A 57671-nucleotide genomic window follows, 5' to 3' on the forward strand; every position below is an offset into this window, starting at 1 on the left:
AGATTCCATATTGTCCAGCATATTGGTAGAACATTTCGCAATCAACGAATCAAAGAAACAAATCGGTTGCTTAAACATCCTTCTTCTTCTCAAAAAAGCCTAGGTAGGAAGCTAAAACGTTACTGGAAACTTTTACAAAAAGAAGAAGGAAAACTAGATTATGACAAACGCACTTGGCGAGCCGGTTTTAAAGAGTATTTAACTGAAACCGAAATAGTCGATCGCCTTCTTAGAGACTGTCCTAGTCTACGCTCTGGTTATCAACTCTATCAAAATCTACTTTATGCAGTTAAAAAGCGGGAAATTGACACGTTTAAAGAATATTTAAATGTGGGAAAAACAGACCTTCCTGAAATCTATGATAGAACTTTGAAAACCTTTAAAAAGTTTCTTCCACAAATCGAGAACGCCCTACGTTATGGCTACTCAAATGGCCCTTTGGAGTGTTTGAACAATCATATCAAGGTATTAAAACGAAATGCCTATGGGTTCCGAAGCTTTTACAACTTTAAATTACGAATCATGATTCGGCATGGGAAAGCATTACTCATAAAATAAAAAAAGGAACAGAAAGAAAAATAGTTCTTTCTGTTCACCAATCATTCTAGGATTTCTCTTCACCAACATCGTTTGACAAAGAGCCAACAAAAGTAAATAACACTTTTGCCCCACGCTCTCTAGTCTTAATCTATTAAAAAAACTATCTCCCTGAGTTGAAAAGGGAAATAGGATTATCTTCTATCCTTTAGCTTCCTTATCGCAACCTTCACACACGTTTTTCAAAATTAACTGCACGATCCAGATAATACATCAATGGTGCAGAGATAGCCATAACGATAAATTCGCTTAATGCCAGTGTTCCATAAGTCGTCCAAAAAGGCTGCCCACCTGTTGGTACTAACATATACGCAATCAAAAACATGCTTACTGTAAAGAAAGCCGTATTCAATGCCAAACGGATTTTTACATTTTTCACTTTATTTTGAATAAGAGCTGTTAGGCCTAATGCAAGTAGCGTTTGTCCTCCACCAAAAATCACATCCATGATACCAAAACCATAAAACGCATTATAGACGACTACGCCTCCAAGTACACCCCAAAGCAACTTCCGATTAAACACCACTAAATGATTCAAACTTTCAGAAATACGAAATTGGACAGGCCCTGAAGATACCGGTGCCACCAAGATCGTTAATGCTAAATATAAGGCCATGATCAGACCATTAACTACAACGACCGTTAGCCGTTGCCTGCTTGTTGTTCTCTCCATATTATATTCCTCGTTTCTCCTAGTTTTTTTAACGCGGGATGGTTGATGAACCGCTTCGATTATTATAGCATATTCATGTTAGATTAAAAGTGTTGATATATAAGTGTTTGTAACCATATCTATCTGGATTATTTGCTATAGGTTTACTTACTCTCTCTAAAACCAAAATGATAATTGGCTTGAATTTTGTTGCCCCCTTAGAAGATTAGCTTTTCTCAACCTTCGTATCTGTCCATTCAACCTAAGTTCTTTTTCATTTTGCTACTCCTCTGCTATAATAACCAAGAATCAAAATGACAAACGCTGGCTTATTTTTCCTTTATTCCTATCTTTACTAATTTAAAACGTTAGTAGATGAGGCCTTCAAAAAGCTTCAGTGTTTGTTTCTTTATATTATTGTTTAAACAATTGCACCAAAAGAGATGCTTTTGTGAACTTCAGGAGGCAGAAATGAATTTTCATTATCATATATTAATCAACCCAAATGCTGGTAGCGGCAATGGGAAAAAGACGGCAGGAAAAATAGTGCCGCTCCTTGATCAAAAAAATATTTCTTATACACTTCATTACAGTGAATATAGAGGACATGATTGTGATATTGCGGAACAACTTGCAAAAGAGACTCTTGTTGAATGGTCCGAGGAAACACAAGAAACACAAAATCCATTCCCTATTTTGCTCGTTGTTGGTGGAGATGGAACACTTCATCAGGTACTCGCTACTTTCTATCAATTGGATGTCGAGTTTCCTGTTGGTTATATTCCTGCAGGCTCTGGCAATGATTTTGCAAGAGGTATTGGTTTACCACTTGATGCAGAAAAAGCGTTGGAAAATATCCTTTCCGTCACGTCCCCCAAAAGGATCAACTTACTAAATTATCATGAAAAAATTAGCGACCATCAAGGAATCGCTATCAATAACTTTGGCATTGGATTAGATGCTGCAGTAGTTCATGCGACAAATCATTCAAATAATAAAAAATACTTGAATAAATACAATCTAGGCTCATTTTCTTATATTCTATCCATATTACGTGTTCTGATTTTCCAAAAAGGGTTCCCGATATTAGTAGATGTGGGAGGTAAAATGATCCCGTATAAAAAAGCTTTACTTTGCACAGCAACTAATCATCCATATTTTGGTGGAGGGATTCCGATTGTTCCTACTGCGGATATGTCAAAATCCACAATTGATTTGGTGATTGTAGAAAGAATCAATCCGCTAAAATTAGGCTGGCTAATCTGGCTATTACTCCAAAAAAAGCAGCTTTGTTCAAAAAACTTTCACCACTATACGACTAGCAAGCTCCGAGTGATCTCCACTACTCCTCAGTATGGACAAGAAGATGGGGAAGACTTGGCTAAACAGCCATTTGATTTACAGATCACGCCAACATCACAACTTTTCTGGGGCGAAACAACAGTTGCTACAGAAGAAACACTCACAAAAAAATAAAAAGCAGAATCCGAAAACAGCTACTTATTTTCGTGATTCTGCTTTTTTTGATCTTGGTTCTAAAAATATCAAATAAAAAGGATCGTTGGACAAAAGTATGATTTACTCTTGTTCCACGCTCTAAACACGTATAAACGGCGGAATCAGAAGCAGCTCCCTCGACAATAAGCCGAAATTCAAAAAAATTCAAAAAGAAATTTTTGTGAATTCCTTCTTATTTCTCGGAGTTAACCACTTCTGTTCTAGTCGCCCTATAATCAACCATTTATCAAAATCACATGCCTTAATCGACTTCTGCTGGCTTTATATTTCCCATACCAATCATTGGATCTATCAATTGGTGGTCAATTGCTTCCGTGGTCAATCGGTAGCTTTGCACTATGTCTGTCTCGTTTTCATCTTCCACAATTTCCATTTTTTTCTCTGGAACACTCTCAAAGAGATCTAGTTCTTGTTCTGTATCTTCCCTATCTTCTTCTGTGCGTTCTATTTCTGCATTTTTGTGTACTTCTTTTGTTTTTGGTAAATCGCGAACCGATATATAAGTACCTTCTTCAAATGGATCATCTCCGGTCAAAGAATCTTCATATGCAGTCAGTTTCGTTCGCAAAGCTAGACTCATATCATTATCTTCGATTCGCTTTTTCAGTGTTGTCAAACGACTAGCTGATTCATTTTCCACACACGTCAAATAGGCTTGTTCTTCTCCCAGCAAAATCAATAATTCTTTACTTCTGGTGACAGCTGTATAAAGCAGATTTCTTTGGAGCATCCGTTGATATTGATGAACCATCGGCAGGATAACCATTTTAAACTCGCTACCTTGTGACTTATGGATCGAACAACAATAAGAAAGGGTGATTTTATTCCATTCATTTCGTTTATAAGTGACTTCATTGGCATCAAATTGAATGATTAGTTCATCTACTTTATCTTCTGAGTCTTTTGCTAACACTATCCCAGTGATTTCTCCCATATCGCCATTGAATACATTCAACTCTGGTGTATTGACCAGATGCAAGACTTTGTCTCCAATCCGATAGATCGTATCATTAAAACGAACTTCTTTTCGTCCACTATAGCTAGGATTGAAAATATTTTGCATCATTTTATTTAACGCATCAATTCCTGCTGCCCCACGATACATCGGTGCCAATACTTGAATATCCTGTGCAGTGAATCCTTTATTTTTTGCCTTTTCGACAATCTTAGAAATCAAAGGTTCAATTTGATACGCATCACTGCGGAAAAACGATCGGTCACTTTGATTCTTTGTAAAATCATTTGGCAATTTGCCTTCTTTGATCTCATGGGCTAATGGAATGATACTTGAACCATCGCCTTGACGATAGATCTGGTTTAATTCGATCTTAGGGATCTGCTCAATCTCCAATAAATCATGAAGTACCTGCCCAGGCCCTACAGACGGTAATTGATCTTTATCCCCTACTAGAATAACTTGCATATTTGTCGGAATAGCTTTGAACAAAGTATTCGCCAACCAAGTATCCACCATAGACATCTCGTCGACGATCAACAAACCACCATCTAATTCTTTTGTACTGATCGAAGGAGATTTTTCACGACCATTTAATCCTAAAAGACGGTGAATCGTACTAGCTGGTAGCCCAGTCGTTTCATTCATCCGTTTGGCTGCTCGACCAGTAGGAGCAGCTAAAAGAATTGGAAAAATTTCTTGAGTATATTTGGCAGGATCAAGTTCTACACCATTCAATTCAGCAAATAAATGGACAATTCCATTGATAACTGTGGTTTTCCCAGTACCCGGGCCACCCGTTAAAATGAACAAAGGTGAACGGATAGCTTCCGAAAGTGCTTGTTCCTGTGTATCCCCGTATTGAATCCCAAAGATTTTTTCAATCCGTCGTATATTTTTTTTGATTTCTTTCTCATCATACTTGATTTCTTTTTTACGACTCAGTAATCGTTGAATCGAATTCCCAATGCCCCATTCAGAAAAATACAAGCTATTCTCATACAGATTAGTTTCTTCCTGTTGGATTTTTCCTTCTTCGATCAATTGGATGATAACACTAGCTACTTGGTCGGGATCAATCTCAACGGGCCTACTTGTTTCCAAAATTTTAATGGTTTGTTGAAGTAACGTTTCTGCTGGTACATATGTATCCCCAGTTTGAATAGCCTGTTGAAAGATCTGATGTAAGATTGCCGCACGTATTCTTCGAGGTGAGTCCGCTGCTATCCCGATTTGTTCAGCGAGATTATCCGCTCGCTTAAAACCGATACCTTCGATTTCTTCCACTAACTGGTAAGGATTTTCTTGGATGATCTCTAACGCTTCATTTTTATAGGCTTGATAGATACTAAACGCCAACTGACTACCAAACCCATAGCGATTCAATCCCATAATGACTTGATCCATGCCATGATTCAAACGAATCGTCTCTGCGATCATCTCTCTTTTAGGCTTCGTCAATCCAGAAATTTGCTTTAGATGAGAAGGGTCTTCGATAATTTTTTCAATCGCATCTTCCCCTAAAAGATCTACTATTTTTTCAGCAGTTTTCTTTCCAATTCCAGGAAATTTGTCACTTGATAAATAAGCCACGATCCCATTTGCAGTAGTCGGCTTTTCCTGTTCATACCGCTCCACTTTCAATTGTTGTCCATATTTTGGATGATTGATAAGCTCTCCAAAAAATCGATATACTTCATTTTCTTGGATTTCCCCGAAACTACCGGTCACCACAATTTCTTTTTCACGATAATCTGTGCTGGTTTCACTTACATGGACCAGTAATACCTTATAAAAATTACTAGGGTTTTGATAAAAAATTGCGGCAACAGTACCGACAAAATAGGGCATTTCTTCTGGCTGCATCGAAGCCGCCTCCTTCATTTATAGTAAGGGCTCTGGTTTTCCATTCTCCAAAAAGTCAACGTTGTTCCATACTTTGATGTCATAAGGCAGTAGATTTTTTGGTTCGCCTGTTTCAAGGATTGTTAAGCTACTATTGAATAACCCGCCCATTTCTCTTAATTGAGGCAATTTTTTCCCGCTCATCCACTGGATTGCAGCGGTTAGGGATGCACCATGTCCTACGAATAAAATCGGGCCATGATGTTGTGCTACAGCATCAGCTACAACCGTTTCAATACGAGCAATCGCATCTTCTATAGGTTCTCCGTCAAAAGGCGTCGGATCATATTGGTCTAAATGATTTCGCAAATTAGGTAAGTTCTCAGGAAATTCATGATACATTTCATCGATCGACTGTCCCTCTAATTTTCCCAATCCTAATTCTCTCAATTTATCTGTATAAATGATTTCTACTGGATTGGCCAATTCACGATTGATTCCTTCCGCTGTATCTTTTGCCCGTTTAGCCGTGCTAGAATAAATGACTTCAAAAGGGATATGCTTTACTTTTTTTCCAAAGGCTTTGATTTCTTTATAACTTTCAGGCAAGAGCGGAGAATCACCTTGACTGCCTTGAAAACGACGTTCTCGATTCCATTCAGTTTTCCCATGCCTTGTAAAATATAATTTCATTTGCATCCAACTCCTTACTCAATGAGTAATCAAAACAGATATAGCACATTTTTCTATTACTTATGAATACTTTCATATCAAGGAAAAACCTTTCTTGATATGAAGAAAAAAAGTCAAGAATTGTAAATATGAGAATTTCTCATCTCTCTTAACTCACTGAAAAGTTTATCCAAACCCTAGATTTTGATAAATAGACAATCAACAATTAGCCTTCTTCCATCAGTCTGTGTAAGTAATAATAGAGGAAAGGCATCCAGCCTCTTTGCCTTAACTTTTTTCATTTATAACAAGATGTTTATTTCAAAATTACAAATAAAAGGTGTTCCAGCAGCTGCCCTTCGGTATTAAGTCAAAAAATCGTAAAATATGAGAAGCTATTTCTCGATTTTCCTTCTTAATGCTCAGGTCAGAACGCTGTTGTCACGACCTCTAGTCTAGCTTATCATTTTCGTAGTGATGTGTTAACTCTAAATTTGGGAATCCTTGTTGGCGTAGAGCTTCATAGACGACCATTGCGGCAGTGTTGGATAGATTCAATGAACGGACATGGGTATCATTCATCGGGATGCGTAAGCATTTTTCTTCGTTTTCTCGCATGAATGTTTCTGGTAGTCCAGTTGTTTCTTTACCGAATAAAAAGAAATGATCTTCTCCATCGTTGAAATTTTCGTCACTATAAACTTTATTGGCAAACTTAGAGATCAAATGAAGCTTACGATCTCCTAGATAATCTAAAAATGCAGGTAAGTCGGAATGGTACATAATGTTGACATCGTTCCAATAATCAAGCCCTGCTCGTTTTAATTGTTTATCATCCGTAGAAAATCCTAAGGGTTCAATCAAATGTAGTGGGGTATTCGTGGCAGCGCATGTTCTCGCAATATTTCCTGTGTTTGCAGGAATCAATGGTTCAAATAAAACAATATGGTTCATAAAGACCATCCTCTCATGTGTATGTGAAATCAAGTTTTGATTCATTTATCTGATTTGTGCATAAAAAAAAACGTATCAACTCGGTGTCAGTCACTGCGAGTCGTTACGTTAGTGAAGCTCTTCTCACTAACTTTTATCAGAACAGGAACCTGATAAAAACCAATGAAAAAACAACTTGTTGCTACTATATCACCAATAAACGCTTTTTGCAACCGTTCCTCTGCAATAATCTCACAGAAATCGTTTTCTCTTATTTCCTTTTAATAATTCTACGTCAATTGTAATTTTTTTCAAAGGATTCTTGATTAATGCTTCTTTTACCCCTTGCTCAACCTGCCATTCTAAAGGTGACATCGCTAATAAATCTTGCCGATTTTCTAATGGAATATCAAACTCGTAGCTGACACGTTGACGTTCAACTAAGTCCATAGATTCCATAAATTTTGAAACAACACGTTCATTAGAATAATGGTGTTTTTCTGGTTGGTCTGGATAAAAAGCTTGTCGTAGTTCTTTCAAATAACCTTCTTGCGGTACCACTTTCAATACAGCCCCATCATCTGAAAGGACACGTTGAAATTCTTGATAATGGGAAGGAGAAAAAATATTTAAAATCGTAGTAAACTGTTGGTCTGAGAAAGGAAGATTCGTTAAGTCAGCCACACACCAAAATGCAGTGGTATTTTGTTCTGTTGCAGCATAAACACCTTCTTTAGAAATATCAAAGCCAATTGCTTGCTTCATCGGGTTTAACTGATCGACCGCAGCTAAAAAACTTCCCTCTCCACAGCCTACATCTAACACGCGAGCTTCTTTAGGAACTTGTTTAGCTATTGCTTCAATCACTGGCTGGTACATCCCTGATTGGATCATTCGTCTTCTAGGTGCAAACATTTTCTGATCGTATTCAGTCTTAACCCCATGTGATAAAAAATAAAGCGTTCCTTTTTTAGACAAATCAAAGCGATGATTATTTTTACAAATCAAACCGTTCATTTCCGCTGTAAGTGGCCCTTTGCATAAAGGACAGCGAAATAAATGATCATTTTCAGATAAAAAAAGACGGCTCTGATCAATTTTTTTCAACATATTAGTTCTCATTCCTTTTTATAAGTTCAAAGAGAGTAACTTCACTAGTATTTCTGTGAAACTGGATACATGTTGATCTCTCTATTCTTTTTCGATAATCAGTGAAGATTAGACTATAATAAAGTTTTTTGCTTTCATCCTTCAAGTCAACGTCCTGTAATCCTATTTTCCTTCATTCATTTTATCTTACCGTTAGTTGAAAGCTTTAGCAACCGAAAAAACTATGGTACAATTCCTTTAAATAAATGGCAAGGAAAAGGAGCAAGAAAATGATCAAAGAATTTTGTGCAGAAAACTATACAGCCATACCTCTAGCAATTGCTAAAGGCGCTGACCGAATTGAGTTATGTGATAATCTAGCAGTTGGTGGAACAACACCAAGTACAGGCGTCATTGAAGAAGTATTAAGTTATGCAAATGAAAAGGAAATTCCTGTAATGACAATCATCCGACCACGAGGTGGCGACTTCGTTTATAACGATATTGAACTAAAAATCATGCATACGGATTTGATCGAAGCAAAAAAACTAGGAACAGATGGTGTTGTGCTCGGTTGTTTAACCCCTTCTGGCTGGTTGGATGAAGAAGCCCTAGAACTATTGATCGAAACAGCGGAAGGCTTACAGATCACCTTCCATATGGCCTTCGATAGTATTCCAGAAGAACGACAATTTGAAGCGATCGATTGGTTAGCAGAACATGGAGTGGATCGCATTTTAACACATGGTGGGCCTGCTGGGACTCCCATTGAAGAAAATTATGACCATCTAAAAAAACTGGTTTCTTATGCAAAGGATCGTTTGATCATCTTGCCGGGGGGTATGGTGAATTACAAAAATGCAGAGGACGTCGCCAAAGAACTAGGGGTCAATGAAGTTCATGGAACAAAGATCGTCCCTTTAGCTGATTAGTTTCTTTCTATGTCAAAGAGCAAACATACGAAAGAAAGGACGGGAACTAGTGTCTAACTCCGAGAAACAAGAAGGAATTCATGAATATTGCTTTTCAGATTTTTTGTGAATTTCAGAGTGTTTCCGAAGGAGTTGCTTCTGCTCTAGCCGTTTATGTGTATTTAGGGTATGGAACAAAGGTAAATAGCACTATTGTTCCATACCCTTTCAAGTGAACACCCAATATTCTTACGCATTCATTCATAAAATCGTAGAGTAGTTTTTTCTCGTTTATGTTTTTTCAGCTTGATCATTTCAAAGCATTCCATACTCAACTCAATTCACCTATAGTAAGATATGGATTTCTTACTATCAGGTTAGATAGTCTTCCAAAAAAGCAGTTCCTCTGGTAATGAAACCGCTCGTTGACTTCAAAAAAAAGCAATATTTTTTCCTTTAGATAACTCTTGAAGGAGCAAAAATTGCTTTTTTTGTTTTAATGAATTAATATTTTTCAATTTTATTTACATAAAATAGCCCATAAATAAAGAGGCGATGTTAAAGTAAATCAATACACTGGTCAGATCGCTAAGTGTAGTAATAAATGGTCCACTGGCAACAGCGGGGTCAAACCCTAAGCGATCCATCAGCATAGGGATCAAACTTCCTGCCAGATTCGCTACCGTGATAGCAAACAGCATAGCAATCCCTATAACAAAACCTAAAATAAAATTGCTCTTCCAAAAACCAACGATCAAGAAAATCGTCAATCCAGTAACTGCTCCAGTCACTAAACCCGTCAAGACTTCAGCAAGGATCAGTTGAAGGAACCCATTTTCTTTTTCATCCGAAATCGCTAATCGACGAACTGCTACCGCTAAAGATTGTGTACCAGCATTCCCTGCAGTTCCTGTGATTAATGAAATAAAGACAGCAAGAATACTTGCCTCACTGACCAATTCTTCGTAATGGCTGATTAACGAAGCAGTAGACATTCCTAAAAATAACAATGTAATCAACCATGGCAATCTACGACTAGCGGATTTCACTGGATTTTCATTGATTTCTTCTACGTTGACCCCAGCTAAACCAGAGTAATCACTGGCAGCTTCATCATCAATAACATCAATGATATCATCAACTGTTACAATCCCTAATAAATGATCGTCATAATCCGTTACTGGCAAAGCTAAGAAGTCGTAATCACGGAACGTTTTTGCGACTGCTTCTTGATCATCCCCAACATGGACTGACAAGACTCGCTCACTCATAAGATCGGAAATCATCGCATCATCATCATTCACGATCAAATCACGTAAAGATATTACTCCAACAAGCTGATTTTCTTGATTGACGACATAAATATAATAAATCGTCTCTGCGACATCCGCTGCATTTTTCAATACATACATAGCCGAACGAACTGTTTGATTGGCGACGATCGAAACAAACTCTGTCGTCATGATTGCTCCAGCAGTTTCATCTTCGTAATGCAATAATTCTTTGATCTCGCTTGCATCATCTGTCGACATCAAACTGAGGTATTTAGCAATTTGAGTTTTATCTAATGTGTTCAGTAAATCAACTGCATTATCGGTATACATTTCCGAAAGCATATCCGCTGCATAACTTGGTCGCATTTCAGCTAAATATTCTTTCATATGTTCATTGTCTTCTTCAATCACATCAAACATGTCCGCCAGTTCCTTTGGCGAAAGATAGGTATAAATCAATTGACGATCTGCTTCTTTAAGGGATTGGTAGAATTGCCCCTGTTCATAAATGTGCATCTCTAAAAAGTTGCTTCTAAATGCCTGAATGTTGTTTTCTCTTAAATCTTGAGATAACTGGGCAAATCTTTCCTCTAGTTCTTGATTTTCATCCAAATCAATCTCACCTCACCTTAATCTTCAAACCGTTTTATTACTGCCTCCATATCTTCTGCTAAAGGCTGCTTAAACTCTAATAATTTTTCCGTAAAAGGATGGTAAAAACGTAGGTCATAACAATGCAATGCTTGCCTCGTTATTCCTAGATCCATTCGTCCCTCATACATTTCATCTCCTAGAAGAGAACAATTGATAGCTGAAAAATGGACTCTGATTTGATGCGTCCGTCCAGTATGCAATTGGATATCCACTAGCGCAACTTCTGTAAATTCTTTTTCTAACCAGTACTCTGTCTGTGCGCTTCGTCCGTTTTCAGCGACCATTCGCTTCAATAATGACGAGGTATCTCTTGCAATTGGCAGATCAATCCATCCATGTTTTTGAAGATGAGAAACATCGCCACTTACTAAAGCTTGGTATTTTTTTGTGAACTTCTTTTCACGAAGTTGTATATCTAATTTGGCATGCGCATAACCATGTTTTGCAAATAACATCAATCCAGAAGTATCCCGATCCAGTCGTGTCACTACATGGATTACTTGATTCTCGTAACCCTGCCGTTTATAGTACGCCTTTACCCGATTCGCCATTGTACCATTGGGATGATACTGTGCTGGAATCGATGAGACTCCCGCTGGTTTATTTACCACTAAAATATGTTCATCTTCATAAACAATATCAATGGGTGTTTCATCTAGCAAGACAGTTTCATGTTCGCCTTCTGGGGGGATCACAATGGTTACCTTATCATTCTCCGACAAAGAAAACAAGACATTCTCGATCCGATCATTGACCATGATCGTCCCACCTTGAAACTTGATTTTTGCTAACAATCCTTTAGAGATTCCTTGCTCTTTCAAAAAATATTTGATTTGTTGCGGATGTTTCTTCTCATAGACCCATGTAAATTCCATCATTAATCCTCACTAATAAACGCATCTTTTACACGATGCCAGAAATGCATATGCCGATAAGAGGCAAAGTGGATACGCTCTTTAGCAATCCGATAATAAATCGATCGGATATTCGTTTTTGGCATATCTAGTTGATCTATCGTGACCAAGTAATCCGCTGTATTTTCCAAACGGATCTCTACCCATTCATCTTGGGCGATCACCATCGGCGAACCAAGCGTTCGAAATACTCGATTATTCAATGAAGCAATTTCTGCCAATTGAAAAGCATTAATGCTGGGATGGATCACAGCTCCGCCGATACTCTTATTATAAGCCGTCGATCCAGTCGGCGTGGATACTGCTAAACCATCTCCACGAAAACTTTCAAACAGCTCATTTTTAATGTAAACATCGGCAACCATGGTGCGATTTGACCGTTTGATCGTTGATTCATTCAAAGCAAAAAAACATTGATCAGGCTTCTCATCCAAATAGCTAACTCGAACTTTTAATAGTGGATAGCTGACACTTTGCTCACGATTAGTCAATAAACTATCAACTAGTTCTTCTAGTTCATAGTCGCGCCAGTCTGTATAAAAGCCTAGATGCCCTGTATGGACACCTAGGAAACGCACTTCATCTAAGGCATGACTAAACTGATGGAACGCCGCCAACAGCGTCCCATCGCCTCCTACTGAGATCACTAATTCAGGTTTGTGCTCATCGATTCCAATGTTTGCTTGAGACAAAAGAGTTTTCAATCGTTCGGTGACTTCCAACGTCTTTTTTTCTTTATTATGAACGATCGCTACCTTCATCTTTTGCCTCCTCTTGTGCTTTTTCTTGATTGATCAACGAACGATAATAAATATCATCTAATTTCCCTCTCCCATGAGAGAATAAACGTTGTGCTTCTTGGATCTCTTCCCGAATATTCGACATCTCTTCATCCAATTGGTAAGCTGCTTCTGCCGCTCGTTGTAAACGTTCACTCATCTCTTCGGGAAATACTCCTTGATATTTGTAGTTCAAAGAATGTTCAATCGTTGCCCAGAAATTCATTGCGAGTGTACGAATCTGAATCTCAGCTAAAATTCTCTTTTCTCCATTGATCAATTGAACTGGGTACTCTATCACTAAATGATAGGAACGATAGCCACTCGCTTTTTTGTTCGTGATATAATCTCTCTCTTGTAAGACCTTCATATCTTTTCGGTTACGAATGATCTCAACAACCTGATGGATATCTTCGACGAATTGACACATAATTCGTAAGCCGGCAATATCAGACATTTCCTCTTCTAAACGATTCATCGGTATATGTCGTAACTGAGATTTCGTCACAATACTCTCTACGGGTTTTACCCGTCCTGTCACAAATTCAATTGGGACATGTCGGTTTTGTTCTCTAAACTGTTTTCGAATACCGCGTAACTTTACTTTTAACTCTGAGACCGTTTGTTCATACGGTGCTAAAAATTCTTCCCAATCTCGTTCCATAATCGCTACCTCTACTTTGTTAACATTCATTGCTATTCTACCATATTATTGATGGTTTTTTGTAGCATGTGATTTTTAAGTTGACCTAAAAGAAAAAAATAGGCAAAATAAGAATAAGGAGGTGCTCACATGTCTGAAACACTTGAAATTGAATTTAAAACACTATTGACCAAAAAGGAATATCAGCGTTTGATTGATTATTATCAGTTATCTGACGATCTATTCCATGTCCAAACGAATGTTTACTTTGATACACCTGACTTACAGTTAAGGAAAAAAAATTGCGGACTGCGTATTCGGCTACTAGATGATCATGCTGAATATACATTGAAAACACCTGTCCAAGAGGGAAAATTAGAAACAACTGATACATATACACCAACACAAATCCACATGATACTTGAACAACAAACACTTCCATTGTCAGGTGCTGTCTTTCAAAAACTCACCGAACTTTCAGTTGATCCTACACAACTAATCCGTTTGGGAGAGCTAACTACCAAACGGGCTGAATTGTCAATAGATGAGGGATTATTAGCCATTGATGAAAGTTGGGGGCAACAACTCCATGATTATGAATTAGAACTAGAAGTTGCTGATGCCAAACAAGGAGAATTTGCGTTTGAGCGTTTATTGAAACACTTTGCTCTGCCTTACCGTCCTGCAAAAAACAAAATCCAACGAATGTTTGAAGCAAAAAATTAGAATTGTATCATTTTCATAAGACTCTTGAGTTCATTTTTTTGGTCATTTCTGTTAAGTTATAGGTTGTGAATACTATTCACGTTAGATATAGAATCTATTTTGGGGGAGATTCGTATGATTGAAATCTATTTATTTGTTAATCCATTGGGGAAAAACTGCTTTCAGTTAGAGCAACAATTGATTCAATTTATTGAAGAAGAATACGGGGAAAAGTCAAAAGAAAAAGTACAATTTCGCTTTCTTCCCTTAGTTAACTTGCAGACAATCGGGGATGTCATGCAAACCAACGGGATTTCTCAAACAAATCTGAATGAACGAAATCAGTTATTCTCAATAACATACTCTGCGGCGCTAGACTGTAAAGCCGCACATTTTCAAGGCAAGAAAAAAGGGCGGCAGTTTTTAAGTAAACTACAAGAAGCTGTCTGTTGTAAAAAAATTCCTTATTCGAAAGAACTTGCTGAATCCATTTTTTCAGAAATCGGCGATTTAATGATGTTCAAAGAAGATCGGCAGTCTGAGTTTGTTAAAGAAGCGTTCTTCTCAGATCAGAAAATGGCCCGTGAGATGGGTATCAAAAAACATCCATCCGCAGTCGTCTACAACTATTCTGATGAACACAATTTTGGCGTATTAGTTGAAGGGTTATCTACTGTTCGACAAATCAAAGCCATCTGCCAAGGAAAAGAAGACAGTTATCAAATTTTTGACGGTGATCCTTTTCAGAACAAAGGTGCACAGCTTCAAACAGGAAGCAGTCATTTATCCTTACTTTCAAATTAATAGCCACAGAATTGGCACTGACACGAACAAAAAAGGGCGTGAGTCATAGTCACTCCCCGTACTGCTAAAAATAAAGAAACAATAACCAAAAAGCTGGATTTTGCTGGGAAGATCAATCAAAAAAATGAAATAGTTTTCGCAAGTTTCATCACCCTATCATAAAGCAACTAGCTTACTCACAATCTTCTGCGTGTCAAAAATAAAATCTTAAAAGCCAAAGGCTCCGAAAATCGAAATATGATTTTCGGAGCCTTTGGCTTTTTGTCGGAAGTTGACTCATTTTGATAGATCTACTTTATCCTACTTTTCTGATTCCATTAGCATACCATTCGAGCCAAAGTTCATTGGATCTAGCACCTCTTCACCTATTACTTTAACGTTGTTACTTGTTTATAAAAGGACAGTCACTGAGTACTTGCACTTTTCCACTACATACCCTTCAATCAACTACAGTACTTGATTTCTTATTCTTCTTAAGAATCGTTAAGCCTATCAGCACAGCAAGCACTGCGAAGATCCCGAAAACAATCGCGATTTGTCCACCGATATTCGCCAAATTCCCTAAGAAGATTCCTGCCACGCCATAATCTGTATCAGAAAATGTCGATCCTTGAAAACCAAGATCCCCCATGACTGGCATCAATAGCATCGGCATGAAACTAATAATGATCCCATGGATAAAGGAACCAACAACCGCCCCTCGTACACCGCCCGTTGCATTTCCATAAACACCTGCTGTCGCCCCACAAAAGAAATGAGGAACAACCCCTGGAATAATGACTGTTGTTCCAGTAAATATCATAATGACTAAGCTAACCAATCCACCCGCAAAACTTGTTAAAAAGCCAATCAATACTGCATTGGGTGCATAAGGAAATACGATTGGGCAATCTAACGCTGGAATAGAATTAGGTACTAGTTTTTCAGAAATCCCTTTAAATGCTGGAACGATTTCAGCTAAAATTAGTCTTACTCCCGCCAAAATGATGAATACTCCTGCTGCAAATGATCCTGCTTGCTGTAAAGAATAAATAATATAATTTGTTCCACCACTAAGTGTTGCTGTAATAAATTCACTGCCAGAAAACAAAGCAACGATGACATAGACGATTGCCATGGTAATCGTGATGCTTACAGTTGAATCTCTTAAAAAAGATAACCCTTTAGGAAAATTGATATCCTCTGTTGATTTTTCTTTATCCCCAACATACTTCCCAATCAGGCCACTTAACGCATAACCAAAATTCCCTGTATGACCTAATGCGACAGAATCATTTTTCGTGATCTGTCGTGTAAATGGTTGCGCAATCGCTGGAAAAATTGTATTGCAGATCCCTAAAGCAAGCCCTCCAAATAACACTAGACTAATGGTGTTCATTTTGGTTACACTTAAAATCACTGCAATCATGCATGCCATATAAAGCGTAGCATGGCCTGTTAAGTAAATATATTTATACCGTGTAATCCTAGCAATTAAGATATTGAAGGCCATCCCTGCTAACATAATAAGTGCTGTATACGTTCCATATGTTGTTAAAGCAAGGGCAACGATAGCTTCATTATTAGGAATGACTCCTTGCATATTGAATGCTTTCTGAAACATTTCCCCAAAAGGTGCCAAGGAACTTTCGACGACTCCAGCACCAGCGGTCACTACTAAAAAGCCTACGAATGTTTTAATCCCACCTTTAACCGTCGTGGCTATGTCTTTTTTTTGTAAAATGTTACCAAGAATGGCAATCAATGCGACTAAAATCGCAGGTGTGCTAGCGATATCGATTAAAATACCTAGAAATCCTTTCATCATTACTTCCTCCCCTACCTCGTTTTTAAATCAATCCTTTTTCTTTACACGTTTGACCCACTTTGTCTTTTAATTCATCTAGATCAATAATACTTTCCAGTACCACAATTTCTCCAAGGTGTTGCGCACTATCTGCTAGATCTCTTCCTACAAAAAAGACATCTGCTAATTCGGGTGTAGCACTTCCTAAATCATAATGTGCAACTTCTACATCAGATACACCTAATTCATTTAAGACAGAATTGATATTCATCTCTACGATAAAACTTGACCCCAACCCTGATCCACAAACTGCTGCAAATTTCATTCTTCATCTTCTCCTTTTTTGATTACTTCAATAATTTCTTCCGAATTTGTTGCTGTAAGTAATGCGGCTAACTTGTCTTTATCCGATAATATTTTAGTCAAACTTGCTAAAGCTTTTAGATGCATTTCATTATCAATTGCAGCTAAACAAATAAATAATTCAATGGGGTGTTGTTCATCTTCGTTCAACAACACGGGCTCTTGCACCTTTAATAAAGACATCCCGATCTCATTAACCCCATCTTCAGGACGCGCATGGGGAAGGGCGATCCCTTTTCCAATATGGATAAACGGTCCATAATCAATGACTTTGTCGATCATGGCTGTAATATATCTTTCTTCTATTTTCTTCTCTTTTTCCAACGGTTCAGCTGCTTTTGCAATTGCTTCTTTCCAAGTCAATTGCTGATCAGTAAACTGAATTGTTTCTTTGGTCAGTAATTCAGATAACATCGGACGTTGATCTTCCCTTCTATTGAGTTCTTTATTTATTTTTCTTTGTAACACGCTTCGCAACTTCTTCTTCGTCACCCCTTTCTTTAATTCGATATATGGAAAAATGACCTCTAATAGATCATCAATGGAGTTCATACCAACTACTGAAGAAAAAAACTGGTCGTTGACTTTTTTCACTAATTCATTTTTTTCTAATGGCGTCATAATCGGGCGGATGACATAATTAGGACTTGCTGTTTTGATTGGAACACTTGAAAAAACTAAGTCGGTTTCTTCAATAAAATGATAACTTTCATACTCTCTAGTGGACATTGCTGGTAAAAATTCAATTTGTGGAAATAAACTTTGTAATTCCGATTTCATGATCAAACTAGAACTGATACCACTAGGACAGACGACCATTGCTTTAAGACGCTGATAGTTTTGACTCTCTTTTTGTTTGCGTATCTCACCACCAAATAAAATCGTGAAATAACCAATTTCTATATCTGGTATTTCTCCTACGAGTTGTTGAAGAGGGCCAAGTGCACGGTGTGTCAATTCATATAATTCTTTGTACTGTACTTTTATTTCTTCGATCAAAACATTATTCAATGAAAAATCATAGCGAATCCTAAAGTACGCCGGAACTAAATGATAGAAAAAATTGAGAAGGAACTCTTGGTAACCGACAAACTGGACTGCTGCTAGCCGCTCCATCTTATGAATGATTTTGCTCGAACATTCCAGCAAAAACTCCAACGCATCTTCTTTGAGATCTCCTTGAATGACAGATTGAAGGACCATCGTCAAATAGAAAATTTCTTCCTCAGAGTTTTTGATCTGTTCAATAGACGATAAAAACTCTTTACTTGCTTGATAAGTTTTCAGCGATTCTAGTAGACTCCTATCTTCTCTTTCTATAGCAACCTCTTTTTGTGTGATTCGAAAAACTAAATAGTTGATAAAATAAAGGATTTCTTCAAAACGGCTAGGAACAATCGTCATCTCAAAGGTAGTTAATGCCGTGGATAGATCATCTCTCATCGTGACATAATTTAGATCAGAGATACTATAGATTCCTTCAAATAATAGCCATTCACCATTTTCTTCTGCTACTAGTAAGCTAATTTTCGAATAAGCAATCGAACGAATTCTATACTCCTCTCCTTCGAGAAAAAAGCCTTTTTTTCTTGAATAAAGTAAATTTATATTAGATTTTTTCAGTTCACTTCTTAAACTTTTTAGATCCTTCAATATTGTATTTTTACTGACACAAAATAATTCTTGAAAACCAAAGACAGATAAGTCTTCTACCGTTGAAAAGGCAAGAAGATAAATCATCGATTGACGCTGCGTTTCAGAAACGTATCGTTCAATCTTTTTTTCACCAAAAAGGATTTCTGGCCATCTTCGCCAAATCACATCTGGAATCATCAATTCGCCCTTCTCTTGAGTGACCTTTTTTCCAAAGAAGTTTTCTGATACTCGATTGATCTTGGAAAGTTCTTCTGTAATTGTTCGTTCATCCAAGTGAGTTAGTTTGATTAATTTTTGTAATTCCTTTTCTTTAAACATATAACTAAGTCTATAGTTATTCATCCTATTCCTCCCTCTAAAATATATCTTCTCACCAAAGAAAGCGCTATCTACTTTTAGCACAATCTTTAAGCCTTTTTTTATAATGACTGGACCAAACCGATCATTTAGACATAAAAATCCCTCGTAAGTTTCTCAGATATTTTATGAACAATGTGTACTGCTCCCAATATCTGACAGCTATCAAGCTTAGAACTTTCTTGAGTTATATCAAATTCGAGCCTAAATTTATTACTCATGCCCCATTTTTCACTCGTCTCACGCTTTTTTAGACATATAAAAAAGAAGCAACCTGTGACAGGCTGCTTCCTCAAAATGTTAGCCATTCATATAGATAGTGTTTAACAGTGCTATAATTTCTAAGCATGATAAAATTTTATGCTAAAAAATCTTACTTGTTTTGATATCTATAGATGGTCTAGTCCAACTCGACAAAGAATCCTTCTTACATGACCAACAATGACTTAATCGCTTCTCTTTTATCCATTGCTTCATAAGCTTCTTGTACTTGATCTAATGGAAATTGCTTTGTAAAGACTTTTCCAGGATGAATCTTTTCAGTCAATACTGCTTCCAAGAGTTCTGCTCGATCATGTGTTGTTACCGCAGCAATCCCTCCACGTAAGCCAATATTTCGATAAAACAATTCATTTGTATCTAGTTCATCCACGTGAGGCACTCCTACACGCCCAACAACTGCTCCAGGACGACCAACTTTTACAGCAGTTTCCACTGACTGTTGTGTGCCAACGCATTCCAAGACTGCATCTGCGCCTGCATTTGTTAGTTCCATGACTTCTTTGATCGCCTCTTCACCACGAGAAGCAATAATATCTGTCGCACCAAATTCCAAGGCTAATTTTTGACGGTCTTCATGTCGGCTCATGGCAATAATCTTCGATGCACCAAGTAATTTTGCAGAAATCACGCCACACAAACCAACCGCACCATCACCAATCACTACGACAGTATCCCCTTCTTTCACTTCCGCACTTACTGCTGCATGGTACCCTGTCGCCATCACATCCGCTAATGTCACAAATGATTTCAACATGTCCTCTGAATAATCTTCCGGCTGACCTGGGATTTTGACAAGTCCCCAGTCCGCTCCTTTATAACGAAGATATTCTGCCTGATAACCGGTTGATCCTGAAGTATCTGATAGGCAATCCCCATCAAAGCCAGCCAGACATGCTTCACAATGGCCACAACCATGAGTAAAAGGAACGATGACAAAATCACCTGGTTTGACATTCGTGACATCTTTGCCAACTTCTTCTACAATCCCGATTGCTTCATGTCCTGCTGCAGTTCCTGGTTCTTTTGTCGAAATCCCACGATACCACCATAAATCAGAGCCACAGACACTCGCGCGTACGACTCGGATAATCGCTTCATTCTCTTGTTTGATTTCTGGTTTTTCTATTTCTTTGACAGCCATTTTACCTGGTTCTAAAAATACTGTTGCTTTCACAGCTACCACTCCTTTTATCATTCTTGTTTTTAGTATATCCTTTAGAGTATACTCCAAGTCAAATAAAAACTTTTATTTCACTTAGGCTTAAAAATGTTACGTATACCTATTTTATTCCAACCCTTTTCATCTATCGGCACTAGCAAAGAAAGATCCTATGTTAGACAAGACCATGCTCCTATGATGCAATAATTGAACACATCCTTGAATCAAGTTAAAAACGCACTGGATAACGAAAGTTATTTTTAAAGTCAAACTATTTTGATGTTTGTAACATTTACTAATTCCTTCGGTTCTATACTTTTTGATGTTGATGGATTCCACCGGCATTTTTTATTGCATAAAAATAGAAAAGACACCTTGAAATATTTATGAATCAATTTAGCAAAATAAAATTCATAAAGAGGATTCAAGATGTCTCATACTTCATTTAAAAGACCTTATTATTCATTCTAAAGAAAATGATTCAACAAAGAAAAAATTTAAAAGCCAACTTTGATAAGTGATGCAAATTTTTTAGCTAGTTTCCAAAAATTCGCGCACAACTCACCTTTTTTCAATGAAACACTAAGAAAGATAAATCAAATTTTTATAGCTGTTCGATCAATTCTTCTAATTCATTTAAACGTTGTTCAAACATCATCATCGCATCTTCAATATAAGCAGATTGGGTCATGTCCACCCCAGCTTTTTTCATGACTTCAACTGGATAGTCACTGTTTCCAGATTTCAAATACGTAATATAAGCTTCTAATGCACCAGGTTCTTTTGTCCATATTTTCTTCGCTAACGCAGAAGCTGCTGAAAAACCAGTAGCGTATTGATACACATAATAATTGTAATAAAAATGTGGGATCCGCGCCCATTCATAATTAATTTCCGAGTCTTTTTCAACTGCTGATCCATAATATTTTGCATTCAATTCCCCATAGCTTTCACTTAGATATTCACTCGTAAGTGGTGTGCCTTTAGCATCTTCTTCATGCATAAAGTGTTCAAATTCAGCAAATTGTGTTTGTCGGAAAATCGTTCCTTTGAAACCATCTAGATAATGATTCAATACATACGCACGTACACGTGGATCCTCTTCCGTAGCCAACAGGTGTTCCGTTAAGATATTTTCATTTGTAGTAGAAGCAATTTCTGCAAGGAAGATCGAGTAATCACCGTAAACAAAAGGTTGATTCGAACGAGTGAAGTAACTATGGACACTATGACCCATTTCGTGGACAAGTGTGAATAATTGATCTAATGTATCATGCCAATTCATCAAGATATACGGATTGGTATCATAACTGCCAGAAGAATATGCACCACTGCGTTTTCCTTTATTTTCTACCACATCGATCCAACGATTTGAAAAAGCTTCTTTAACAACTGCAAGGTACTCTTCCCCCATTGGAGTTAATGCTTCCAATGCTTTATGCGTAGCTTCTTCATACGTAAATTTGATTGGTGCTTCTCCTAGTACTGGAGTGTAGAGATCATACATGTGTAAAGTATCTACTTTTAACAGGCGTTTGCGCAGTTCCATATAGCGGTGTAATAAAGGAAGATGTTGATTAACGACATCGACCAAAGTGTCATACACACTTTCAGGGATATGATTATTGCTTAAAGAAGCTTCTCTAGCTGACGTGTAATGACGTGTCTTTGCTTTGAAGTTGTGGCCTTTGATGTGTGTGCTCAATGTAGATGAGAAAGTATTTCTAAACTGCTCGTACACACTATATAATCCTTTAAATGCGGCTTCGCGCACCTCACGATTGGTACTTTCTAATAATTGACCATATACACCGTGAGAAAGTTGGATCTTTTCTCCATTTTCTCCTGTAATCGTTGGAAAGACTAAATCGGCATTGTTCAATACAGCAAAGGTATCACTTGAAGCCCCAAAAATCTCCCCAGCGCCTGCAAGCAAAGCTTCTTGATCAGCCGATAAAACATGGGCACGATTATCAACCATTTGTTTTACATAGTGTCTGTAAATCTCTAAGCGAGGTTCTTCTTCAAAATACTGCCAGATTTGTTCGTCTGTCAATTGCAATACTTCTGGTTCATACCAAGCAATTGCCTCACTGACTTTAGATAGTAAACTACCTGCGCGCGCATACAAAGCTTGATAAGTTGTATTCGCTGTATCTTGATCATTTTTCAAATGGGAGTATACATAAATGACTTCTACTTTTCGATACATTTCCAATACAAATTCTAATGCTTCTAAAAACTCTGTAGGTCCATCCGCAAGCGTTCCTTTATAACGATCAGAATTTTTTAACTCTTCTGTCAATTCTTGATACTTTTCATCAAATTCTTGGTCACTAGCAAAGATGGACGTTAAATCCCAGGTCAATTCCTCAGGTAATTCATCTCTTTTTGGCAATTGGGTCGTTTCACTCATTGATTCCACTCCTTATGATTTTTAGTAAACACACTTTTCTGAATATTTAATCAGATACGCTTTCTTTGAATATAAAAAGTGATGATCACTTTTTAGTTACTTCTTTAAGTCTATCATAAACCACTGATGTTTTGCACACGGAATCTTCCGCTATGATTCTTTTCTCTAGCCGTATAAGCGGACACACTCTTCATAAAACAACTGATAAATCGTCCACTCATCAATCAAAGGAAATCCCCACTCTTGTTTATAACACCAGATTTTCTGATGCCAGCTAAGAAAACAGAAAGAGCTTTTGATAGATTGGTATTTCTCTTTTTCTTCACCAAATAGTAGACGGTATAAAAAAACTTTCTCTTTAAAGAAAAAGAAAAAATGACTATCCTGATAGATCCATCTATCTAAGAAAAGGAGATGTTTCTCTCGGAGGTAACACTGTTCTTGCAAGTGCAACACACTCCTTCGTTTACGAAGAAGTTGTTTTGCTAACCAATCTTTAGAAGTGTTAGACATGGGGCCAACACTTTCTTTTACAATATTTCTTTCAGTCAAAATCGCTAGGAGATCTTTGTCAAAAAAAGACCATTCCTGAGAATTGAAGCTGATTTTCCCTTCCAAGTTCTCTTTCACTTGATTATATAAAATAATTTTCTGGTTGACCCAATCGACTTGCCAAAAGTGGACTTGTCGGTGCAAATCAAAGGAACAAAACTTTTTTTCTTTGGTTAAACGAGCCTTCTTTTGAAAAAAAGCAGATCCTAGCAACCACCACACCACATAATCATTTTTTCGGTAGTTCACCGTCCGCTCGACAAAACGAGAAAAGGAAAGCTCAGAACATTGGATCTCAAATACATGTTTTCCATATAAGATATCTGGACGTTGCATAATCCCTTTCAGATATGCTTCCATTTCCACGCGATGGTAGGGCCTATTCAACCATTGAAAAAATAGTATTTTCAATTGGAGATGTTCTTCGGATTCCGACTCACTAAAGGTGTGACAATCAAGAATTTTTTGATGTGAAAAATGCGGGAAACGGTGCTTTCCTCTGCGTAATAAAACTTTATTGAAACAACTTGGGCAACTGTATTCCGCCTCTCTCACCGCCTCAGTCGCCAAACAGAGTATACCGTCTTGATTTTTTGCCCACAGCATCTCTTCACACTCCTCTAGATTAAATTTTTATTGTGCTGGTTCATCTTATAAATACACTAGAAAATACAATTTACCTCAAATAATGTAAGCCTTCTACATCAATCTCTCTTTCAGTAAGTAGCTAAAAATTATTGAGAACTACTTTTACTGATGATTACTACACCCAAATGGGAATTTCTAAACTAAAAGCCAAATCCAGCGACAGTAACATAAAAAAACGGCGATCAATAAGAGTTGTCTGCAACACCTCTTTTGATTCACCGTTTCTTTTTTACTTGCTCATTCAAAATAAAATTTAATGCGTTCTAAAGCATTTCGTTCCATTAATCGTTGCCCATACTCAGTTAATGTTTCAGCTGTACGATTACTTTTTTCAGCAAATTCCAACATTCGTGCGAGTTGATTTTCTACATCTACTTGGTTTAGATTTTCCATCCAAAAATGAACAACTAAATAATAGCGTCCATCTAATTGATATAGATCAGTAGAAGCAGATTCTAGAGTAACATCATGTGCTAATTGAATCGCTTGTTCAAAATCATTGAACATAAAAATCGCTTGATGTTCACTTTCTTCCGTAGAAACGTTTTCCTCTCCCTTGGCAAGAATTTGCTCTTGAAGGAATTCACTCACATCTGCACTATCCAATGTCGATTCATTCGATTGCATGATTTCATCTTCTGACAAATTTTTACTGATAAAAAGTTCTAAACCGTCTCCTTTTGGTAAAACTTGGAAAGTGACAGCTTCGCTACCTTGGAACTCTTCTTCAATATCAACTTCTTCTAAAATACTGTAGAAAAAGTTTTCAATTTCTCTATGATTACCTAATAAATCTAAAAAAGAGACACCACGTTCCTCCAAGTCATCGTGACCAATCATTACTCGGATTGTATTCTCATTGATATGTTCCATTTCCATTTGCTACACCTCACTTTATCCAAAAAACCGTATAATTCAATTGTAGTCAAATAAGAATAAATGTAAAGAAAAAAAATTATATAACGGTAGAACATCATTTTTTTCCAACAAAAAAACTTAGAAAAACAAAATGTTTTCTAAGTTTTTTATTAAGTGTTTTCTATAAACCAGCCATTAGCTGGGCTTGACGTAATTCTAATTGTCGGACATCTCGTGGTAAAAAGCGACGAATTTCATCTTCATTAAAACCAACTTGAAGACGTTTATCATCAATCATGATTGGGCGTCGTAATAATCCAGGGTTATTTTGAACAAGCTCCAATAGTTCTTGTAAAGGCAATTCATCTAGATCCATGTTTAATTTTTGGAAAACTTTTGAACGTGTTGAAATAATTTCTTCCGTTCCATCTTCAGTCATTTGTAGAATTGCTTTAAGTTCTGAACTATTTAATGGTTCAGAAAAGATATTACGTTCAACAAATGGAATCTGATGTTCTTGCAACCACGCACGAGCCTTTCTACAGGAAGTACAACTTGGGGAAGTATATAGTGTTAACAACGTGCACCACTCCTTTTTGTGATTATAGCCACATTTTTGTAACAGAAGATCATTATAATCTTCTATCTGTTCCTATTATACATAATACACTTTTAAATAGCTACCCTTTTTTTATAATATTTTCCAACAAAATGAAAGTTATCTAAGATTAATATGAGTTTTCAAATTGTTTTCCCACATTCAAAAATAATAAAACAGCAACAAAAACTGTACTAATCTTTTTATGAAGTTTGGCAATGAGAACGTTTTTCTAACATTTTATGTTTTTTATTTATTTTAATTACTTCTTCTCTTTTATTCTTAAAATAATTCAATGACTGAATAAATGTTGATTTTAACTGAAAAATAAAACTAAAATATAACTATCCTTATACTAAAAAAATCAAAACAGCTGCACAATATTCAAATTTACGTTATTTTATTTTTTAATACTTTTTTTAAATCCTGTCTCTTATACACATCTAGATGTGTATAAGAGACAGGTTAATGATACAATGTACGACCAGCAACAACCATTTAAAAATTCAGTCCAACGAGTGATCCCACTAGTTTCAGAAAAAGATATGCATCCTTTGTATATTCGTTTTCGCTATCATAGTGATGAAAATTTCCCAAAAGTCATGGCTGGTGAATGGACACTGGAATATATGCGCACACACCGCATCAGTCAATCTTTAATAGACTTAGGATACCCCACGATTTCAGAAGAAAAAGGACTTTATTTCCAACAAGTCTATGAAGAGGAGTTAGCGAATATTTGTCTTCATCAAGAAGTAAAGAAAACATTGGATTTTTTAAAGGAAAAAAATATTCCAATGGGAATCATTACGAACGGACCGACCGATCATCAAACAAAAAAATTAGCACAGCTTCAATTGGCGAACTGGATACCTTCCCATTGTATGATCGTTTCTCAAGCAACTGGCTTTCAAAAACCTGACAAAGAAATCTTTCAACTTGCAGAGAAGAACTTTAACATGTCGGCTTCAGAAACTCTTTATGTAGGGGATAATTACGACAATGATGTTTTAGGAGCAAAAGGAGCAAATTGGCATACACTATGGTTCAATCATCGGAAACGGACAGTTGGTGATAAAACAGCTTGTGATGTAGAAATCGAGGAATTCAACCAACTACTGCCTAAAATCAAAGAGCTTATCAACGAAAGTCATTCTGTTGATTGCAACTAAAAAAACATTGACATTGTCTTGATATGTTATCTAAAACTCGCTAAAATTTAGATTTGTTTTTTTACGTGTACTTAGATCTATGACACCTAATCGTTACTTTCAATTCGGATAATAGATAAATTTTGTACCAACTAAAAAATCAAAATAGAATAAAAACGAATCTACACTCTTTTAAAAGGAATAGTGTATAAAAATAAAGACATAGAATCACGAAAATAGGAAAAGCTTTTTCGTGATTCTATGTCTTTTTTCTCCAAAAATCAATGCATAATCACAACTACTTTATCTATTGAAACAAAATGATGATCGATTTATGAACAGGGAAATGTAAAAGTAGCACTTACATGATCAACCTTTTTTTACTCTCTTACCAAAGTGTTGATTCATTCGCTTTATTCTTCCAAATCCCCAATACTTAAAATCAAACGGATATCCTCTTCCGTCAGTTTTGTTAGCTGTTCTTCATTACCTAAAATGACTTTTTGGAACAATTCTCGTTTTTCTTGCTGTAAAGAATTCATCCTTTCTTCGATTGTTCCTTCTGCGATCATCCGCCATACTTCTACCACATTTTTTTGACCAATACGATGTGCTCGTCCAGCCGCCTGTTCTTCAATTGCCGGATTCCACCAAAGATCATAAAGGATAACAGTATCCGCTCCTGTTAGATTTAAGCCGGTTCCTCCTGCTTTAAGAGAGATCAAGAAGACATCTTTTTCTCCCTCATTAAAGGCATCGACCATCGTTAGACGATCTTTCGACTTCGTACTTCCTCTTAGATAAAATGTACTAATCCCTAAATCGTTTAACTCTTGTTCTAGAATCGTCAACATACCTGTAAATTGAGAAAACAGTAAAACGCGTCGATTGTTCTCTTTAGCAGCAAGTAACAAGTCTCTTACTTGCTCTAATTTACCAGAACCGCCTTGATAGTCTTCAATAAACAAGCGTGGATCACAACAAATCTGCCGTAATCTAGTCAACCCAGCTAAAATACCGATTCGGTTTTTCTTGAAGGACTCAGAATCCATAGAAGAAATTTCTTCTCGCATTTGTCTTAAATAAGCCAAATATACTGTCTTTTGTTCTTCAGTTAAAGCAGAATAAAGATTCATTTCTGTTTTTTCAGGAAGATCTTGCAATACCGTTTGCTTGTCTCTTCGCAAGACAAAGGGGCGAATCATTTGTGCAATTTCTTCTGTCGTAAGCTCTCTAAAACGTGTACGATTCGGAAAGAATCCTGGCATGATCGTTGCAAAAAGAGACCACAATTCTTCAAGATTATTCTCTATCGGAGTTCCACTTAAAGCAAAGCGTTGCGGAACTTTTAATTCTCGCAGTGCTTGGGCTGTTTTTGTTCCACTATTCTTAACCATTTGCGCTTCGTCAAGGATAAGGTAATTGATTTCAGAAGATTGATATTCCGTTAGATCTTGACGTAGACTAGCATATGAAGTCACTCGGATATCAACTGGGTCTGCCAATAAGTTTTCTCTTTCTTTCTTATTTCCGTTGATTACTTGTACACTTAATGTAGGAGCAAATTTTTTAACTTCGGCTTGCCAGTTATAGATCAAACTTGCTGGTGCAACGATCACGGCAGATAAGTTTCCTTTTTCTTCTTTTTCAGATAATAAGAATGCAATAGTCTGTAAGGTTTTCCCTAATCCCATCTCATCTGCTAGTATTCCTCCAAATTGATAATGTCCCAGCATCTTCAACCATTGGAAACCATGTTTTTGGTAATCACGTAACTGTGCTTGTAATGTTTTTGGTAATTCTACTTGATAATTTGTCGGATCGATCAAATCACGGATCATTTGTTGGAAAGATTCCCCAAACGTTGCATTGCTACCCGCCAGTTTCTCTTGGATCATCAAACCTTGGTTTTTAGGAACCTGAATAATTCCATCTTCTGAATGGATCGACTCTCTGAATTGTTGTAATATCTGACTTGTTTGTTGGAATTCTTCAGAATCAAATGATAATACTTGGCCGTTTTCTAGTGTATAAAATGCATCATTTCGCAACAAGCTCTGTAAAACACTATCGATTTCTTGTTCGTTGATCCCTGTGACATCAAAACGAATATCCAGCCATGAACCAGTTTCTTCTACGTCAATTTTTGGCTGATGTTTTTGCGCATCCAAATACAATTCACGTAATTTTTTACCAATACGAACTTCACCAAATTGTCGAAAGACTGCTAATTCCGTTCGGAAAAAAGCGTATAATTCTTCTTTTTCTGGCAAAATGCGCTCATAGCCTGTTTCGTTTTTTTGATAACGGTACATTCGGAACAGATCAAGCACTCGCTCTTCTTGCGCCTTATCTCTTAAAATTTCAGTTGTTTGATCTTGTGTATTTTCATGTCTCTGATCGGTAGAATATATCACATCTCCATATACAAAATCTACGCGAGCTTGGATGTTCCCTTTTAATTTTTTGAATACGAATACGAATTTCACTGGAATATCTTCGACTTCAGCTTTGACTTCATTTGCGACGTCCACTTCCCCTATTTCTGAGAGAAAAGGTAAAATTTCTTTGAATAAGGAAGATAACTCTTTTTTGTGGAACAACACTTCAGGCGTATCAAAGCGACGCATGAGTTGTTTCCACGTCAAATAGATCGTCTGTTGATGTTTTGTCACTTGATAAAACGTCCCTTGATACATTCCCCATTGGTAATGCGATAAGTATAAATCAAAATCATTCAATGCTTTTAATTGATAGGCTTCGTTCTGTTTCGTCACTGAAAACGCCAGAGGTTTTTCTTTGTCGGAAAACTCAATACTTTGATAATTTTGCTCATTGATCTGAACTTGCAAACGAGTTGTTTGATTCATTTTCTCCAACAAATATTGGGCTTGTTCAATCGGCAATAGCAAATACCGTTTATCCAATTTTCCTTTTACTTGAACACCATTTGCGCCTAACAGATGTTGCGTTTGTGCGCAATCCACCAAAGTATCTAAAAGTTGCTGGTCTTCTTGTTGAAATACCTGTCGTTCTAAACGGAACTGATATTGTTTATTGATGGTGTAGATATTCGCTTCAGTATAATCATGTAAAAAATCATAGATATTTTTAACGATATAGGTCTTTTTGGCACTGTCCAAAAAACCTACACGTAAAGAAACCGCAAGAATAGATAGTTCCGGATGATATTGATTCGTTTCGATTTGATCAACTTGATAATCAATAACTAAAGGAGGTGGTGTTTTAGAAGGTCTTTTCATCTGTAATTTAGAAAATCCTTTTGTGATCAATTCACCTTCACTACTTTTTTTAACTGGTTCAATCATCGGTTGATCATTTTTCATGATTCGAGATAGATTTTTTGAACGCAAATATAATTCCACAGCCACAGTATGCTTACAGTAATGATGTTCTTCCCAGTAAGGACATTGACAAAAATCCACTTCTTTAGCTGTCCCATCTAAATCAACTAAATATAATTCACTACCTAATACTTCCGCATGCCAAATTTTTTGTGCTTGATCTGGGACAACCGATAACACGCGATCTTCTTGCAAGTATTGACGTCCTCTTGCAATAACTTTTTCCGGAATACTCCATTTCATCGTTATCAATCCCCCTAGCCAAAATGATAGCGTATGTGGCTTTGACCGCTACCTTTTGTATCAATTCGTATTTGTTGTAAAATTCGTTCTTTCAGCTCCCTGACATGACTGATAATCCCAATCATTCTTCCTTCGCTTTCAACTGTCTCTAAGGCTTCCATTGCCATCTCCAAGGCTTCATCATCTAAAGAGCCGAATCCTTCATCAATAAAGAGTGCTTCAATAGTGACACCACCAGTTTGAGTTTGGATCACTTCTGCTAAAGATAATGCTAAGGATAACGCTGCAATGAAGCTTTCTCCACCTGATAATGTATGGGAGCCTCTAGTCATTCCTGCTTCATCATCATAAACATTGATTTCCAGCCCAGTTTTCCCACGATAGCTACCAACCTCATCCGCTAATTCAAACTGATAGCGACTTTTGGTCAATCGTTTGAGATGCATGTTGGCTACTTGCAAAACTTCTTGCAAATATACTTGTAAGACATATCGTTCTAGGCTGGTCTTTTTCGGGTTCTCGCCATTCATTGTTTGTGACAATTGCTGTAATTGGACCAATTCATCTAATTGCTGTTGACTTTTTTTGTAACGCAAAGTAAAGTCTGTCATGATCTTTTGATTGTGCTTATATTGTTCTTGCAAACGATAGATCATCGCTTGTTGATTTTCGATGGTCGATTTAACTGAATCGATCTGAGAACTGATTTCTTCTAATGATTGTATTGTTTCATCAAATTGCACATTTTTCAATTGATTCAATCGTGTAGTAATAATCAACTGTTGCTCTTGATATTCACTCACTACTTTTTTATCCTGTTCGTATATCACCTTTTGATTGAGTCTCTCCATTATTTCTGCTTGCGTAGCAAAATAGTTTTGCTGGCTCAAGTAATGGTCGATCTTCTCTTGCTCTTGTTCAATCTGGCTAGATGTTTTTTTGCTTTGTTGTGAAAGTGTCGCTACTTGACTTTCTAAAACTGCTATCTTTTGTTTTAGTGCATCGCCTCGTGATTTTTCTTTTGTTAGCTTATCCACTTCGTTTTGTATTTGAGTTTCTAATCCTGCTACTTCTTCTTCCAAAATGTTAGTTTCAATCCCTGAAAGTTGATTATTCAAGCTGTTGACTTCTCCTTGCATCTGTTGAAGTACTTCGCTGACACTTGCTTTTTGTTTTTCTAATACCAACTGTTCTTGCTTGAATGTTTGTCCCTCTTCTTCCAAGGATAGCTGTTCTTGTTTCGCGTTTTTCAGCTGTAACATTTGTTTGTCGATCGATTGCTTGACTTCCTTCACTACTTTGACGATAGGATCCAGTGAAGTAGTATGAAACACCTGAAACAAGCATTTGTTTATTTCTTCTTCCAATTGTGCCAAAAGTTGTTGATTTTCAGTTTGTTTTTGTATGTTTACTTCGATTTGTTGTTGGATCTTTGTTGCTTCTGTTTCTTTTCGACCTATTTCCTGATGTAATTGTTCAACGGATTTTTCTGTCTTATTTACTTTTTCTTCCAAATTAGCCAATGTCTCATACGATAAATCACTTACCCCATGTGCGATTGGGTGTTCTGTAGACCCACACACCGGACAAGGCTCTCCAGGTATAAGCAAAGCTTGTAACTTTGCAATTTGTTTTTTTGCCCAGTCACTTTTTTGTTGTGTCATTATCTTCGTTTGTTCGTCTAAGCGTTGACGGCTTTCAGCTAACTGCGCGTTGATCGTCTGCTGTTGTTCGTCAAAAATCTTTTGTTCTTTTTCTAATTGTATTTGCTCTTGCTGCTTGTCTGTATAACGCTGTTCTTCTTGTTTTAACCGTTCATAGATTAGACGTTGTTCCTGTAATATTTCTTGCTGATTTAAGGTTTCTTGAATCATCTGTTGTTTTTGTTGATTTGTTGATTGCTGTTGGATCAACTGTTCAATTTTCTCTTGTATCCCTTGGCTCTCTTTTTTGTGAAGGAGTAGTTCTTTCTGAACTTGTTGATATTTTTTAGCCAGCGGAATCAAGCGTTGTTTTTCTAAAAGGGTTTGCTGAATCGTTTCCACTACTTTTTGTTGTTCTGTACGTGTTTTTCCCTGTTTTTGCCATTTTTGATATAGGAAAGTTGCTTCGCTTAGTTGGTCGGTCAACTGCTTAATTTTTTCTTTTTGGTCGATTTGTTCTTCTTGATATTCTTGTATACGTTCGATCGGTAATAGGAGTTTTTGGGCTTCTTCATAGTGTTTCAGCCATTCTTGCTTCTTTGCTATCTCCTGTGCTTGCTCGGTTAATTTTTGCTGTTTTGTTAATAGTTCTTGCTTTTCTATCAGTGCTTCTTTTTGTGATTGCCCACGATAATAAATCGTTTCTAATTCTTTTTGTTCATTTTTAAGACTGATAAGTTTTTCTTTTTCTTGAGTGATCTCTTCATTAATTTGTTCTTGCTGGATTTTCCAGTGAGAGATGGTCATTTCAAATCCGGAACTTTCCTCTTCTAGTCTATCATTCTCATAAGGAAGGAACTGTTTTTCTAACAACAATAGCTCTTGTTCCAAATGATCCAACTGTTTCTGTTGATTTTTGGCTTTTTCTTTTAATTGTTCATTGAATTGTTGGAAAAATTGTGTGCCAAACAAATGACGTAAGACGATCTCTTTTTCACTACTAGAAGAAATCAAAAAATTACGAAACTCTCCTTGTGGCAATAACACGATTTGGGAAAACTGTTTCGCATCTAAATTGAGCAATTCTTTGATTGTTTGATCAACTTCACTACGTTTTGTCAATTGACGGAGTTCTTTTCCTTTTTCATCGAAAATCGTTAAACTTACTTTTGCTGCTTGTTTTCTCATCCCCTCACCTTTGCGTTTGGCTAACATTTGCTCAGGTTTACGTTCGATTTCATACCTAAATTGATGATGTTCAAATGAGAAAAAAACACTCGTTTCTTCTTCCGGTGTAGCAAATAATGAACGCATTTCTTTACCAGAGCGCAACCGTCCAGAAGTTTCGCCAAATAAAGCATAGGTCATACCATCAAAGATCGTGGTTTTACCGGCACCTGTTTTTCCAGTGATCAAAAAAAGCGCAGCTTGAGACAACTTGGAGAAATCAATCGTTTCATTGATAAATGGACCGAAATTTTTGAGTTGTAACGTTTGTGGTTTCATTCCTGATCATTCCGTTTCTATAAGTTCTTGCAATGTTTCTTCAAGCCATTGTTCTTGGCGATCTGTTAGTTGTTCTTCGACCATCTCTGTGAAGAAATTTTCAGCTAATTTTTTAGGATCTTTCATCTCGATCTTTTTTCGTTTGATTTTGGTTTCATTTCGTCCATTCACCCGTTCGATCCCTAAAATTCTCGGATAGATCTTTCTTAACTGATTCATCATATTAGGGATAATTGCACGATCTTTTAAATAGATCTGCAAATAATTTTCAGTATGGATTGCTTGATAAAATTCTGGATCCAGCAATTCTTTAAAACTAGCAGTTACTTCTTCGATGTCATATAAAGGGGTGATTTCTTGAAAATCTAAAGATAATCCCTCTGCCAAGTCTACGATCCAGACACCTTTTTTTTGATTGATTTCAGAAAGAGAAAATTTGATCGGCGATCCGCTATAACGAGCATTTTCTTGCCGTAATGCTCCTTGATGATGAAGATGACCTAATGCCACATAATCAAAAGGGGCAAGCAACTCTCCAGGTACTGCATCCAATCCCCCCACCTCGATTTTTGTTTCAGAATCGCTTTTCGTACTTCCTGCGACAAAAAAATGACTGATCAACACTTGTTTTTTTTCTGGATCAAAGGCCTCTTGCATTTTTGAAATGACCCTTTCCATTGCTTGCTGAACCGTTCGAATCCCATCATCTTCAAAATAAAGCCTTGCAGAAATTGGTTCAAAATAAGGTAATAAGAAAAATTGTGTTTCTTTGAACTCAATAGGTTCGAAAGCATCTTCAAAACGCGTTTGTAAAAAATAATTAGTATGACTAAACCAGTCTGAACCAGCTGACAAGCGGATACTACTATCATGATTGCCCGAAATCGCAAAAATCGGGAACTTCTCTTTTAAGTTCCACTCGATCATTAAATCATTATAGAGCTTAATTGCTTCCACTGCTGGTACACTGCGATCATATAAATCACCAGCTATCACGATCGCATCCACATTTTCTTTTTTAGCAATCGTCAAAATTTCAGCTAATGCATATTGTTGCTCTTTTAGTAAATCGTATCCTTGTAACTTTTTCCCTATATGCCAATCAGCTGTATGTAAAAAACGCATATCATCACCTCAAAAATTTCCTTCTTACTATTATAACACTTCCCCCAAAGACATGACACCTGAGTTCGCTTATAAATCGGTTGTTTTACCACAAAAAAAGGCAGTAAAGAAACGCTTCCTTCGGTATTACACCAAGAGGAAGCAATTCTTTACTGCTTCTAAAAAAGCATCAACGGCTAAGATTCATTCTTTTTTTGGATTTCATATTTGAAATCAGGATTGACTTCTTTGTCCAATTGATCAAATGCAGCTTGTGTTCTACGCTCGATCTCTGCCATTCCTTCTTTATCTGTTTTTTTGATATCTGATAAATCGATTGGTTCACCAAATCGGATTGTTACACGTTTACGTTTAAATAAATCACCCAAAGTCAATGGTCCTTGGTAAACGGCAGGTACGATTTTGGCTTTCGACATTCTTGAAATCAGAGCCATTCCACCTTTTAAATCGGTCGCATGTCTTGTTCCACTTGGAAACATGATCAAACCTAAGTCAGTGGATTTCAAAATTTTCACCGGTGTTTTGATGGCACTTGGTCCAGGATTATCTCTTTTGACTGGAAATGCATTCGCATGGATCAAAATAAAACGTAATACTGGATTTTTGAATAATTCTTCTTTCGCCATAAAACTGAATTCCTTCGGTGATGCAGCTACAGCTAGATACAAGGGGTCCCACCAAGTACGGTGTGGTGCCACTAGTATGTAATTTTCGTCTTTCGGTAAGACTTCCTTATTCTCGTAACGGGCATTCCCATTGATGATTGCTAAAATCACCCTGACGACCCCGCGCATAAATCGATAGAACATGTTCTCTTCCTTTCTTTCTTGTTCCTATAGTATGCCCAAAAATACCCAGTTTGACAAGTTCTCTTGGTTCTTTTTACAAAAAATAGTATACTACATACGATTAGTTTTTTCATTTGGAGGGATCAAATGCTTCACGAAAACGAACGTATTGACCAATTATATGCAGAAGATATTCAAATCATCCAAAGCTCGCAAGTCTTTTCTTTTTCTTTAGATGCTGTTTTGCTTGCCAACTTTGCACGACTACCAAAGAATGGCCAAATCGTGGATTTATGTGCAGGCAATGGCGCAGTGGGTCTTTTTTTAAGTAAACGCACCAATGCACAAATCGATGCGATCGAATTGCAACCTCGTTTAGCCGACATGGCAAGACGCAGTGTCGCATTAAATCATTTAGAGCAGCAAATCACGGTACATACACTTGATTTGAAAGACAGTTTGTCTGTAGTTAGACATGATTCCTGTGATGTCGTTGTCTGTAATCCGCCTTACTTTAAAGGTTTACCCACAAATAAAAAAAATCCCAATGAATATCTCGCAATTGCTAGACATGAGATCCACACCACGCTCGAAGAAGTGATCGCAACCGCTGGGAGATTATTAAAAACGACTGGTCGACTCGCACTTGTCCATCGTCCTGATCGTTTTTTAGAGATCATCAACATTATGCAAGCTTGCAAGATCGCACCAAAGCGTGTCCAATTTATTTATCCTAAAGCCGGTAAAGAAGCCAATATCTTGTTAGTAGAAGGCATCAAACAAGGAAAGTTAGATGGTTTCAAAATTGCTCCTCCTTTGTTCACTTATGACGAAGAAGGAAATTATACAGCAGAAATTCGTGAAATCCTATATGGCAAATAAACATTACTTCTATGTCCTATTGTGTCAAGATCAGACATTTTATGGCGGATATACCACTGACCTTAATCGTCGTTTACAGGAGCATAATCAAGGAACAGGTGCGAAATATACTCGCTTGCAAAAAAGACGACCTGTCAAGATGATCCATGCCGAAGAATTCGCAACAAGAAGTGAAGCAACGAAAGCAGAAGCAGCTTTTAAAAAACAAACACGTCGACAAAAAGAACGATACTTAAAAACACATGAAACAATCACTTTACCTAAAAAAGAATGAAAATAGTCGTGCTTTCAAAATTGTCTAATAGTTGTCATCTCTTGACCACACTCTCTAAACGAAAGCCAGAAACCGGAGATTCCCGAAAATCACATGAATGATTTTTAAAAATCTCCGGCTTATTTTTATAGTTCAAAATTAAAATTCAAAAGAAAGTGTTGTGCTATATTAACAAATTCCCTTTTAGATAGTTTACCTAAAATCTCTACTTTTCGCCCCCCCAGATTCAGAATAATCTAAAGTATAGACTTGTTTTGTATTTACTTTACTTCCTGGTTTTAATTTTTCATTTTTAATTTCAACAAAGTATGGACGCTCTTTATCTGTACTTGTCAGAGGACAAACAATAATTAAATTTGAGCTGTAACTATACTCATCTCTACTAATCACTATGGCAGGTCTTAGTTTTTTTATCTCACTTCCTCGTGACGGTTCAAAATCTATATATATAATAGAACCTTGTTCTATACTATTATTCATCAAGCAACCTACTTTCAACACTAAAATTCATTGCTAACTCATCTTCCTTATCAACGAATTCATTTTGTTTTGCTGTAGCAAAATAATCTTCAATTTTTGGTATTAATGATATTGTTCCATCATCTTCTTTACTAATGTAATAGGTTTTACCTGCTGGTATTCCATATTTACTGGCCAGTGTAACCATAACAGCATTTCCTTGTTTACGTGTTTTTACTGTATCCATTAATAATCACCTCTTCTCAGCTTATTTGTTGCTTTATTTTAACATGTAATTACAGTAATTACTGATTAGAAAATTTATTTAGTCAATCATTCTCCTCGTCTCATTCCCGTTAATTATAACCAAAATATTTAAAGAATATTGGGATGGGGGAAAACAGACTTTCCCGAGATCTATGATAGACCTTTGAAAACCCTCAAAAATTTTCTTCCATAAATTAGAACCCCCTACGTTATAGCTACTCAAATGGTCCTTTGGAGTGTTTGAACAATCATATCAAGGTATTGAAACGAAATGCCTATGGGTTTCGAAGCTTTTATAACTTTAAATTACGAATCATGATTAGGTGCGGGAAAGCATTACTCATAAAATCAAAAAATGAACAGAAAGAAAATATTTTCTTTCTGTTCACCAGTCATTCTAGGATTTCTCTTTACCAACATCATTTGACAAAAAGTCGCTATTTTCTCTATTCACTTGTACGACTATCCGATTCCAATACATTGCTCGTTTCGTCAGATGAAGCCGCTTGTTTATTCTCACTTCCACCTAACAAGGCTTGGCTGACTAAATGGATATAATTTGTCATGCCATCTGGATTAGGATGGACTTGATCATCATAGAACCATTCACTGTGTCCATTACTATAATCATACCAATCGATCACAGTCATATTGTCATATTTCTTTTCCATTTCTGCCAGCATCGCATTGACTTCATTTTGCCAACGTTTTGTTGGTACTCGCACATTGACCCAGTAGACTTTCCGGTCACCGATTGCTTGCATCAAACTATCAAATTGCGACTCAGAAAATGATCCGTTCGTTCCTAAGCCAATGAGGACAGTATCTTTCAACAAGTCACGTTTTTTCAATTCCTCAATGTAAGGCTCACTCGTGTATAATTGTCGACCGACATCCCCATCTACAACGACTTTTGGGTATAATTCTTTTAAATCTGTGGCGGCATCTAACATGACTGAGTCTCCGAAAGCTGTTAATTCGAGTTGTTGTGCTTTTTCTCCTTGTGCTTTCGTCAAATCATATTTATCTAGTACTGCTTGATCCACTGAATGAGATGTTTTTTCTTGATCTTTTTGACTTTTTTCAGCTAATTTTTTACTTTCAGCAATATTTTGCTGTAATTGCTTCTGATCTGCTGTCACAGCATTTTTAGGCGCTGTGACAAAGCCAACCAAGGCAATGATTACGACTAAGGTCCCTGGAACGACCCAAGGCTTTTGTCGGCTAATGATTGGTTTAGTGAACCAGCCTTTGACCACACCAAACGTCCGTCCATAATCGAAACGTGCCAATGGTCGTTCGATAAAACGATACGACAGTTCACTGATGATCAAGATCAACGCAATTTCAATCGTCATATGAAGCAAGACATGATCCGCAATTCCTGAGACTTTTGCTTCGTAAAAAATCATTACTGGGAATTGATACAAGTAGATGCCATAGCTTCTCTTACCGATCCATGTAAATACCGGATTGGTCAAGCACTTATTTAAACTTGCGCCTGGATGAGCAGTCACAGCTACTAAAACCATACATAAAAGACTGACTAAAAATAACCCTCCGTAATAAACAAAGTTCGAATGATCATCTAAGAAAAAGAAGAACAAGATCAATGCGATCAATGAGGTTCCTCCAGCTAGATTCAGCACTTTTTTTGCCTGTTTAGGAATATTTTTCTTCAAACGCGTACTTGGCCAGATGAAGGCAAGCGCACTCCCCATCCAAATGGAAAACAATCGCGTATCCGTTCCGTAATACACACGTGTAGGATCGCCATTTGGTGTATATAACACCATCATCAAAATTGCTGAAGCAATTGCTCCACCCATGATTGTGTAAAAAATCCAATTTTTCTTACGAACAAAAACCATCAATAAAACAAAGAGTATCGGCCAGATCAGATAATTCTGTCCTTCTACTGCCAGTGACCAAATATGTGTAAAAGGTGATTCATTGGCAAAACGATCGAAGTAAGACAATCCATTATCGATCTGCCACCAGTTGTTGACATAAAACAAACTACTCAATACGACTCCACGAAGATTATTTAATAACCCACGCTGAAACAATGTGATATAGGCTGATGCAGTCACTAACAAGAAAACTAGTCCCGGATACAACCTCTTCATACGACGTACATAAAACTGCCAAATGTTGATTTTCCCATTTTGTTCCCATTCTTGCCGTAATAAATCAGTAATCAGATAACCTGATACAACGAAGAATATCGGTACCCCCAAAAAGCCACCTTTCATACTTGTCGGTAATAGGTGGTACAAAATCACTCCTATTACGGCTAAAGAACGAATACCATCAAAACCGGTGATATAGCGGCTGTTTTTTAACCTTTTTTGTTTTTCCATTCAATATTCCAACTTTTCATAAACTTTTTTCATTCGTAATATACGTGTATTAAATAAAAATAGCAAGTGAAATAACACAAAAACTCACTACTTTTCTCTATAATCCCATAGATCAAAAAAAAATCCTACCATTTTTTTTGAACTTTAATAAAATTTCAAAGTTACGTTTCCTTTTTTGATCGATCTTGAGGATCCTCACAAACATCCTAATTTCTAAAACTAAATAGATAAGATCTAATAAGCAATTACTCAAAAAAACAACTTAAAGAAAAAATCTGTAGCTACGTGATCCGATTTTTAAAAACAAGTCGAAGAATTCAGAAATAGCTGAACTATTTCCGAGATCCTTCGACTTATTTTTTGAGGGATGTCCTGTTATAAAAAGCTTTTTGACTCTATCTTATACCGCATGTTCTCTAAGTTTTAAATGCTATCTTCATAAAAACGGCCAAGTATTTGTACATTTTCTGCAATACTAACAAATGCTTGTGGATCAGATGATTTCATCGCTTCTCTGAGCATCGGTAACTCATAGCGTGTCACGATCGTCATCAACACTGTTTGTTTATCATGTTTATAAGCACCTTCTGCTTCATTGATAATCGTGATCCCACGTCGCATACATTGTTGGATCGCTTGAATCACTTTTTCTGGTTGTTTTGTCACAATCATCACTTGCATCTTTTTTTGTTTTGTATAGACAACATCTGTTACTTTCCCACTCACAAAAATCGACAATGCACTATAAAACATATATTGCCAACCGAAAAGCAAGCCCGCTACAAAAACGATCAGAACATTGAAGTAAATCGAGATCGACCCAATAGACTTACCCGTTTTTTTGCGGATCGTAATACTCACTATATCTAACCCACCAGATGACAAGCCATTTTTTAAAGCCAAGCCGATCCCAGCACCCATCACGGCTCCGCCAAACAGCGCACAAATGATTGGATCTGTTGATAAAACCGTTTGTGGTAAAAGGTGGATACATAAAGAAGTCAACGTCACTGTAATAAACGTGAAAATCGTAAATTTTTTCCCGATTTTGAACCAAGCTAATATAAATAATGGGATATTCAACAAATACAAAGTCGTTGAAACAGGTATTTCAAAACCAATCAATGATTTTGAAAGTGTCGTTAAAATTTGCGCAAGACCAGTTATCCCACTGGAGTAAATATTGCCTGGTTGATAAAAGAAATTCAATGCTACCGATGCAATCAGCGCATATACGATTGATACCGAAAGCTTGGTCGTATAGTCATGATACGCCCAATTTTCGAAAGTTTTTTTCATGAAAAAAGGCCTCGCTTCATCTATTATGGCTTTATTATAAATCCTTTTAAAATTAAATCAAGATGAGTTTGTGACAAATCATCTCAATCCTCACTAAGCGAAGAGTAAAAGAAGGAATGATAACGGGTGATTGCTTGAAGCGTATCCGAGCAATTTTTCGTCTGTTGTCATTCCCAGCTTTTCTTTACTCATTGTAAAAAAACTTTATGTTACTCTACCTCTGTCACGTCGATATTTAATTCAAATAATTGTAGATCGGAAACCGTACTTGGTGCATCACTCATCACATCAGCAGCTTTCCCATTTTTAGGGAAGGCAATGACTTCACGAATGTTTTCTTCTCCTGCAAGTAACATAGCAAAACGATCTAAACCAAGAGCAATACCCCCATGCGGAGGGAAACCATAGTCCAATGCAGTTAATAAGAATCCAAATTGTTCCTCCATTTCCTCTGCTGAGAAACCTAGCGTTTTTAAAACTTTTTCTTGTAGTTCTCGTGTATGGATACGTAATGATCCGCCACCTAATTCATACCCGTTCAACACGATATCATAAGCCTGAGCATACACTTTTGCAGGATCAGTCGCTAGTAACTCTATATCTTCTTCTTTTGGCATAGTGAATGGATGATGGGCAGATACATAACGTCCTTCTTCAGCGGAATATTCAAATTGCGGCCATTCTGTGACCCATAAAAAATTGAATTTTGATTCGTCAATCAATCCCAGTTCTTTTCCTAAACGAGAACGGATCGCGCCTAACGTTGCTGCAACGATCTCTGATTTATCTGCGCCAAACAATAAGATGTCACCGACCTCAGCATTCGTTGCTTGAATCAATGCTTCAGAAGCTTCCCCCATAAATTTGGCAATTGGTCCTTTCAAACCATCTTCTTCCACTTTCAACCAAGCAAGACCTTTTGCTCCAAATTGTGTGGCATACTGTCCAAGATTGTCTAAGTCTTTACGAGAATATCGACTTGCTGCATTTTTCGCATTCAATGCCTTCACGACGCCACCATTTTCAAGTGCCATTTGGAAGACTTTGAATTCTACTCCTTTGACTACTTCACTTAGATCAATCAGTTCCATCTCAAAACGCGTATCTGGTTTGTCACTTCCATAACGATTCATCGCTTCATCATATGTCATTCGTGGGAATGGCAAGCTCACTTCGATACCACGCACGTCTTTCATGACTTTTGCGATCAAACCTTCCGTATAGTCTTGGATCTCTTCTGCACTTAAGAAAGTTGTTTCAATATCCACTTGAGTAAATTCTGGTTGACGGTCTCCACGCAGATCTTCATCTCGGAAACAACGAACGATTTGGTAGTATCGGTCAAATCCTGCATTCATCAATAATTGTTTGAATAATTGCGGAGATTGTGGTAACGCGTAGAAATGTCCAGCATGGATGCGTGAAGGAACTAAATAGTCTCTCGCACCTTCTGGCGTTGATTTCCCAAGATACGGAGTTTCAATGTCTAAGAAATCATGGTCATCTAAGTAGTGACGAATCGCTTTGGTTGTCTCGTTTCTCAATTTGATATTTTTTGTCATCTTCGGACGACGTAAATCTAAATAGCGATATTTCAAACGGATTTCGTCACTGATCGTTTGATCATCTTCAATCAAGAAAGGCGGAGTTTTTGCTTGATTCAAAATCGTGATCTCATCAGCAATGATTTCAAATTCACCTGTCGCCATTTTTGGATTGATTGCCATTTCTCCGCGATTTTTAACTACCCCAGTAATCTCGATCACATACTCGCTACGACATTTATCCGCAATCTCCCAGGCCTCTTTATTGATTTCTGGATTAAAAACGATTTGGACGATCCCTTCACGGTCTCGTAAGTCGATAAAGATAACTCCACCTAGATCCCGTCTTTTTTGTACCCATCCTTTTAAGGTAACTTTTTGTCCCAACTGGGCTTTAGAAATAAGTCCACAGTAAATTGTTCGTTGTGCCATTATTCTTCCTCCTGTTCAATAAATAAAGTCATTTCATCATAGACTTCATCAAAATGTTCATAGATTTCTTGTAATGAGAAACTTTTTTCTTTTCTACTTCTCATTGCTTTTACGTTGATGGTTTGATTTGCTAATTCATCTCCACCAATCACTAAAACTAATTTTGCATTGGCTTTGTCCGCTGTTTTGAATTGTGCTTTTGCCTTTCTTCCCATAAAATCACGATCAGCAGAAAAACCAAAATCACGAATCGCCTGAACGATTTTTAAAGCTTCGATATTCGTTTCTTCCCCTAATGCAACCACATAAGCATCTAAAGAATTGAACGCAGGAATTACTACTTCTTCAGCTTCCATCGTCAATAATAGACGTTCGATACCCATGGCAAAACCAAAACCTGGTGTTTGAGGGCCTCCTAATTCTTCCACTAAGTTATCATAACGTCCCCCCGCACAAATCGTTGCTTGGGCGCCCATTTTCGGTGCATCACTCATGATTTCGAAAATCGTATGTGTGTAATAGTCTAAGCCACGTACCATGTTGCTATCGATTTCATAGGAAATATCCAATGCATCTAACATTGCAATCACTGTGTCAAAATGTTTTTGTGCCTCTTCACTCAGATAGTCTAAGATCGAAGGAGCTTGGGCTACAAATTTTTGATCACGTTTATCTTTACTGTCTAATACACGTAACGGATTTTCATGTAGACGACGTTGTGAATCTTCACTTAGTTCAGCTTCAAAAGGCACAAGGTAGTCGATCAATGCTTGGCGATATGCTTGCCGTGTTTCTTTATCTCCTAATGAATTGATGACTAACCGAATTTGAGTGATCCCTAACTGTTTGAAGAAATCTAATGCCATCACCATGCTTTCAACATCTGTAGCAGGATTGTCTGAACCAAATGCTTCTACTCCGATTTGATGGAACTGACGTAATCGACCTTTTTGTGGACGTTCATAGCGAAACATCGGGCCCATATAAAAAGTTTTGAAAGGTTTCGTGTGTTCTGGTCCAAACAATTTATTTTCTACAAACGAACGAACGATTGGCGCAGTACCTTCGGGACGAAGTGTTACATGTCGTTCACCTTTGTCATAAAAATCATACATTTCTTTTGAAACAATATCTGTCGTATCCCCTACACTACGAGCGATTACTTCATAATGTTCAAAAATCGGTGTGCGAATCTCATTGTACTGATAATCTCGAAATAGTAAGCGGGCTGTTTCTTCAACAAATTGCCATTTCTCAGATTCTCCAGGTAAAATATCATTGGTGCCTTTTGGTCTTTGGAAGCTCATTTTTTTCTCTCCTTTTCTTTACTATATGTACTCAATGGAAACAAAAAACACCCTTGTCCACAATGAACAAGGGTGAATGACTATTTCATACACGGTACCACCTAAATTTGAAAGATTACTCTTTCCTCTCACGATTAACGCTCGTCAACGGGACGGCTTTGCACGCGTCCATCTCCAGAGTGTCTTTCGGAAACTAACCTATCTAGGACGTTTTCAGCCACGACGTCCCTCTCTTATAAAGCATTAGTTACTTACTCGCTCTTTCACAGATATTAGATATTATCTATAACCTACTAAAAACCCCACCTAAAGTCAAGGGGGAACTGATGGATTTTATTTGATTATTTGTCGAAAATACACGCGACTTGAGTCAGGAGAGTTTCAATGAGTGAAATCATTTTGATTTCTCTTTTTCTCAATTTGTTTTAGACTAAAATAATAAAAAGAAGGAGGTAGCATGATGTCAGAAGTAAGAATTGGTCATTCTCAAGTATATGCTCAACCGATTGGCCTTGGCGCAAATGCCATCGGAGGTCATAACCTTTTTACAGGATTAGATGATGAGATTGGTAAGCAAGTAGTTCGGGCAGCCCTCGATAACGGATTAAATTTGATCGATACTGCCTATATTTATGGAAAAGGACGATCCGAAGCACTAATCGGAGAAGTATTACAAGAAGCCCCATACGATCGTTCACGAATCGTGATTGCGACAAAAGCCGCTCATCTTCCAAACCAAGAAAAAAAATTCGATAACTCACCTGAATTTCTAAAACAATCTGTGGAAGAAGCGCTAAAAAGACTACAAACTGATTATATCGATATTTTTTACATTCATTTTCCAGATGAAAAAACACCAAAAAACGAAGCTGTTGCTGCTTTACATGAACTTAAAGAAGCAGGAAAGATCCGAGCAATCGGCGTTTCTAATTTTTCTTTGGCCCAATTGAAAGAAGCAAATATGGATGGTTATGTCGATATCGTACAAGATCATTATAGTTTGATTCACCGTAAGGCAGAAACGGAGCTGTTTCCTTATCTTAAAGAAAATAATATTGGTTTTGTTCCTTATTTCCCACTTGCTTCCGGGCTATTAACAGGAAAGTATAACTTAGATAGTCCGAAATATTTTGATGAAGACGATCCAAGAAAAAGGAAAGCAAATTTCCAAGGTGAGCGCTACGAATCAATTATTCATTTGGTTGATCAATTAAAACCAATTGCAGAAAACTATCAAGCCACTACTGCACAACTAGTTTTAGCTTGGTATATCGCTCACCCACAGATTACCTTCGTGATTCCTGGCGCAAAGAAACCTGAACAAGTCGCTGATAATGCAAAAGCGTTGGATATCCATTTAACTGCAACAGATGCACAGATAATCAATGAGCTATTTCAAGGATTCTAAAAACTCTCCATTAACGATAAAATTTGGAAATTGTTACACCGACTTTCCTTATCTCTCATCATCTCAGTAAATATTATTCAAAAAGCTACACTTAGGTCATAGGCAAAAAAACAAAAAATGTCACAAATATTTTTGATTTTTCTGCCTAATGACTAAGTGTAGCTTCTTTTAGGATTATTGCTTGTCTATTTATTTATACAGTAACACACGACTATTTGGGTATGTTGGAAATTGATTAAAAGGAATTGTCCAATCTTGCTCTGGCACAGAGAACTCAAATTGATTCACTAATTGATCCGAGAATACCCGTAAACTGTGTAACGTGATCCATTCTCCTGCACATCGATGCATCTTCCGAAAATCTCCTCCACCTTGAGCAATCATTTCATACTCTTCATCATAAGAGATCTCTTTGGCTTTTCCTACATAACGATTGATCAAAAAAGCATCAGGAGATTCAACCGTCCGTTCATCATGGTTAGTGCCATAAAGATCCAAAATGACCCAACTATCTTTCGAAATAAGGTACCCATCCACTTCCACATCTCTTAAAGCAAAAGCTGGAAGCATCGGGAAAAACGGATAATATCTCCGCATTTCTTGAATAAATGGATCTTGCAAGTTTGCAAAATCATTTTTTAATTGTTGTCTTAAATCAGGTCTGCTGAAAAGCGCATGCCCCATTAAATCCACCCAGACAGTAAGTGCCACAGTTGGACGAATGATATTCAATAATTCTACTGCTGCTATTTCTATTGGCAACAGATTTCCTTCAAGATCTGTTGCATTCGCAAAAGCATATAAAGCGACATTTTCTTTACCTGGCACTGGGTTTTCGCGCGCTTCTTCGATTAATTTTTGAGCCCATTTTTCTGATTTTTTCCGATGATCCATCCCTTTGAAATGGTCGATAGGTGAAGTCACAGTTCCACTGATCATCGAAATTTGGTAATCCGCTAATTGATTGATTTCTTCTTTGGAATAGTCCGCTAGATTGATCCCAGACCATTCACAAATAGCGGTAAAGAGGACGATTTTACTTAAGTCAAATAACTCAAATGTTCCTTGTTGCTTTTCTAACTGCTGTTTCAACACACGATCCACAATACGATGGTACTCTTCCATCCGTTCTGGTGTCATCAGATCCATAAAAATTGCTTTACGGTGATGATGTTCTGCCCCATCCAATGACTGGACACCGTCCTTGCCAAACAGTGTTTTTAAAACCATCTTCGGCATAGCACCTTTTCTCTTGAAATTCCTTGGGTCATAAAAGATTTTCGCTGCATTTTCTCCATAGATGATCACAGCCTCTTTGTTGAATATCTTGGCTTTTACCACGGGAGCATTGGCTTCTTCTCTCAGTTCTTGAAGCATTTTATAACCTTTATCATAGTATTTCTTAACTTCTGTCATTTTGACATCTACAACTGGTACTTCTTTCATCCTCTTTTCCCCTCCCAATAAAATAACTCTGGATATCAATAGGATACTCCATAAATGGGAAGGCTGACAAAAAAAGCGTTTTGATGTCCTTCTGCTTGTTTGTGGATCCCAAAAAAGAGGCTAGGCCAAACATTTAACTCCGAGAATAGGAAGGGATTCACGAAAATTGCTTTTTAAATTTTTGTGAATCCCAGCTTATTTTCGAAGAAGTTGCTTCTGATTCCGCCATGTATACATATTTAGAGCGTGAAACAAGAGTAAATCATACTTTGTCCCACGCTCTACTATTTTGAAGTATTTTTTAATGGATAAACCGTTCACAAGCCCATTCTAAAAGAAGATATTTTGTCGAAAATAAAGTGACTCTTTTTTCTCAACCTTGTTCCTTGTTAAGTTTGATCTACATCTACTTATTCTGTGAGTCAATAATGATAGTCACAGGCCCATCATTGATGAGGGATACATCCATATCTGCACCGAACTGCCCTGTTTCTACAGGAATGCCCCGCTGTCTTAGACCTTCATTAAAAGCTTCGTATAACGGAATGGCTGTCTCGGGACGAGCGGCTGCGATAAAACTAGGACGATTGCCTTTCCTCGTATCTGCAAATAGAGTAAATTGAGAAATGCTCAATAACTGTCCTTTTATATCCTCAATGCTCAAATTCATTTTTCCTTGTTCATCTTCAAAGATACGCATTTGAGCGATCTTTTTGACTAGATAATCCACATCAGCTTGCGTATCTGTTTCATGAATTCCTAATAAAACCAGTAGCCCTTGGTGGATTTCACCGACTACTTGCTGGTCGATTGACACAGACGCTTTGCTTACTCGTTGAATAACTGCACGCATGTATGAACCTCCTAACCATTCGTACGTCGTACACTGTACACATCTGGTACTGTTTTGATCTTATCTACAATGCTCTTGAGATGGGCTAGATTTCGAATACCCACTGTCAAATGAATCGTCGCCATTTTATCTTTATTGGTCCTTGCTTCCACACTATTCAAGTTTTTAGTCATCGTATTGACTGTCTGCAAGACATCGTTCAACATACCGGAACGATTATAACCATAAATTTCCAAGTCCGCATCGTATTCTTTATGGGTGTTGGATGTATCTTCCCATTCCACTTCAATCAAACGTTCTGCGACATTCGGTTTGTCGGGTTGAACATTTGGACAATCCCTACGATGGATTGAAATCCCTCTCCCCTTGGTGATATATCCGACAATATCGTCTCCGGGAATTGGATTACAGCAGCGACTGATTCGAATCAACAAGTTTTCAACCCCTTGGATCACCACGCCACCTTCATGACGAACTTTCATTTTTTCAGGTTCTTTCCTTGGTTGATTCATCAACTCTTCGACTTCTTGTTTCTGTTGTTCGATCATTTGTTCTTTTCGTTCTTTTTCTGTCAGACGATTAGCCATGGTTAACGGACTAACTTCTCCATAACCGATCGCAGCATACATATCTTCTTCTGTTTGAAAGTTCAAGCGTTCCAAAGATTCGTGCAATTTATTTTTAGATAAGACTTCTTTAGGTGCAAAGCCTAGATCAGTGATGCTTTTTACAATTGCTTCATGCCCTTTGACGATATTTTCTTCACGATCTTGGCTTTTGAAGAACCGTTTGATTTTATTTCTAGCTTTACTTGTAGCCACAAGTTTTAGCCAATCACGGCTAGGACCAAAGGAATTAGGTGAAGTTAAGATCTCGATGATATCCCCATTTTTCAATTTATAATCTAGTTGGACCATTTTTCCGTTGATCTTTGCGCCAGTTGTTTTATTCCCGATGTCTGTATGAATACTATAAGCAAAATCTAGCGGTCCAGATCCTTTAGGAAGCTCTGTAACATCCCCTTTAGGTGTAAATACGTAGACTTTATCACTAAAGATGTCCCCTTTTACGCCTTCCATGAATTCTGAAGCATCATAGCTTTCATCTTGAAGTTCAATGATTTCATGAAACCAACTTAACTGTTTCATCATACCGTCTGGTTCAACTTTATCACTTTTTCCTTCTTTGTATGCCCAGTGTGCGGCTACCCCAAATTCTGCGATTTCATGCATTTCTTGCGTACGAATCTGGATTTCAACTGGATTTCCTGCAGGCCCGATCACTGTAGTATGCAAAGACTGATACATATTTGCTTTAGGCATAGCGATATAGTCTTTGAATCTTCCTGGCATTGGTTTCCATTTCGTGTGGATTGCTCCTAAAACGGCATAACAATCTTTAATGGATTCAACGATTACTCGAATCGCTAATAAGTCATAAATCTCATTGAATTGCTTTTTCTGATCTTTCATCTTTCGATAAATGGAATAAATATGCTTTGGTCGGCCATAGATTTCGGCAAAGATCCCTAATTCTTCAGTTGCTTGACGAATCTCTTCGACAGTCCCACTGACGTATTTTTCCCGTTCTTCTCGTTTTGTCTGCATTAGATGCACGATTCGATAATATTGTTTAGGATTTAGGTAGCGTAATGCCGTATCTTCCAGTTCCCATTTGATCCGACTGATCCCTAAACGATGAGCCAATGGTGCATAGATTTCTAACGTTTCTTGCGCAATACGACGTTGCTTGTCTTCACGCAAATGTTTTAACGTACGCATGTTATGTAAACGGTCAGCCAATTTAACCATAATTACACGTAAATCTTGAGCCATAGCTAATAACATTTTACGGTGATTTTCTGCTAACTGTTCCTCATGTGATTTATATTTGATTTTTCCTAGTTTAGTCACACCGTCTACTAACATTGCGACATCGTCACCAAACTCTTTTCTTAAATCTTCTAATGTGACTTCTGTATCTTCGACAACATCATGTAAAAAACCGGTTGCAACCGTATGGGGGTCCATTCGTAGATCAGCTAAGATCCCAGCGACTTGGATCGGATGGATAATATAAGGTTCCCCGGATTTGCGAAACTGACCATCATGGGCAGCCGTCGCATATTCGCATGCTTTTTGAACAAAAGCGACATGCTCAGGACCCATATATTGGCGTACCATTTTGATCACACCAGGGCCAGTTAAGATTTCTTCTTTTGGCATGGGAAATGTCCCCCTTTCTAAATTCTAAGACTGAAATGATGGAAATAAACCATTAAATCTACCTTTTATTCACTGTTTTTCTAAAAATAGATAATTGTTTTTATTATACAGATTCTTATCCTTTTTTTCAATGGACAATGGTAGAAGAACGCTCTTCTACTAAAGACCCCAATAGACAATCACTGTTTATATTCAAGCAAGTTTCAAAAAGAGACACTACCTTAAAAAATAGACTAAAGTAGTTCCAGCTGATAACTCACTGCACTTAGTAGATATAATGGCGCTGTTTCCGTCCGTAAAATCCTTGGTCCTAAACCACATAAAATCCCACCTTTTCCTTCGAAAGTGACGATTTCCTGCGGTGTAAGCCCACCTTCTGGACCAAACACAGCAAGGATGCGACAACCAACGTGATTGTTATCAATGATTTCCTTTAGCACCTTAGCTAAACGAGAGGATTCTCCTTGCTTAGCGGACTCTTCATAGGCGACTAAAATGACATCGTAAGCATCCAGTTGGGCATACAATTCTTTTTCTGTTTCCAAAAGTGTCACTTGTGGGACAACTTGACGATGGGATTGTTCCGCTGCCTCCTGCGCAATTTTCGTTAATCGTTCCTGTCGTTTCTTTCTTTTTTTCGCATCCCATTTCACGACAGAAGTAGCCGCCGGAAAACCAGTAAATGCATGCGCCCCCAGTTCCGTTCCTTTTTGAACGATCCAATCCAACTTATCACCTTTTGGGTAGCCACTTGCAATCGTTACCTGACAAGGCAATTCCTTTTGCATATTTTCTTTGGCTAATTCTACTAAATAAACAGCTTGATCCGTAATCTCAGTGATCTCGGCAATAATGACCTGTTGATCATTGAAGGCGAGATACACTCGTTCTTTTGGTGACATCCGCATCACTCGTACGATATGATGGTAAGCTTCTCTTTCTAACACAAAATGATCTTGGGGTTGATATGCTTCATCTAAGAAATAACGTTGCATCTAGTCCACCTCAGGCTTTTTCAGGATAATCGCATACCAATCTTTTTGTTGAAAGATCTGATCCACAATGAATCCTTGGTTTTCCATGGCTTCGATCACCATTTCTTTTTTATCTTCGATAATTCCTGAAACGATCAACGAACCAGTTTGTTTTAATAAGCGCCAAGCATCAGGAATCATCAGTAAGATAATATCTGCCAAAATGTTAGCCACGATCACATCACTTTCGATCTCAATCCCTTTTAATAGATCATTGGCCGATACATGTACATCTTTAGCTACTTCATTGAGAGCGATATTTTCTTTAGCAGAACGAACAGCGACTTCATCCAGATCATAAGCATAAACATCTTTCGCACCTAAATATTTGGCCGCAATACTCAATACGCCCGATCCAGTTCCAACATCTAATAGAGTTTCTCCTCCACGTAAGGTCACTTCCAAAGCTTGCAAAGTTAAAGCAGTAGTCGGATGTGTCCCCGTTCCAAAGGCCATCCCGGGATCTAAGGTGATGATTTTTTCTAATGGGTCTTCCGTATGATAAGTTTCCCAACTTGGCACAACTGTCAGCATTCTTGTCAGACGTACAGGATGATAATATTTTTTCCAAGCAGTTGCCCAATTGCTTTCTTCTACTTCACTGACAGAAACGATATTTTTCCCGATTGCTAAGCCAAACTCAGGCAATTGTGTGACCCGATTTTTAATGAAAGGCAAGATTTCTGGTAAAAAGATTGTTTCTGGAAAATAAGCCATCACTATTGCGCCTTCTGTCAAAGTCGTGAATCCTTCTTTGGTCAAGATTTCTCCATAAGGATCTGATTGGAAGTTTTCAACATCTAACGAATCTTCGATTGCAACGCCACTCGCTCCTGCTTCCATCAAAATATTTGCGACCGCTTCAACAGCCTCGCTGGCAGTTTCAATTTTTACTTCATTCCATTTCATGTACTTTTCTCCTTAATAACTAGGGTATGGCAGATCGTATCCTTGACCCGTTGCTTGTTTTTCTTCTACTAGACGTGCAAACACTTGGTTGTCCCATTTCAATTCAAAGACGGCATTATCATCTTCTTCGTCCAAGAAATCCATCAGATCACTTTGTCCTTGTGCCAATACTTCGTGGAGGTATTCTACCAACGCGTCTATTACATCTGTTGATAAACCTTTTTTCCCAGCATAAGGGATGACCGTCAAGTAATCATTTTCATCAAAACGTGATTTTTGTGGATTAAACAATAAAATACCATCTTCAAATTCGATGATCGCTTCTTCAGAGACTACACCTTGAGCATCGTCTAATTCAAGATGTTCTTTATTTTCTGCAAATAAACGAACAACGATTTCGATCGTATGATTTTTCGTATCCCAATCTAATGCCACGTCATAGTCTTGAATATTCTTTTCAATCGCTTGATCAAGATAGTCCAATAAATTTATTTTTTTCATCTTCGTTCCTCCAACCCCAGTCTTTATCGATCTGAGTTTTTTTTTGTAAAGTAAGATACGGATTTCCAGCAACAACAAAGCGCAGCGGTTTATCTGTCCATTCTCCTTTGTTCGGAATGCCGATTCTAGGTAATGCCTCTATTTTTTTAGGGGTACGACTTTTTTCGAACACTAGACGTAAGGCACTGTTTCGAATCGATTGTCCATACAAATCTGGCGAAAGCCCAAGTGCTGCCACAAGTTTTCCCGGCCCATTACTGATATTCGGTCCGACCTTGTCGCCTCGGTTCTTACTCATTTGTTCAATCCCATTTACCGGTTCGATCGCCCGAATCATTACTCCTTGGGGGATGCCTTCTGGCTGAGTGATGATATTCAAGATCAAATGGGTATGCATCGTATAGAGGTAAATGGTTCCAGGTTCTTCATACATCGCTCGAACTCGTGGTGTTTGCCGCATCCCATAGCTATGAGCGGCTTGGTCAAGAGGGCCAAGATAAGCTTCAACATCTACAATATAACCACCTAGTGTCCCTGAGGTAGTTTCATATTCTAAATATTTTCCCAAAAGATCGCGAGCAACTTCCGGTGTGGTTTTATTGATTAAAAGTTCATCTAATTGTTTTTTATTTGTCATTCATCTCACCAACCTTATCATACACAATAAAGGAAAAAGAAGCTATGAAAAAAGAGGCGAACAAATCCCTTGATCCTTTGCAGTTTACCAAGAAAAATATCCCCTCTCCTCCATTTGCTCTTCCTTGTTAAAATGGCCGAAAAAAGATGGAATCTTCTCCTTCCCTAGTCAGTCATATCGCAAAAAAATTGGGTGAATTCCTATCTTAAAAATGGAGATAACAACTTTTGACAATTGTTATTCTATTTATAACAAACGACGTTACCGAACCTTTCATACATACAGGGGATTGACTCATGAAAAAAAGGTCATAGAATGAACAACAAATAAAAACGAAGATACCTTCCCCGCTTTTTAAAAGGAACTATATAGATTAATCCATTTCTTTATGAATGACGCCCATTATTGGTCCGTTAACGGAGAATACTTGCGACATTAGTCATGAGAGGTTCAAGGAGATATGGTATAATAAACGAACGAAAAACTAAAAGGAGGAAAGACGATGAAACAACCCTTGGCGTATCGAATGCGTCCTAAAAACATCGATGAAGTTGTAGGACAACAACATCTTGTAGGCGATGGTAAAATTATTCGCCGCATGGTTGATGCCAAAATGTTATCATCTATGATTTTATACGGGCCTCCAGGTACCGGTAAAACCAGTATCGCAAGCGCCATTGCAGGCTCTACGAAATTTGCTTTTCGAATGTTGAATGCTGCAACAGATTCAAAAAAAGACTTACAGATCGTAGCCGAAGAAGCAAAAATGAGCGGAACCGTCATCCTCTTATTAGATGAAGTCCATCGTTTAGATAAAACCAAACAGGATTTTTTATTGCCACATTTAGAAAATGGACGGATCATCCTCATTGGTGCAACTACTGAAAATCCCTATATCACAATTAATCCTGCGATCCGCAGTCGTACTCAAATTTTTGAAGTAAAACCTTTGGATGAGCAAGATATCCAAACTGCCATCCATAGAGCATTGGCCGATCAAGAAAATGGTCTTGGCCAGCTGAAGATCCAATTAGATGACAATGCCTTACTCCATTTATCCCGAGCAACTAATGGCGATTTGCGAAGTGCCCTCAATGGTTTAGAGCTAGCTGCTCGATCAACCAAAGAAAATGAAGCTGGAGTCATCCATCTGACACTTGAAGTGATTGAAGAATGTATCCAACGAAAGGCACTGACCCATGATAAAAATGGTGACGCCCATTACGATGTGATCTCCGCCTTTCAAAAATCCATTCGTGGAAGTGACGTTGATGCTGCTTTACACTACTTAGCACGTCTAGTCGAAGCCGGTGACCTTGCCAGTATTTGTCGCCGACTGATGGTGATTGGTTATGAAGATATCGGATTAGGAAATCCTGCCGCTGCTGCCAGAACAGTCAACGCCGTTCTTGCTGCTGAACGTTTAGGCCTTCCAGAAGCACGAATCCCCCTTGCTGATGTTGTGGTTGATCTGTGCCTTTCACCAAAATCAAACACAGCGTATACTGCCCTTGATGAGGCTTTAGCAGATATCCGTTCGGGTAAAGCTGGAGAAGTTCCCGATCACTTGAGAGATAGCCATTATCAAGGAGCGCAATCATTGAATCGTGGAGTTGGTTATCAATACCCTCACAATTTTGAAAATGCTTGGGTGGACCAACAATATTTACCAGATAAATTAAAAAAAGCGCAATATTATCATCCAAAAGACACTGGTAAATACGAACAAGCCTTAGGTCAACAGTATCAGCGTATCCAAGAATGGAAGAAAAAGAATTGAGCTAACGGATGGAAACGTTTGTTTTTTCATAAGCACACTCATTGCTCTTTTTAATGTCATATGCTACTATAAGGGTGGGAAATCTGTGATGTTCGAATTGTCCTCTTTGTGTGTTGACCGAACATTTTTATTGATATCTTGGGACCTGTCTTGTGTCACAGCTGGTAACATGCCTTATCATTTGGTAGTTCGATGCTACGACCATGGGACCCACCTGCTTGAATTCGCGGGATCAATACTACAGGACGAACACCGGCATTAACGGAGATTCCATTTTTTGAATCATAAGGAGCTGTACCCATTGGGTGCAGCTTCTTTTCTTTTTTGTGGTATGATTGAACAAAGAATGTAAATGAACAGTTACTATAGGAGGGTCCATGTATGATTCGAATATTGATGGCAGTCGCTGCCTTATTATTATTATTCGTCAGCTATTATTTATTTAAAAAACAACCGATATTCTTTGTGTTAATCGAAAACAATAAAAAAAATCAAGGATTTCTGCAATTCTTTGGCTCAGCCTATGCTTTTTTAGGTATTTTAGGACTTGTCGTTGCAGGAATCAATCACCGTTTTTTCGCTTTACTTTATCTAGTGATTGTCATCGTAGTTGCCTCTGTATTCAGTATCAGCTTTGCTAAAAAAATGGCGAAACAAAACAGTAAATAATTCTCTTTTTTCTTAAATTGCTTTACAATAGAAGTATGAAATACGTAACTTTTGAAGAGGAGTGGACGCTTATGTTACAACAATATAAAAAAATCATGGTAGCTGTCGACGGGTCAGCTGAAGCTGAATTGGCTTTTAAAAAAGCTGTGAACGTTGCGCTTAGAAATAACGGAGAACTTCTACTAGCCCATGTCATTGATACGCGATCTTTCCAAACGATTTCTTCATTTGATGGCATGTTAGCGGAACAAGCAACTGAAATGGCGAAACAAACGTTAGCAGACTATGAAGCGACAGCTAAAAAAGCTGGAGTCCAAACAGTCTCTACAGTAGTAGAATATGGTTCACCAAAACACATCATTGCCAAAGAGATTCCTGAAGATCATCATGTTGATTTGATTCTTTTAGGAGCAACTGGTTTAAATGCTGTTGAACGATTGTTTATTGGTTCTGTTTCTGAATACGTGATTCGTAATGCAACCTGTGATGTACTTGTTGTTCGTACAGATACAGACAACAAATTACCAGTGAATGAAGACAACTAACTCATCTAAAAACGATAGTTGAAAAAATGATCGATCAATTTCTTAAAACGAAGTAATGAATGTTTTCTAAATTTACACAATGAGGCTGGGACAAGCGTTTAACTCCGAGAAATAAGAAGGAGTTGCTTCTGCTCCCGCCTTTTTATATGTATTTAAAGCGTGTAACAAAAGTAATAACACTTTTGTTACACGCTTATTTTTTGAGAGTGATGCCTGTAAGCTCCTCGTTATTTTTTATTAAAATTTTTTATTGCTCTTTTTGTACACCTTCTAAAAACAGTAATTTTTCTTTATTTTTCACTGTCTTTTTATCATTAAACATAAATAACAAAAAAGAGGACAGCTTCATCCTAAGATGATTCTATCCTCTTTTTTAGTTTTTCTTCCACATTATATTAACCACAAAAAGAAATTCCCACTAAAGAATGCTATGTCCAAAGATATTTTTAAACTTTTATTCAATCAACATCGCACATTTTTACTTATATTCTCTTTTCTTTTTATTGGCAATATTTCTCTATCTAATATAAAAAAGTATCGTAATGAGCTATCTTCTATAAAACAGCTCACTTCTATTTTAGCCAAGACTTGTCCAAATATTAGATGGTTGTTTTTGGGACTTTAATATTCATGAAGCAGACAGGGGCGTCTGCTTCATGATACTCGTTACTTTTTTGAACTAAAAGCAGAAGATTCTTTTTCATTTTGCATTAGCCTTTGATGTCTTTCCTCTTACTTTCCATAAAGAGTAACTAGCAATCACTACTGCGATTCCAGCAAGAATCCATGGGCCTGTATCTCCTCCTGCCACAGTGATGGTTTGTTCTCCTAGATTGCTATTACTGTAAGTGATGGTCTGACTGCTTGTTTCTTCCACTTGCAACTGATCAAAAGGAATCGCAACTTCTACTTCATCTGAATAGGACGTATCACTAAAAGCAGTTTTAGTCCGTGTCAATTTCCCTGGAATCGTTACGTTGACAGAATTATCCTCCGCCCAAAAGTTGACTTGGACATCTTTTGTTTGCCCAATGACCGATAAGTCTTCACTGGAAAATGTTTGATTGAATGTCATCCAGAACACTTTATTTCCAATCTTCAGCTTGTGACCACTTGGTTGCAAGTTATGATAATTATGGCCTTCTGGTGCCATACTCAAATAAAAATACAACTGGCTTTCATCAGTTACCAGACTAGAATATTTGATATTTTGACCATTTTCATAAGAAAAAAATAACTTTGTTATTGGTAGACCTGACCAATCATTGAAGGCACCATCGATAACAATTCCATATTTATTATCCGCATGAGCATTGACTGGTAAAAAAACACTTACTATCCCCAATACAATGAGAATAGATTGGTAATATTTTTTTTTCATCTATTTTTTGCTCCT

Annotated in this window: 45 protein-coding genes, 1 other RNA gene, 4 pseudogenes and 1 other annotated feature; of the genes and pseudogenes, 14 read left to right on the top strand and 36 right to left on the bottom strand. The window is 37.4% G+C overall.

The window, feature by feature from the left end; all coding sequences use genetic code 11:
* Positions 1-558 (top strand): transposase (locus tag A5844_RS10715; RefSeq protein ID WP_143353721.1); only part of this gene is annotated, 558 nt, incomplete at its 5' end.
* 208 nt (positions 559-766) lie between these two features.
* Here the strand turns inward: A5844_RS10715 and A5844_RS10720 are convergent.
* Positions 767-1270, bottom strand: coding sequence for a QueT transporter family protein (locus A5844_RS10720; protein WP_086285167.1), 504 nt, complete (start codon positions 1268-1270; stop codon positions 767-769).
* Positions 1271-1720: 450 nt separating this feature from the next.
* On the opposite strand from A5844_RS10720, the gene A5844_RS10725 reads away from it, so the two are divergent.
* A complete protein-coding gene (locus A5844_RS10725; RefSeq protein WP_086285168.1) occupies positions 1721-2725 on the top strand; it encodes a diacylglycerol/lipid kinase family protein in 1005 nt (334 codons plus the stop codon).
* Positions 2726-3008: 283 nt separating this feature from the next.
* Here A5844_RS10725 and recD2 read toward each other — a convergent pair whose 3' ends face one another.
* The 4 genes from recD2 to A5844_RS10745 all read right to left on the bottom strand — a co-directional run bounded on the left by recD2 (position 3009) and on the right by A5844_RS10745 (position 8282).
* The gene (gene recD2, locus A5844_RS10730; RefSeq protein ID WP_086285169.1) at positions 3009-5588 is read right to left on the bottom strand and encodes an SF1B family DNA helicase RecD2; all 2580 of its coding nucleotides are present in this window, start codon (positions 5586-5588) and stop codon (positions 3009-3011) included.
* Between the two features lie 18 nt (positions 5589-5606).
* Positions 5607-6260, bottom strand: a complete 654-nt coding sequence (locus A5844_RS10735; protein WP_086285170.1) for a histidine phosphatase family protein — start codon at positions 6258-6260, stop codon at positions 5607-5609.
* A gap of 429 nt (positions 6261-6689) precedes the next feature.
* Positions 6690-7193: a tRNA (uridine(34)/cytosine(34)/5-carboxymethylaminomethyluridine(34)-2'-O)-methyltransferase TrmL gene (trmL, locus tag A5844_RS10740; protein ID WP_086285171.1), complete on the bottom strand. Its 504-nt coding sequence runs from the start codon at positions 7191-7193 to the stop codon at positions 6690-6692.
* 231 nt (positions 7194-7424) lie between these two features.
* Entirely contained in the window at positions 7425-8282 is an 858-nt protein-coding gene (locus A5844_RS10745) for a methyltransferase domain-containing protein (RefSeq protein ID WP_086285172.1), read from the bottom strand.
* Positions 8283-8551: 269 nt separating this feature from the next.
* On the opposite strand from A5844_RS10745, the gene A5844_RS10750 reads away from it, so the two are divergent.
* Positions 8552-9193: a copper homeostasis protein CutC gene (locus A5844_RS10750; protein WP_086285173.1), complete on the top strand. Its 642-nt coding sequence runs from the start codon at positions 8552-8554 to the stop codon at positions 9191-9193.
* A 503-nt stretch (positions 9194-9696) separates the two neighbouring features.
* On the opposite strand, the gene mgtE is transcribed toward A5844_RS10750, so the two are convergent.
* Genes mgtE through yjbM form a run of 4 tightly spaced genes read right to left on the bottom strand, consistent with a single transcriptional unit; the run spans position 9697 to position 13457 of the window.
* Positions 9697-11058, bottom strand: a complete 1362-nt coding sequence (gene mgtE / locus A5844_RS10755) for a magnesium transporter (protein WP_086285174.1) — start codon at positions 11056-11058, stop codon at positions 9697-9699.
* A gap of 17 nt (positions 11059-11075) precedes the next feature.
* A complete protein-coding gene (locus A5844_RS10760) occupies positions 11076-11975 on the bottom strand; it encodes an RluA family pseudouridine synthase (protein ID WP_086285175.1) in 900 nt (299 codons plus the stop codon).
* A gap of 2 nt (positions 11976-11977) precedes the next feature.
* Positions 11978-12775, bottom strand: a complete 798-nt coding sequence (locus A5844_RS10765; RefSeq protein WP_086285176.1) for an NAD kinase — start codon at positions 12773-12775, stop codon at positions 11978-11980.
* Positions 12753-13457, bottom strand: coding sequence for a GTP diphosphokinase (gene yjbM / locus A5844_RS10770; RefSeq protein WP_086285177.1), 705 nt, complete (start codon positions 13455-13457; stop codon positions 12753-12755). The genes A5844_RS10765 and yjbM overlap by 23 nt, the downstream gene beginning before the upstream one ends.
* 129 nt (positions 13458-13586) lie before the next feature.
* On the opposite strand from yjbM, the gene A5844_RS10775 reads away from it, so the two are divergent.
* Positions 13587-14162: a CYTH domain-containing protein gene (locus A5844_RS10775; RefSeq protein ID WP_086285178.1), complete on the top strand. Its 576-nt coding sequence runs from the start codon at positions 13587-13589 to the stop codon at positions 14160-14162.
* A 114-nt stretch (positions 14163-14276) separates the two neighbouring features.
* Complete coding sequence (locus A5844_RS10780; protein ID WP_086285179.1) at positions 14277-14945, top strand: DsbA family protein; 669 nt, start codon at positions 14277-14279, stop codon at positions 14943-14945.
* A gap of 439 nt (positions 14946-15384) precedes the next feature.
* Here A5844_RS10780 and ulaA read toward each other — a convergent pair whose 3' ends face one another.
* From ulaA to spxA, 8 genes are all read right to left on the bottom strand, one after another.
* A complete protein-coding gene (ulaA, locus tag A5844_RS10785; RefSeq protein WP_086285263.1) occupies positions 15385-16749 on the bottom strand; it encodes a PTS ascorbate transporter subunit IIC in 1365 nt (454 codons plus the stop codon).
* A gap of 25 nt (positions 16750-16774) precedes the next feature.
* The gene (locus A5844_RS10790; RefSeq protein WP_086285180.1) at positions 16775-17056 is read right to left on the bottom strand and encodes a PTS sugar transporter subunit IIB; all 282 of its coding nucleotides are present in this window, start codon (positions 17054-17056) and stop codon (positions 16775-16777) included.
* Entirely contained in the window at positions 17053-19092 is a 2040-nt protein-coding gene (locus tag A5844_RS10795; RefSeq protein ID WP_086285181.1) for a BglG family transcription antiterminator, read from the bottom strand. Before A5844_RS10795 ends, A5844_RS10790 begins: the two co-directional genes overlap by 4 nt.
* Before the next feature lie 442 nt (positions 19093-19534).
* Positions 19535-20563 (bottom strand): zinc-dependent alcohol dehydrogenase family protein, encoded by a 1029-nt coding sequence (locus A5844_RS10800; RefSeq protein ID WP_086285182.1) that lies wholly within the window; start codon positions 20561-20563, stop codon positions 19535-19537.
* A 589-nt stretch (positions 20564-21152) separates the two neighbouring features.
* Positions 21153-22964 carry an oligoendopeptidase F gene (gene pepF / locus A5844_RS10805; RefSeq protein ID WP_086285183.1) on the bottom strand — a complete coding sequence of 604 codons (1812 nt, stop codon included), beginning with the start codon at positions 22962-22964 and terminating at the stop codon, positions 21153-21155.
* A gap of 165 nt (positions 22965-23129) precedes the next feature.
* On the bottom strand, positions 23130-24122 hold the full coding sequence (locus A5844_RS10810; protein ID WP_086285184.1) for a competence protein CoiA: 993 nt from the start codon (positions 24120-24122) through the stop codon (positions 23130-23132).
* 279 nt (positions 24123-24401) lie between these two features.
* Positions 24402-25043 carry an adaptor protein MecA gene (locus A5844_RS10815; RefSeq protein WP_086285185.1) on the bottom strand — a complete coding sequence of 214 codons (642 nt, stop codon included), beginning with the start codon at positions 25041-25043 and terminating at the stop codon, positions 24402-24404.
* Between the two features lie 160 nt (positions 25044-25203).
* Positions 25204-25602, bottom strand: coding sequence for a transcriptional regulator SpxA (spxA, locus tag A5844_RS10820; RefSeq protein WP_005877288.1), 399 nt, complete (start codon positions 25600-25602; stop codon positions 25204-25206).
* 494 nt (positions 25603-26096) lie between these two features.
* Between spxA and A5844_RS10825 the strand changes: the two genes are divergently transcribed.
* Positions 26097-26792 carry an HAD family hydrolase gene (locus tag A5844_RS10825; RefSeq protein WP_086285186.1) on the top strand — a complete coding sequence of 232 codons (696 nt, stop codon included), beginning with the start codon at positions 26097-26099 and terminating at the stop codon, positions 26790-26792.
* A gap of 392 nt (positions 26793-27184) precedes the next feature.
* On the opposite strand, the gene A5844_RS10830 is transcribed toward A5844_RS10825, so the two are convergent.
* From A5844_RS10830 to A5844_RS10845, 5 genes and pseudogenes are all read right to left on the bottom strand, one after another.
* A complete protein-coding gene (locus A5844_RS10830; protein WP_086285187.1) occupies positions 27185-30379 on the bottom strand; it encodes a DEAD/DEAH box helicase in 3195 nt (1064 codons plus the stop codon).
* Between the two features lie 14 nt (positions 30380-30393).
* Positions 30394-32034, bottom strand: a pseudogene (locus A5844_RS14845) (SbcC/MukB-like Walker B domain-containing protein); the annotation flags it as partial.
* Between the two features lie 591 nt (positions 32035-32625).
* A pseudogene (locus tag A5844_RS14850) lies at positions 32626-33528 on the bottom strand (AAA family ATPase); the annotation flags it as partial.
* Between the two features lie 6 nt (positions 33529-33534).
* Positions 33535-34653, bottom strand: coding sequence for an exonuclease SbcCD subunit D (locus A5844_RS10840; RefSeq protein ID WP_086285189.1), 1119 nt, complete (start codon positions 34651-34653; stop codon positions 33535-33537).
* A gap of 176 nt (positions 34654-34829) precedes the next feature.
* Positions 34830-35462, bottom strand: coding sequence for a lysophospholipid acyltransferase family protein (locus A5844_RS10845; protein WP_086285190.1), 633 nt, complete (start codon positions 35460-35462; stop codon positions 34830-34832).
* A gap of 126 nt (positions 35463-35588) precedes the next feature.
* Here A5844_RS10845 and A5844_RS10850 point away from each other — a divergent pair, with 126 nt between their 5' ends.
* Together A5844_RS10850 and A5844_RS10855 are read left to right on the top strand one after the other, a co-directional pair.
* A complete protein-coding gene (locus A5844_RS10850) occupies positions 35589-36323 on the top strand; it encodes a tRNA1(Val) (adenine(37)-N6)-methyltransferase (protein WP_086285191.1) in 735 nt (244 codons plus the stop codon).
* Positions 36313-36597, top strand: a complete 285-nt coding sequence (locus A5844_RS10855) for a GIY-YIG nuclease family protein (protein ID WP_086285192.1) — start codon at positions 36313-36315, stop codon at positions 36595-36597. Before A5844_RS10850 ends, A5844_RS10855 begins: the two co-directional genes overlap by 11 nt.
* Positions 36598-36722: 125 nt before the next feature.
* Here A5844_RS10855 and A5844_RS10860 read toward each other — a convergent pair.
* Positions 36723-37077, bottom strand: a pseudogene (locus A5844_RS10860) (type II toxin-antitoxin system PemK/MazF family toxin).
* On the bottom strand, positions 37070-37303 hold the full coding sequence (mazE, locus tag A5844_RS10865; protein ID WP_086285193.1) for a type II toxin-antitoxin system PemI/MazE family antitoxin: 234 nt from the start codon (positions 37301-37303) through the stop codon (positions 37070-37072). The pseudogene A5844_RS10860 and the gene mazE overlap by 8 nt, the downstream one beginning before the upstream one ends.
* Before the next feature lie 239 nt (positions 37304-37542).
* Here mazE and A5844_RS14680 point away from each other — a divergent pair.
* Positions 37543-37644 (top strand): annotated as a pseudogene (locus A5844_RS14680) (transposase); the annotation flags it as partial.
* A gap of 125 nt (positions 37645-37769) precedes the next feature.
* Here the strand turns inward: A5844_RS14680 and A5844_RS10875 are convergent.
* The 4 genes from A5844_RS10875 to hisS form a co-directional block, all read right to left on the bottom strand.
* A complete protein-coding gene (locus A5844_RS10875) occupies positions 37770-39686 on the bottom strand; it encodes an acyltransferase family protein (RefSeq protein ID WP_086285195.1) in 1917 nt (638 codons plus the stop codon).
* A gap of 423 nt (positions 39687-40109) precedes the next feature.
* Positions 40110-40985 (bottom strand): YitT family protein, encoded by an 876-nt coding sequence (locus tag A5844_RS10880; RefSeq protein WP_086285196.1) that lies wholly within the window; start codon positions 40983-40985, stop codon positions 40110-40112.
* Between the two features lie 209 nt (positions 40986-41194).
* On the bottom strand, positions 41195-42961 hold the full coding sequence (aspS, locus tag A5844_RS10885) for an aspartate--tRNA ligase (protein ID WP_086285197.1): 1767 nt from the start codon (positions 42959-42961) through the stop codon (positions 41195-41197).
* Positions 42961-44268, bottom strand: coding sequence for a histidine--tRNA ligase (hisS, locus tag A5844_RS10890; RefSeq protein WP_086285198.1), 1308 nt, complete (start codon positions 44266-44268; stop codon positions 42961-42963). The genes aspS and hisS overlap by 1 nt, the downstream gene beginning before the upstream one ends.
* A 65-nt stretch (positions 44269-44333) precedes the next feature.
* Positions 44334-44544: a binding site (T-box leader), on the bottom strand.
* Between the two features lie 184 nt (positions 44545-44728).
* Here hisS and A5844_RS10895 point away from each other — a divergent pair.
* Positions 44729-45676 (top strand): aldo/keto reductase, encoded by a 948-nt coding sequence (locus tag A5844_RS10895; RefSeq protein WP_086285199.1) that lies wholly within the window; start codon positions 44729-44731, stop codon positions 45674-45676.
* A 189-nt stretch (positions 45677-45865) separates the two neighbouring features.
* Here A5844_RS10895 and A5844_RS10900 read toward each other — a convergent pair whose 3' ends face one another.
* The 7 genes from A5844_RS10900 to A5844_RS10930 form a co-directional block, all read right to left on the bottom strand.
* The gene (locus tag A5844_RS10900) at positions 45866-47122 is read right to left on the bottom strand and encodes a cytochrome P450 (RefSeq protein ID WP_086285200.1); all 1257 of its coding nucleotides are present in this window, start codon (positions 47120-47122) and stop codon (positions 45866-45868) included.
* Between the two features lie 406 nt (positions 47123-47528).
* A complete protein-coding gene (gene dtd, locus A5844_RS10905; RefSeq protein ID WP_086285201.1) occupies positions 47529-47975 on the bottom strand; it encodes a D-aminoacyl-tRNA deacylase in 447 nt (148 codons plus the stop codon).
* Positions 47976-47986: 11 nt separating this feature from the next.
* Complete coding sequence (locus A5844_RS10910) at positions 47987-50200, bottom strand: RelA/SpoT family protein (RefSeq protein WP_086285202.1); 2214 nt, start codon at positions 50198-50200, stop codon at positions 47987-47989.
* Positions 50201-50433: 233 nt separating this feature from the next.
* Positions 50434-51195: a 16S rRNA (uracil(1498)-N(3))-methyltransferase gene (locus tag A5844_RS10915; RefSeq protein WP_086285203.1), complete on the bottom strand. Its 762-nt coding sequence runs from the start codon at positions 51193-51195 to the stop codon at positions 50434-50436.
* Complete coding sequence (gene prmA, locus A5844_RS10920) at positions 51196-52143, bottom strand: 50S ribosomal protein L11 methyltransferase (RefSeq protein WP_086285204.1); 948 nt, start codon at positions 52141-52143, stop codon at positions 51196-51198. It abuts the gene before it with no gap.
* A gap of 12 nt (positions 52144-52155) precedes the next feature.
* On the bottom strand, positions 52156-52644 hold the full coding sequence (locus A5844_RS10925) for a DUF3013 family protein (protein ID WP_086285205.1): 489 nt from the start codon (positions 52642-52644) through the stop codon (positions 52156-52158).
* Positions 52613-53281 carry a DNA-3-methyladenine glycosylase gene (locus A5844_RS10930; RefSeq protein ID WP_086285206.1) on the bottom strand — a complete coding sequence of 223 codons (669 nt, stop codon included), beginning with the start codon at positions 53279-53281 and terminating at the stop codon, positions 52613-52615. The genes A5844_RS10925 and A5844_RS10930 overlap by 32 nt, the downstream gene beginning before the upstream one ends.
* Before the next feature lie 502 nt (positions 53282-53783).
* Here A5844_RS10930 and A5844_RS10935 point away from each other — a divergent pair.
* From A5844_RS10935 to A5844_RS10950, 4 genes are all read left to right on the top strand, one after another.
* Positions 53784-55061 (top strand): replication-associated recombination protein A, encoded by a 1278-nt coding sequence (locus tag A5844_RS10935; RefSeq protein WP_086285207.1) that lies wholly within the window; start codon positions 53784-53786, stop codon positions 55059-55061.
* 77 nt (positions 55062-55138) lie between these two features.
* A non-coding RNA gene (gene ssrS / locus A5844_RS10940) (6S RNA) lies at positions 55139-55333 on the top strand.
* A 109-nt stretch (positions 55334-55442) separates the two neighbouring features.
* The gene (locus A5844_RS10945; protein WP_086285208.1) at positions 55443-55730 is read left to right on the top strand and encodes a hypothetical protein; all 288 of its coding nucleotides are present in this window, start codon (positions 55443-55445) and stop codon (positions 55728-55730) included.
* A 71-nt stretch (positions 55731-55801) separates the two neighbouring features.
* Complete coding sequence (locus tag A5844_RS10950; protein WP_086285209.1) at positions 55802-56275, top strand: universal stress protein; 474 nt, start codon at positions 55802-55804, stop codon at positions 56273-56275.
* A 700-nt stretch (positions 56276-56975) separates the two neighbouring features.
* On the opposite strand, the gene A5844_RS14685 is transcribed toward A5844_RS10950, so the two are convergent.
* Entirely contained in the window at positions 56976-57656 is a 681-nt protein-coding gene (locus A5844_RS14685; protein WP_244610805.1) for a Firmicu-CTERM sorting domain-containing protein, read from the bottom strand.
* Positions 57657-57671 lie beyond the last annotated feature (15 nt).

It is taken from the genome of Candidatus Enterococcus wittei, assembly GCF_002140175.1.
In the GTDB taxonomy this organism is placed as follows: domain Bacteria; phylum Bacillota; class Bacilli; order Lactobacillales; family Enterococcaceae; genus Enterococcus_B; species Enterococcus_B wittei.

What these genes read in the sequence shown, in the direction of transcription:
- A5844_RS10790 (WP_086285180.1), bottom strand. Translation starts at nt 17,056, where the DNA reads ATGAAATTTGCAGCAGTTTGTGGATCAGGGTTGGGGTCAAGTTTTATC.
- aspS (WP_086285197.1), bottom strand. Translation starts at nt 42,961, where the DNA reads ATGGCACAACGAACAATTTACTGTGGACTTATTTCTAAAGCCCAGTTG.
- A5844_RS10875 (WP_086285195.1), bottom strand. Translation starts at nt 39,686, where the DNA reads ATGGAAAAACAAAAAAGGTTAAAAAACAGCCGCTATATCACCGGTTTT.
- A5844_RS10780 (WP_086285179.1), top strand. Translation starts at nt 14,277, where the DNA reads ATGATTGAAATCTATTTATTTGTTAATCCATTGGGGAAAAACTGCTTT.
- A5844_RS10760 (WP_086285175.1), bottom strand. Translation starts at nt 11,975, where the DNA reads ATGGAATTTACATGGGTCTATGAGAAGAAACATCCGCAACAAATCAAA.
- hisS (WP_086285198.1), bottom strand. Translation starts at nt 44,268, where the DNA reads ATGAGCTTCCAAAGACCAAAAGGCACCAATGATATTTTACCTGGAGAA.
- A5844_RS10765 (WP_086285176.1), bottom strand. Translation starts at nt 12,775, where the DNA reads ATGAAGGTAGCGATCGTTCATAATAAAGAAAAAAAGACGTTGGAAGTC.
- prmA (WP_086285204.1), bottom strand. Translation starts at nt 52,143, where the DNA reads ATGAAATGGAATGAAGTAAAAATTGAAACTGCCAGCGAGGCTGTTGAA.
- A5844_RS10745 (WP_086285172.1), bottom strand. Translation starts at nt 8,282, where the DNA reads ATGTTGAAAAAAATTGATCAGAGCCGTCTTTTTTTATCTGAAAATGAT.
- yjbM (WP_086285177.1), bottom strand. Translation starts at nt 13,457, where the DNA reads ATGGAACGAGATTGGGAAGAATTTTTAGCACCGTATGAACAAACGGTC.
- A5844_RS10935 (WP_086285207.1), top strand. Translation starts at nt 53,784, where the DNA reads ATGAAACAACCCTTGGCGTATCGAATGCGTCCTAAAAACATCGATGAA.
- A5844_RS10845 (WP_086285190.1), bottom strand. Translation starts at nt 35,462, where the DNA reads ATGTTCTATCGATTTATGCGCGGGGTCGTCAGGGTGATTTTAGCAATC.
- dtd (WP_086285201.1), bottom strand. Translation starts at nt 47,975, where the DNA reads ATGCGTGCAGTTATTCAACGAGTAAGCAAAGCGTCTGTGTCAATCGAC.
- A5844_RS10735 (WP_086285170.1), bottom strand. Translation starts at nt 6,260, where the DNA reads ATGAAATTATATTTTACAAGGCATGGGAAAACTGAATGGAATCGAGAA.
- A5844_RS10840 (WP_086285189.1), bottom strand. Translation starts at nt 34,653, where the DNA reads ATGCGTTTTTTACATACAGCTGATTGGCATATAGGGAAAAAGTTACAA.
- A5844_RS10945 (WP_086285208.1), top strand. Translation starts at nt 55,443, where the DNA reads ATGATTCGAATATTGATGGCAGTCGCTGCCTTATTATTATTATTCGTC.
- A5844_RS10950 (WP_086285209.1), top strand. Translation starts at nt 55,802, where the DNA reads ATGTTACAACAATATAAAAAAATCATGGTAGCTGTCGACGGGTCAGCT.
- ulaA (WP_086285263.1), bottom strand. Translation starts at nt 16,749, where the DNA reads ATGAAAGGATTTCTAGGTATTTTAATCGATATCGCTAGCACACCTGCG.
- A5844_RS10720 (WP_086285167.1), bottom strand. Translation starts at nt 1,270, where the DNA reads ATGGAGAGAACAACAAGCAGGCAACGGCTAACGGTCGTTGTAGTTAAT.
- recD2 (WP_086285169.1), bottom strand. Translation starts at nt 5,588, where the DNA reads ATGCAGCCAGAAGAAATGCCCTATTTTGTCGGTACTGTTGCCGCAATT.
- A5844_RS10895 (WP_086285199.1), top strand. Translation starts at nt 44,729, where the DNA reads ATGTCAGAAGTAAGAATTGGTCATTCTCAAGTATATGCTCAACCGATT.
- A5844_RS10795 (WP_086285181.1), bottom strand. Translation starts at nt 19,092, where the DNA reads ATGAATAACTATAGACTTAGTTATATGTTTAAAGAAAAGGAATTACAA.
- A5844_RS10850 (WP_086285191.1), top strand. Translation starts at nt 35,589, where the DNA reads ATGCTTCACGAAAACGAACGTATTGACCAATTATATGCAGAAGATATT.
- A5844_RS10880 (WP_086285196.1), bottom strand. Translation starts at nt 40,985, where the DNA reads ATGAAAAAAACTTTCGAAAATTGGGCGTATCATGACTATACGACCAAG.
- A5844_RS10915 (WP_086285203.1), bottom strand. Translation starts at nt 51,195, where the DNA reads ATGCAACGTTATTTCTTAGATGAAGCATATCAACCCCAAGATCATTTT.
- A5844_RS10825 (WP_086285186.1), top strand. Translation starts at nt 26,097, where the DNA reads ATGTACGACCAGCAACAACCATTTAAAAATTCAGTCCAACGAGTGATC.
- pepF (WP_086285183.1), bottom strand. Translation starts at nt 22,964, where the DNA reads ATGAGTGAAACGACCCAATTGCCAAAAAGAGATGAATTACCTGAGGAA.
- A5844_RS10900 (WP_086285200.1), bottom strand. Translation starts at nt 47,122, where the DNA reads ATGAAAGAAGTACCAGTTGTAGATGTCAAAATGACAGAAGTTAAGAAA.
- mazE (WP_086285193.1), bottom strand. Translation starts at nt 37,303, where the DNA reads ATGGATACAGTAAAAACACGTAAACAAGGAAATGCTGTTATGGTTACA.
- A5844_RS10930 (WP_086285206.1), bottom strand. Translation starts at nt 53,281, where the DNA reads ATGACAAATAAAAAACAATTAGATGAACTTTTAATCAATAAAACCACA.
- A5844_RS10855 (WP_086285192.1), top strand. Translation starts at nt 36,313, where the DNA reads ATGGCAAATAAACATTACTTCTATGTCCTATTGTGTCAAGATCAGACA.
- A5844_RS10750 (WP_086285173.1), top strand. Translation starts at nt 8,552, where the DNA reads ATGATCAAAGAATTTTGTGCAGAAAACTATACAGCCATACCTCTAGCA.
- A5844_RS10910 (WP_086285202.1), bottom strand. Translation starts at nt 50,200, where the DNA reads ATGCCAAAAGAAGAAATCTTAACTGGCCCTGGTGTGATCAAAATGGTA.
- trmL (WP_086285171.1), bottom strand. Translation starts at nt 7,193, where the DNA reads ATGAACCATATTGTTTTATTTGAACCATTGATTCCTGCAAACACAGGA.
- A5844_RS10830 (WP_086285187.1), bottom strand. Translation starts at nt 30,379, where the DNA reads ATGAAATGGAGTATTCCGGAAAAAGTTATTGCAAGAGGACGTCAATAC.
- A5844_RS10775 (WP_086285178.1), top strand. Translation starts at nt 13,587, where the DNA reads ATGTCTGAAACACTTGAAATTGAATTTAAAACACTATTGACCAAAAAG.
- A5844_RS10925 (WP_086285205.1), bottom strand. Translation starts at nt 52,644, where the DNA reads ATGAAAAAAATAAATTTATTGGACTATCTTGATCAAGCGATTGAAAAG.
- A5844_RS10810 (WP_086285184.1), bottom strand. Translation starts at nt 24,122, where the DNA reads ATGCTGTGGGCAAAAAATCAAGACGGTATACTCTGTTTGGCGACTGAG.
- A5844_RS10725 (WP_086285168.1), top strand. Translation starts at nt 1,721, where the DNA reads ATGAATTTTCATTATCATATATTAATCAACCCAAATGCTGGTAGCGGC.
- A5844_RS10815 (WP_086285185.1), bottom strand. Translation starts at nt 25,043, where the DNA reads ATGGAAATGGAACATATCAATGAGAATACAATCCGAGTAATGATTGGT.
- A5844_RS14685 (WP_244610805.1), bottom strand. Translation starts at nt 57,656, where the DNA reads ATGAAAAAAAAATATTACCAATCTATTCTCATTGTATTGGGGATAGTA.